Genomic DNA, 53370 nt, shown 5'->3' with positions numbered 1-53370 from the left:
GGGGCGTTTGCCACCGGCGAGGATCCGGAGCAGGGTGGACACGGGGCTGCGGCCGGTACCGCGACGTCCGGCCGGGCAGCTGGAGGCGGAGCGAGGAGGAGAGACCGATGACCGCACCGAAGTCCGGCCCGGAAGCCGTGCCCGTCGTACGCCGCCAGGGCGAGTCCGAGAGTGTGTTCTGGGAGCCGAGTGAGCGCTGGGTGCGTGCGACGGCGGGGGAGATCACGGTCGTGGACAGTCGTAGACCGGTTCTCGTGTGGGAGCCCGGTCGTCCCGTCCCCCTCTACGCCTTCCCGACCGGGGACGTCCGGACGGACCTGCTGCGGCGAACGGAGCGGCCCGCCAGCCGGCGGCGCCACGCGGGAGCCACGGTCTTCTACGATCTCGTGCTCCCCGATAGGACCGTCGGGGCGGCGGCCTGGACCTACGCCGGAGAGGATCTGGCCGGCCACATCAGCTTCGAATGGTTCGGGCGCGAGGTCCTCGACCACTGGTACGAGGAGGACGAAGAGATCTTCGTGCACCCCCGCGACCCGCACAAGCGTGTGGACGCCCTGCCCAGCAGCCGCCATATTCAGGTCGAGATCGAGGGCACGGTCGTCGCGGACACACGCGCACCGGTTCTGCTGTTCGAGACGGGTCTGCCGGTGCGCTTCTACTTCCCGCGGGAGGACGTCCGCCTCGACCTCTTCACGCGTACCGACGGGCGCACCCGATGTCCGTACAAGGGCGTGGCGAGCGAGTACTGGTCCTGGGCCGGCGACGGCGACGTGCGACCCGACATCGCCTGGAGCTACCCCGACCCCCTGCCCTCCGTAGGGATCATCAAGGACCGGGTGGCCTTCTACGACGAGTCCGTCGACGTCGTCGTGGACGGAGTGTGGCGCGACCGGCCGGTCACATTCTTCAGCCGGCCGTCGCGGTAGTTCCGCACAGGGCCTCGCCCCACCGGACAGTGACATCCGGCGGGCGGAGCTGCGGAACAAGATCCCGCCATCGAGACCGGCACCCCGGGCACGAACTGAGGAGCCGGCCGAGGCCGGCTGACCGTACGAGGCGCGACTCGAGCCTCAGGGGCTGGCCCCTGAGGCAGAAAGGCGGCCAGGGCCAGCCCTGAGGACCGGTCACTTTCGCCAGAACAGGTGGTGCGTCACTCCGCTCGGGCTGGGCACGACATCGAGGTGGAACCGGTCGAGAAGCTCATCGGGGGATCCCCAGAGCCGTACTCCGGACCCGAGCTTCACCGGCGAGACCGCCACGTGCATGGTGTCGACGAGGTCGGCATCGAGGAACTCCCGGATGGTGGTGGCTCCACCGCCGAGTCGGACGTCCTTGCCCTGCGCCGCCTCCCGGGCCTGCTCGAGGACCGTGGCAGGGTCGCCGTCGACGAAGTGAAAAGTTGTGTCGGAGAGCGTGAACGAAGGACGCTTGTGGTGGGTCAGGACGAACACCGGGGTGTGGAACGGGGGCTCGTCACCCCACCAGCCCTGCCACTCGTAGTCGTGCCAGGGCCCACGCTGGGGCCCGAACTTGTTGCGGCCCATGATCTCGGCGCCGATGTTGCGGGCGTAGTCCCGCGTGAGGTAGTCGTCGAGGCCCCGGCTCCCTCCGGGGTCGGTGCGCATAGGCCAGCTCGCCGTGGCGCCGGCCCAGGAGAACAGCCTCTCGGGGTCGACATGACCGAATGGCCTCTCGAGGGTCTGGTCCTCACCGGCACCGATCCCGTCACTTGAGACGTTGAAGTTCTGGACTCTCAGCAGCTGAGCCACGTGCTCCTCCTGTGTTGTCAACAACGATGGTGAGACCTGCCGGGCAGGGCAAACTCATCGCTGCCTCCGTTGCCGGTCTCGGGCCTGACCATCGGGATGTCGAATGCGCGTCCTGCAGCCGTCTGATGTGGCCTGACGCCCCACGGCCTCCGCAAGCTCCCACTGGTGACCGTGGCAGTGGTCGGTCACTTCGCCACCGCGGCGCGCCGCTCCCCGCTCGCTGCCCTCGCCCCTCTCGCCGCAGGGGCCAGGGTCGGCTGCTGTCGCTGGGGGAGTCAGGCTTCGGCGACGTCGGCCGCTCGGGTGCGGCGACGTGTCCCGACCCTGCTGGGCGCAGCTGACGGAGGACTGCGTACCGCCAAACTCTGGCGCGCCCCTGACCCTGCTCGCCCTGCCTGCTCTTCCGCACCATCACCGCCGCGCTGCTCCTCGTGCTCGTGGATGCGGCCGCGGTCGTTCTCAGGCTCGCCGTCGTGCGGCTCGTATGCGCCATCACGCTGATATCCGCCTTCGCCCTGAACCTCACCATCGCTCTGGGATCCGGGCTGGCCGTGGACTACAGCGTATTCCTGCTCTCGCGCTACCGCGACGAACGCGCCACCGGCGCGGGATGGGAAGCGGCCCTCGCCGCCGCGCGCAGGGCGACCAGCCGGTCCATCGCCTACTCCCGCGCTGGCCGTGATATCCACCGGCCGGTGATCACGCCATCGGCCGCAACGCCCGTTACTGACTGGCAGGAATGGCCGCGAGCAGGGTCCCGGACAACGGGCGGATCGCGTGGCCTCCAGGGGCGGCAGAGGGCAGAGGGTGGATCGCCCGGGACGGGGGCGGGGTGACCGGGCGTGGCTCGGGAGGGAGCGTGAGAGGTGTCGGGGCGGGGCGGGTCCGGCCGCCCGGTGCGGCGGGGACCGGAGAGCGGGCCGGGCGGCGGACCGCGCCGTGGGGCCCGTCCGTGGGGGGCCTGAGCTGAGCTGGGCTGGACCGTGCTGGTCAAGGCCGGCCCGGCCCTGAGAAGAAGCAGGCCTCTTCCTGCGGCTATCGCGGAGAAAGAGGTGTCGTCGTGGCGAGGGGCTTGCCCGCCGGCCTGACCGGGCACGATGCTCAAGATCGCAAAAGTGGGGGTCCCGCTCCCGGGCACACCTCCGGTGCAGCTCCTAGTGCAACTTTCGCAGGCACCTCGGCATGGGCTTGCCCACCTCCGCAGCGCAACCGGACCGCCGGCTCCTTCCCACCTCTGACGCGGTACCGAAGGTCGTGGCGGCCGGGCTCGCAGCGGTGGCGGACGAGGTCGCGCCCCGGGCCCACCCGCGCGTGGTCCGGGCGACGGATGGCCGCGGGCGCCGGGGGGATGGCAATGCAGGTGTCGGCTAGGCGCGCGGCCGTCAGCTGTGGATGCTGGTCGGCATGTTCGACCGTGCGGTAGGGCAGGAGGAGATGCCGGACCGGGCCGTGCGTACGGCCGGCGCTGCGCGTGTTCGGGGCGCTGGCCGAGGTGCCCGTCAGGGCTCCCCTGACCTGCGCCGGTACAGTTGCCGCCGCGTCGCAGCGTGGGGTGCGCTGTTCTTGGGGTGGGGTGCTATGAAGCGGCTGGTATGTCAGTGTTGGTGATGGGAAGCCTGGCAGTCTCCTGCACGTCCTCGCACGAGGAAGCGCGGGTACGCGTGGCCGAGGCGTGCGCGGATTACGACAAGGCTCTTGAGCCCGGCAGCTCGGGCACGGAGAGGGCAATGGACGAAGAGCTGCGCAACGTGACCGAGGAGGTCGCGCTGGCTGCCCGGCAGGACAGCCGGTGGGACCGGTTGTCCACCGCTATGAAGGACCTGCAGGAGCTGCGTGAGCAGGCAGCCATCTTCGCGGACAACGAGCGCGGCCAGGCCGAGCGGCATGCCGCCCAAGCCGAGCTGGCGCGGCTGGACCCAGGGAACGTCTCGCTTGCGATTGATCAGGAGTGCCGCAAGGCGACTGCCTGAACGACATCTGACGCTGTGGCTACCGCGCAGCGGCTCGTCGACGAGTGCGCTCGCCGTGTCGAAGACCTGGACGTCGATGGCCCGTCCGGCCCCGCCAGCGGGACCGGACGAGGCCTGTCGATGCACTTCCTCGAAGCGTGCAGGGTCCACCTTGATGCCGAGGCCGACCGGCACTTCGGGGTCCGCCAGCCCGCAGGACGGAGCCTGTTCGCCCGCATCTCAGCGAGGTGAGGTGACGCGGCCAGAGCAGTGATCGCGCGTCACCTCACCTCGAGGCCGCACGGTAGCGGCGGCGCTCTGCGCTACGACGATGCGTCAGAAGAAGTACGAGCCGTCGACCGTGCCGTCCGCCTTGTGCTGGCGATGAACTCACCCCCCGGCCTGGACCGGTTCGCTGAGGCTTCAGTCGAATTCGAGCAGGACGAATCCGACCAGGGCGGCGCGCGGCGCGGGTACGGTCGGACGCGCGTACCAAGTGAGTACAACGAAGGAAAGACGATGCTGACGGAGAACACCGAGCGGACCGCCGAGAATCTCGCCGCAGAGCTGGCCGGCCTGCGCGGGGTGGACTGGGGGTCGGTCTGGTTGGGACCGCCGCAAGGTGGATCGGTGGCGTTCCGCGAGTGGTGCGGACGCTACGGCTGGGACCCCCAGACGGTCGAGCGGAACCTTGAGGTCCACACCCGCACGGGCGGAGAGTTCACCTTCTGGTCGAACGGCCTGTGGACCCCGGTCGACACCGTGACCCACTACGCCTCCCGCCTTCGGGCCTCCGCGCCGACCGACAACCCTGACGTCATCACGCGTGCCGAAGCGGCATGGCCGGAGTATCTGCACGCGGCCGAGAGCGTGCTGGGCCCGGCGGAGTGGAGCGGCTCCTGGGACGCGCCCGACTTCCCCGAGCCGCCGGAGCCCCGGTTCTGGCGCGAGCGAGAAGCCCGCCTGCGCAGGCGCAGCCCGTACCGGCTCGCCGTCTGGCAGCCCGTCGGCGACCCGCCCAACCAAGCCTTCTTCGCCCTTTCGCAGTCCGTGTCGTTCCCGACGTGGACCACCGACATGCCCGGCAGTTCCACCATCGCGCTCGACATCTACGCCCCCGCCGGCTCGCGGCGGCAACGGTGACCTACGACGCCTCTCCCACGAAGGCGGAGATGGCCACGGCGTTCCGGCTCAGGGAGGAGTGGCAGAAAACCGCCCCGTCGCGAGAAGCATTCCGTCACCGGCAAGGACTGGGGCAGCACCCGCTTCGAACTGGACTCGTGGACGAAGACCGCCGACGAGATCCTCGACAAGGTCGCCGCCTACTGCCGGCGAATCTCTGACTCAGATCACTCGGCGGATTCAGCATGGCGGCATGGTCCAGCGCCGCTGGGTCCTGCGAGGCGGTCCAGGCATCGAGCGCCCCGGAGCACACCGCGCCCCCGGCACCGATGGCGAAACCGCCCCGGTGGTAGGTCGTTTCATACCCGGCTACCTGGCTGCTTCCGGGGGACGGTCTCGGTGGCCACGGGCGGTTGCGGACAGCCAGCCGAGATGTGGCTCTGGATCCATGAGCTTCGGGCTCTCGCTCGGGCGTCTGGTCTTCGGTTTGTTGGTGTGGGCGTCGCGGGTCTTCCTGGCGATCAGCATCATCGGACGGATCACCTCTCTCGTGACGTGGACGCCTCTCGGGATGTTGACCTCCGGCGCCGACCGCGTGATCTCCGGCATCCTCGTCGCCCTGCGGGTGTCTACGTACTACGTCATCCTCAAGCGCTGAGCTGGGACGGACAGCCCGGCCCGGAGTACGTGCGTGTCCGCCGGGCAGGGGCTGCTCGGCGCGCGGGGTTCAGCAGATCGCCTGAGCCCTGACATCCGCCGAGACGAGCTTGCAGGGCCGCGAGGGCCTGGGGGAGGGTGTCGACCAGGCGGTACGGGGTTGCACGGGTGACGTACCGGACGGTGGCTGTGAACTCCGCTGGCCGGAGCATCGAGAGAAGTCCCCACCGCGATCGATCCGTCAATGTCAGGACCGCTCTCGTGACCCTGTCCCTGCATACGCGTTGGGCATTGCATGACGACACGCACTCTGCTCGGGGCAGCCGCCCTCACTGCCCTGCCTCTGCTCCTTGCCGGCCCCGCCCACGCCGACGGCCCCAGCCGCGTCGAGGTTGCTGCCAACGACGTGAATGACACGGCTGGCGCACTGGCTGGTCCCGCCGGTCTCGGTCTCGACAGCGTCGCTCACTCAGTCGCCGGACACTGAGGTCGGCGCCCGCTGCCTCCGGGCCTTGCGCAGGTAGGCGCCGTGCTCTTGGCGCACCGGCAGTTTGTCTCCGAACAGCCGCCTGCGGGCCGGGGGACCGGGAGTGTGCGAGGAGGTGGAGGCTGGACGAGTACGCTGCGGCAGGCGGCCTGCCGCCGCCAGGGAGCATCGACGGCGGCAGGCCGTGAGACGCGCCGGCCGCCACAGACCTGGAGACACGAAGCCATGTGATGGCCATCGAGGGGTCGCCCCCTTGACGTCCTCGGTTAGAGCGGTCGGCGAGGATACCGGCTCTGGAACGGCGACGCCTTCCGCACACGCGAGGACCCTCACCGACGGCGGCGCGCCCGGTTCAGATGCGGTCGCAATGGCGGCTAGGGGTGGCCGGCTTCGGGCTCGTGAAAGGTGATCGCCGCGGAGGGACAGACGCCGGCGGCCATCCGTGCGGCCGCACGATGGACGGTGGGCGGCTCGGCGTGCAGCAGGAGTACGAGGCCGTCGTCAACATCCTGGTCGAAGAGCGCGGGTGCGGTCATCGCGCACATCCCGGCGCCGATGCAACGCTCACGGTCCACGCTCAGGTGCGACCTGCTCATTTCTTGTCCCAAGTGACAGGGAGGCTCTTCACCCCGAAGATGTCCGCGGTCTCCGGGCGCAGGCCGACTTCTTCGGCAGGCACGGCCAGGCGCAGCGTGGGGAAGCGGTCGACCAACGCGCGGAACGCGACGCGCATCTCGACGCGGGCCAGCTGCTGACCCAGGCACTGGTGGATGCCGTGGCTGAAGGCCAGATGCCCGGCGGCCTGCCTTCGGATCTCGAGGGTGTGGGGCTCTGTGAAGCGCTCGGGGTCGCGGTTGGCGGTGTTGTAGGAGAGGACGACCGTCGTGCCGGCTTCGATGGTCTGGCCGCCCACCTCGACGTCCTCAAGTGCCGTCCGATGGAACGTCTTGGCGACGCTCAGATACCGCAGCAGCTCCTCCACCGCACCGTCGGTGAGCTCGGGATCGGCGCGCAGCGCGGCCAGTTGCTCGGGGTGCTGGAGCAGCGCGAAGGTGCCGAGGGACAGCATGTTCGCAGTGGTGTCGAAGCCGGCCGCGAGCAGGATCAGGCTGATTCCCTTCAGTTCCTCGTCGGTCAGATCGCTGTCGGTGAGTTCGCTGAGCACGTCGTCCGTGGGCTTGGCTCGCTTGGCGGCCACCAGCTGTGCGAGGTACTCCTGGGTGGCGGTGTAGGCCGCGATCAGCTCCTCATCGCTCACTTCACCGCCCATGAACGCGTCGATCTGCTCCTGGAAGGAAGCCCGGTCTTCGTACGGCACGCCCAGGATCTCGCAGATCACGATGGTGGGAATGGGCTTGGCGAACGCGGTCACCAGGTCCGCCGACGGTCCGGCCTCCTCCATGGCGTCCAGGCAGTCGGCGGTGATCTGCTCGATCCGCTCAGTCAGCAGACGCATCCGCCGTACGGTGAACTTGCCCACGAGAGGCTTCCGGTAGCGGCTGTGCTGGGGATCGTCCATGAGGAGGAACTCACCGGGCGGGGCCGGAGGGAGCGCGAAGTCGACGACGTTCATGAGCTCCTTGCGCGAGCTGAACCGCGGGTCGGCCAGGACCGATCTCACCAGCTCGTATCCGGTGATCAGCCATCCGGGCTTTCCGCCGGGGTGGGTGTACCGGCTGATGGGGCCGTGCCGACGGGCGTCGGTCAGCTCTGTCGGCGGGGCGAAGGGACAGCCGGACTGACGCTCCGTCGGTAGCGTCGTGACGGTGTGAACGGATTCACTCATGGCCGGTCCTCATCTCGCGATATGACGTGTTTGACGATTCTCGAAAGCTACGTTGCATTCATCCTGTCGTCAATCACGCAATCGCTTGACTGCAGGTAAATTGCTGCACATTGATGCAATGGCCTGCCACCAAACGCAACGTTGCGTTGCAATGAATGGCGTTGAAGGAAATACTCGCGGCATGCCAGGAGACGGTTGACCGCGCAGAGCGCCAACGCACGTGGCTGGACTCGCCGACGGCCTCTCCTGTGCCGAGATCGCGAGGCGGATCGAGCGCCGGCCTCGACGATCAGCCACGAGGTGCCACGCGATGGCGGCCCCAGCAACTACCGGCCCAGCAGGCCCAGCAGGCCCAGCAGGCCCAGCAGGCGACGGTCGAGCGGGCGCGACGTGGCCGCCTGGCGTCTGCATCAGAGGGCCGACCGCCAGGCGCCGGTATTCCGAGGACGAGAGCATCGCGTCGGCGGTCCGGTGGGGGATGCAGAGAATGACCGCGCGTGTACATGTAGACCTGTTGCTACTGTCCGATGACGGCAGGCGTACCGCAGCCCAGTTGACCGACGGCATCGGTCGTCCGCACCTCGCCGAGGTCGGATTTCTTGTTGATCCGGCCGGCCATCGTGCGCAGCGAGCACGGCTTTGGTCGACTGAGGCCAGATCGCCTCGCGGAGGGTGTGCCGGTCGCGACGACGGCGTCCTCCAGGTTGTCGGCTGAGGCGACCACGTGGGGGCGTCCTTGGAAGGATCGGGCCGCTCCCTCGGTGGGAGGTGCGGCCCGCCCCCTCAGCCGATGCTGGGGACGGGCCGGGTGTGGAGGGACGATGCCCCGCGACGTACTCCTTCGTACCTCGCTGCGAGCACAGGGCGATCGCGGTCGCCGAGAGGGCCAACGCGGTGACGAACCCGATCAGCTGGGTCTCAGCCGAATCGGTGTCGAAGTCGGCCTGGGCCACCATGTCGCCTATCGCCGCAACGGACAGACTGGAGATGGTGCCGAGCTGCAAGGTAAGTCGCTCGGCTCCGGCCCAGTGCCTCCTGCGAGAGAAGCGCACCTCGCCACGGCCGGTCACCGCGCAACCGCCGGCACCCCGCGGGGTGACGAGATGGATCCTCAGCCGACCCGAGACGCTGACTGACATCGAACAGCTCCGGCTCAAGGCCGTCCTGGCCAACTGCCCTGAACTCGAAGCCCTGACCGGTCACGTCCGGTCCTTCGCCCACATGCTCACCGAGCGGCAGGGGGAACGACTTCCGCAGTGGCTCGACGCCGTCCGCCAGGACGACCTTCCCAGCCTCCACACTCTCGCGGTGGGCATCGACCGAGACCGCGACGCAGTCATCGCCGGCCTGACCCTGCCCTGGAACTCCGGCGTCGTCGAAGGACACGTCAACCAGATCAAGATGCTCAAGCGCCAGATGTTCGGTCGCGCCTGCTTCGCACTGCTGCGCAAGCGGGTCCTCCTCGCCCCCGTGGCCGATGTCAGTGGCTCCTGGAACCATGTCTTCGTCCGAGACAGCCGTATCAGGAGCCATGCATGGGAACGTGGGGAACCGGCCCGTTCGACAGCGACCTTGCTGCAGACTTCGTAGATGGACTTGCGGGACTTACCCACCAGCAGGTCATTGACGTGCTGGGGCGGGCATTCCAGCGTGTCACCGACTCAGGAGAACGCTTCGATGGCGGAGACGGGGCCGAAGCCGTTGCCGCTGGCGCTCTCGTCGCCAGCACCCTCCCGGACAGCCCCATCGTGATCGACCCGGACGACGGCCCCAGGGAACCGCTGCCCACACTGCCGGCCTCCCTTCGCGCGTCGGCGAGACTCGCACTTGACCGGGTTCTCCAGGGCGGATCAGAAATGGCAAGCGGCTGGGTGGCCAGCGCCGACGCCGCCCAGTGGCGCCAGGAAGTGCGACAGATACTCGAAGCACTCGAAACACCCACTGATCACTAATCATGACCGCTTCACAGAAGTCGTGCCAGAGCCCGTTCACCTGGACAGAGTCAGGCGGGCCTGCGTAGCGGCCGTTCGGCACGCTTCTCCGCATGAGACGAGACCAACGAGGCCGAGATGATGTCGAGCCAGAGCCTGCTGGTCATCTGAGAGTCCCACGAGGGCGCACCCGGGATCATCCTGTCCCAGAGGCGTCCATGGCACGAGGGAGGTGATTCGTCCGATGATGCCGATCGACACAGCTGCCACGTCCTCACGCACGAAGGCGACACCTCGGCACGGCCTCACCTCGAGGCCCGCGTCGATCGTCGCGCTTCGGGCGGACTCCGGACCTGAACGGGATGTGGGCGGGACGTGACCTGGACAGCGGCGGAAGCCCGTTGACCGTACAGCGACCGACTCGGCGGATCACCACCCGCTGGGCGGGCTGCGCGGCTCCTGCCGCCGGACGAAGCGTCGGCAGCATGAGCTCACGCCCGAGGCCGTCTTCTTCTCTCTGTATGCCGTACGCCTACGTGACTTGCGCTCGCCTTACGACGCACCCCCGGCTGACGTAGCGTGCTGCTGCGGCCACGCGGGGGAGCTGAGTCCCACGTCGCCGCGCGGCAGCATTCACCGAGGCACGCACTCGTTCGCATCCCGCCACCCCCGTGATCCGTTAGGCGCGGTGACGACGCTTTGGCACGCATCGCACTGTGTCGTGTGCAGGAAGCGTGCGAGCGACCCTCCGACCGCAGAGGAATCACTGTGCGCAGACGATCCGTCCTCTTCGCTGCAGGAGCCCTTCCCGCCACGCTGGCTATGCCGTTCAGGCACGCCTTCGCGGCATCGCCGATGCCGCCCGTGCTGGACCACCGGGTCGAGAGGGTGTACGACGGGCAGTCGTACACCGACCTGTCCACGGAGATCACCAAAGTACGGGGGCTCGCCGCGGGCACGATCTTGGTCACCTTCAGCACGACGAGCCGCAACCCGGCGATGACGCTGGTCAGCGCCTCGGACCGGACGAGGCCGGCGACGGACGTCACAGCCTGCATCAGTGCCGGCAGGCTGCAGTTCTCCGTGCGTGACAACGGAGTCGTCAAGCAGAACCACCTCACGCGCACCATGTACGACGACGGTATGTTGCATACGGTCGCGATCACTGTCACCGGCAGCGGGACCACCTTCTACGCCGACGGGCGCCGCGTCCTGACCACGGGTCAGGCGAACTTCTTCGGCAGTGCAGCCAACCTCACCGCGCTCAACATCGCGCGAAGTGTCGACAGCGAGCATCCAGGCGGCGAAGGGTTCTACTCGGGCACGATCAAGCGCGTGGCCATCTACGACCGCGTCCTGTCCGCGAGGGAGGTGGCCGCAGTGAGTGTGCGCGTCGACCTCGTCGACTTCGGGACAATCTCCTCGATCCTCAACTCGAATACTCCGGCTGTCTGGCTGACCACGGGGGACAGCATCACCCATGGCGCGCTCTGGACCAACGGCTGGCGCAGCTATTCCGAGCACTTCCAGGAGCGACTGCGCTGGGAACTCGGCAAGCCCAAGCACAGCGACTTCGTCATCGACACCGGGGTAAGCGCAAGCACCACCAACGACTTGGTGGCGAAGTTCGCCGAACGGGTCTCTGCGTTCCAGCCCAAAGTCGTGTCGATCATGCTGGGTACGAACGACGCCGTCACGGCCTCCACCGGACGCGACGTGTACCGGGCCAACCTGCGCAAGCTCGTGGCGAACGTCCGCGCACTGCCTGGCGGGGCCGTACCCCTGCTCCAGACGCCCAATCCGGTCGATCTGAACCGGTGGCCGAATCACACCGCCCTGGCCGACTATGTCAAGATCATGCGCGAGGTCGCGGAGGAGTCGGGCGTCGTGCTCATCGACCACCACGCATATTGGCTCGCGACCAACGGCGGCACGGTGCCTCTGAACCTCCTCGGCGACGGGCTGCACCCGGACCAGCGAGGCCACCTCTTCATTGCCAAGAAGATGATCAGAGACCTGCGTGTCTTCGACCCCACCAGCCGTGTCTGCGCTCTGACCATTCCGTAGGTTGCCACCCTCGCGCAGGCTGACCCGGCGGATCCGGGCGGATCCGGGCGGATCCGGGCGGATCCGGGCGGACCCCGGCGGATCCGGGCGGCCCCGGCGTCGCCGTGGCATCCGTGCTCGACGGCGAGGCGTCGGTGAGGCGGTGGCGCGGCAACGGTCGCTGTGTGACCGGGAACCGGGCAGTCGCCCACGGTTCTCACATCAGCTCCTGTACATGAATCCCCGGACGGTCTATGGGTGGCGAGGTTCCGGTACTGATCGCTCAGCAGACTGTTGGCGGGCTCCCGGCCTGCGTAAAGGCCAGGAGATAGCCGTCCAACTGTGAGACCCACTCCACCAGCTCCTGCACGGGCTGTGGGTGGCCGATGATGTCTACAGCCTTGGTGATCCGGTGGGCGTTGTGGAAGCTGGTCAGCAGGTTTCCGGCGGCACCGTTCTGAGAGCCTGGTACGGGCAGGAGGGAGAATGCTCTTCTCGACGTGCACGTTGCACTCGGAGGCCGCGGACCACCCCTCGCCATGAGTACAGCCATGCCCAAACGGCATGCTGACCACAGCTGCGGGGTCAGGCCCGGACCAGGCAACTGGACCCTCCCGCCAAACGCGGGGCAGAGGCCCTCGGAGGACACGCCAAGGCCCCGACCGCTCATCCGGTCGCGGCCTTCGCCGTTTCCACCCTGCCCTTGTCCTCCACGCCGCATGATGAGCACCTCTCGTCACGCAACGTCCTGGGGGGACCATGCGCCGCACAACCACAGCCACCCTCGCCGCCGGCCTGCTCCTCGCCCTCACCGCCTGCGGCACCGCAGACAACCCACCCGCGACACCCTCCGACAAGGGTGGCGCCGAAGCCGCGACCTCGTCACCGTCCACGAAGGCCTACACCTTCCAGGACTGCGTCGCCCTCCTCGACCACGACTTCCAGCAGGGCCAGCCACAGGACGCCTCCAAGGCTCCTGAGTGCGCCCACCTCAGCCCCAGCGACTACCAGCGTGCCGTCGGCGAAGTCCTCACCCAGCACAAGGACGAGATGATCAACCCGACCAGCACTCCGTAGGAGGTAGCGCCCCTGGCCGGAGACCCGCGCCGGGGGCGCCCGTTCCGCCGTTTCGTCGCTCAGGTGAAGGCCCCGGGGATGCCGTGCGCGCTGCGGCGGCTACATCAACCCCAACCTCGACCCCCGCAGCCGCTGGAGCTTGACTCGCCCGAGTCCCGTCACTCAGCGTGCACGTTCCACGGAAAGCGATCGAACCAGTTCTGGTTCTGGCTCAACCTTTGTGGTGCGCCCGCGTTCCGTAACCGTCGATCTTCGTGTCGGCTCTCCTCGATCGTTCTGAAATGCCCCATGCCTGCTGCTGTGCCCGAGCTTCCGGGGCCGTGAGCAAAGTGCTGCTCCGGTTGGAAGAGTTCCTGTTCCTGTCTGGCCCTGAAGTGGCGTGGTGTCAGCGGATGACGACGGCGAGGCATCGGGATCGGAATCACGCGTAAGTCGGCTGGTGCTGACTGTCCAGGCTGCGGAAGATGGTCGAACCGCATTCATGGGTCCTACCTGCGTTTCCCCGGCGACCTACCCAGCGTTGGAAGACGTATGGTGCTGCGTCTGCGGATCCGCCGGTTCACCTGTGCGGACACGTCCTGTAGGGCGGCAGATCTTCGCTGAACAAGTGCCTGGACTGATTCGCCGTCATGCTGAGTGTCCTGAGGTTGAGGTGATCTGCCGGCGCATCGCGCCATCGCGCCTGTCTGCGAACGCCATTCACGGTTCCCAGCTCTGAGAGCGTCACCGCGTTACCAGCTGCCGAAGCTGGCACGTCCCCGTGGCCGACTGGGCACCGCTTCGCCGATCGAACTCGCGAGCAGCACGCTATCGTGCACGAAATGCTCGGCGAAGGGCACAGCCGGCGAGCGGTCGCCCGCGAGCTCCGGATGACCTACCGAACCGTTCAGCGCCTGGCCGACGCGGCAAGCCCAGAAGACCTCTTCCAGGGGCAGTGGCAGAACCGCAGGACGAAGCTCGACGACTTCAAGCCGTACTAGCGCGCGAGCGGTGGGCCGAGGGCTGCACGAACGCCTGGACCCTCGAAAGGAGACCCAGAGCCACGGATACGCCAGTGGGCACGGGGGGCCCGTGCTTACCTTCGTCCCTTCCGGGACACTGGGCCGGAAGGTCGGCCGCCATCGCCCAGGACAGTCTCCGGGTGGATCCTGACCCACCCGGATGCCCTTGCGGAGAAGACCGGACCGTCCACCACGTCGGTGGGCCGCGCGACTCCCTATCGGCCCGGCGGCGCGCAGCGGCGTGGGAGCGTGGCCCTCCTCACGGCCGGTGCTCCCGTACCTGCGGCGCTGTACGGGGGCTTGACCCGCGACCCGGTGATCTGGCCGGCTGGACGGTGGCGCCCACAGACGGCTAAGTCCGGATCGGGTATGGGCTTCTGCCTGAGAGCCTCGGCCAGGTGAGGTAGCCGAGCTTGATTGCCGTGGTGAGGATGCGGATGCTGGTGCCAGTCAGCTCGCTCGAAGGGCTTGCTCCGGTGGGGAGTCGGGAGTGGAGGAACGCGCGCTGGACGGGTCGTTGTACCCCTACAGCGGGCGGCGCCCGACCTCGACGCGGGCGCCAGCGGCCCGGACCCAGCGGCGCCTTCATCGAATCGGTCTCCGGCCGGAGCGACTGCTCGCGGCAGAATGAGTCGGCCCGTCGCCGGTGCGAGGCGGCGGCCTGCACCTGTGGGCAGACCATCCCAGCGCCCCTCATCGATGATGCGGCCCCGGCGCCAACAGCTCGCGGAGGAACCGCAAGCAAGGGGCTCACCGTTGGCGGCGGGGACAGCGGAGCGCAATGTGACCTGGTCTTTCGTGGCCCGGGTCTCGACCAGCTGGCGTGGGCGGACCTTCCGGGCGGGCAGCGAGTGGAGGTTCGCGTCGAAGCAACCCGGCAGTCCTTTGCCGACGCGCCTGAGACGCCACTGAGCGACCACACACGGGTTTGGGCAACGGCCGCAGAGTCGCGTGGTCGCGCGCCGCGCGGTGACCGCTGACCCGCCGGGGGTGCTGTGCACCTTCGCTCGCCACAACGGCACCCAGACTGCGAAGGCGGCATTCATCTCCTTGAGGGAGGAGAGCCGCGGCCGGCCAGCACGTCACAAAGACGATACGGACCTGCCGTTCGACTTGGACCCTGACCTGCCAGCCGTGCAGTGGGGCCGCCTCACCGGGAGCGACGTGCCGGCGCACGACCGTGTTTGGCGAGCTCATGGATGGTCGTCACCCTGCCGAAGTAAGCGAGCGCCTGCCGATGGCAGTCGGCCAAGGTCGCCAGGTCGCGAACCGGCGGTGCAGCCAACCAGTTCGCCCAGGCTGGTCCCAAGCTCCCCGGCGACCCGGGGCCTGGCCTCGTGCAGGTAGAGCTCGGTGCCTCCTCACGCAACTACCGGTTCTCGGGGACGTGCAGGTCATCGACACCAAGCTGGGTGGTCGCGGCGGCCTGGCCGGTGCCGGGCAACACAGCGGACGCGAGGGCTTGGCGGGACTCCGGTCTGGCCCGGCACTGCGCCGCCTGGCCGAGTGGACCGAGCCCGGCGTGAGGCCTCGGCTCCGGGGGAGAGGCGCGTAGTACAGCTGGATCGTCGTGCCCGCCTTCGGAGCGTGCTGGGTGGTCATCTCGTGCTTGGTCACCTGGCGGGGGCCGTTCTTATAGGGGTTGATGCGGCGATCATCTGGAGTCGACAGATACCGGCGCTGAGCCCGAGGTGATCGCTGAACTGGTCAAGGCCGTTGGCCCGTTGTGGTAGGAGCAGCATCAGGATGAACTGCAATCGGTGAGGTGCGGCGTACCCCGTTCCCCACCACACAGACCAGGACCAACGATCACAGCCTCGACGCACGACGCCAACCATGCACGAGCTCGTTGGGTCTGGGGCGAAAGTGGTAGCTGGTCCCTCTGAGGAGCGTGGAATGCCCAGGGACACAAACGAGTTGAGCCCGTCATGACTGAAAAGCCCGCAGCTCCCCGCTCCCTGTCCGACGATGCTCTCTCCGAACTGCTGAGCACTCAGCAGTTCGGCACTCTCGCCACCAATCGGCGCAGTGGCCATCCTCATCTGACCACCATGCTCTACAGCTGGGACGCCGAGGAGCGCATCGTGCGGTTCTCCACCACTGCCGACCGCGTCAAGGTCAAGCAACTCCGACGTGACCCGCGCGCGGCCGTGCATGTTACGGGCGGCAACGTGTGGTCGTTCGCCGTTGCCGAGGGCGAGGCCGAGGTCTCCGAGATCACGACCACGCCGGGGGACGCGACAGGGCGAGAGCTGCTCGCGATGATTCCGGAGACTGCGAGGCCCCAGGATGAAGGCGCGTTCCTGGAGCAGTTGGTCGCCGAGCGCCGGGTGGTCATCCGCCTGAAGGTATCCCGGCTGTACGGGACAGCACTCGACATCGACGGCTAAGACTGGCACAGCCACTCGTTGATGACTGCGACCAGCACTGTTGCCTCGTAGCGGACGGTGACCTTGTGTACCTCGTGGCCACCGCGCGGTGGCGCTTGAGGCGGTTGATGCCGCACCCGACCGCGTGGCGTTCACGGTAGTCGGTCTCGTCGAACTTGGGGGGACGGCCTCCGCGAGAGCCGACCCGTCCGTCCCGGACACCAACCGCTCGAGACCGCGCTGGCCACAGCCGCCGAAACGCCACTGATCACCGTGGAAGGGCGTCTTCGCTCTCGCTCTGCCCGAACCACCAGCGACGTGGACGGTCTTCGTCGACGCACCAGCCGAAATGCGCCTGGTCCGCAAGTGCGACGCGGAGCATCGGGGGGCAGCGCATCGGAGGGAGAACCGGCAATGCGCCCTGTCCCACTTCGGAGATGCGAATGGCCTGCACCTCGTCCAGGTGCAGGCCATTCGCATGTCGCCGGCCCGCGGCGTGGGGGGAGGCCGCTGGCGGGCTGCTCGAGCGGTCCCATCGCTCTTGGCCCATGTGCCCCCGGATCTCCCTTCCATGCACACATCCCATGGATGACCCGTGACCCGCCTCTGCAAGAGGCATACGTGGCAGACGCGTCCGTGCGCTCGACGGAGTACGCGAACTGTTCGCGACCACTCACACTTGCGGACGCTGGCCAGAGGGGCCCCGCGTCTGGTTCGAAGTCGTGGCGAGGAAGGCGACCAGTAGCGGCGTGATCGGGTTTCTGAGGATGACCTGCGTCTGCATCCTGGGCCTTGATGACGAGGAGCATCCTCGGTCGCAGCTACGCCCGTACCTGGCGTCGGCTACCGGGAGGGAACTCGGCGACCCCACGGAGTGGTAGCGCCGCGCATGGCAGTTCCGGTCTACAGGGGGTATCTGCATGACGCAGGCCAGATGCTCGGCGAAGTACTTCAGGTGGTCGGAGAGGCCTTCGCCGAGGATGTGACGCTCGGGAAGAGGCGGGATGGCGCGGGCAGTCCTACGGTCCGGACCGTGATTCGGCCTGTGCCCTGGAGTGAGGCGGGTGGCCGGGGTGGGCGGGCCCTCATGTCTGTGCGCCGCGCCCGAGCCCGGGCGGTCGACGCGTCAGCATGGGGAGGAGCCGGTCCGGGGTGAGGGGCAGGTCGCGCAGCCGCAGGCCGACCGCGTGATGGACGGCGTTGACGACGGCTGCGGCCGTGCCGACGATACCGATCTCCCCGATGCCCTTGCTTCCCATCGGATTCAGGTGGGGGTCGTGCTCCTCCAGCCAGTGCGCCTCGATTCCGCGCACGTCGGCGCACGAGGGAACGTGGTACGAGGCAAGGTCACGCTCGGAGTAGTCGCCGAAGACGGAGTCCATGGTGCTGTGCTCGGTCAGCGCCATGCCGAGTCCCATCGTCATGCCGCCGATGAACTGGGAGCGGGCGGTACGGGGGTTGAGAACACGGCCGACGGCGTAGACGGCGAGCAGCCGGCTCACCCGGACCTCTCCGGTGCCGCCGTCGACGTGGACCTCGGCGAAGTGCGCGCCGAACGCGTGGCGGGCGTAGGGGGACGTCCGCCCCGCCTCTTCCTCGGTGTCCGCCTCGGCGGTCACGCCCTCGGGCGGCAGCGGGCCGGAGCGGGCGGCCAGCGTGTTGCGCAGGGCCGTGCAGGCCTTGTGTACGGCCCAGCCCCAGGAGGCCGTTCCGGAGGAGCCGCCGGCGACGGGCGCGTCGGGCAGGCGGCTGCTGCCGAGCTCGACGCGCACGGACTCGAGCGGAGCCCCGAGGGCCTCGGCGGCGATCTGAGCCAGGACGGTGCGCGCACCGGTCCCGATGTCGGTGGCGTCGACCCGTACGACGTGGGTGCCGTCCGGCGCGGCGTGCGCCGAGGCCTTGGACGGGCTCAGGAGGAAGGGGTACGTGGCCGAGGCGACGCCCGTGCCGGACAGCACGTCTCCTTCGCGGCGGACGCCGGGCCGAGGGTCGCGGCCCTCCCAACCGAAGCGTCTGGCGCCCTCCTTCAGGCAGGCGGCCAGACCCCGGCTGCTGAAGGGCTTTCCGCTGTCAGGCTCCACGTCGGGCTCGTTGCGCAGCCGGAGCTCCACCGGGTCGACGCCCGCCGCCTCGGCGAGTTCGTCCATGGCCGTCTCGAGGGCGTACATGCCGGAGGCCTCGCCGGGCGCACGCATCCACGAGGGGGTCGGTACGTCCAGGGCCACCACCCGGTGGCTGGTTCGGCTGTGGGGGGAGGTGTACATGGTGCGGGCCGGAACTGCGGCCTGTTCCACGAACTCCTTCACCGTCGACGTCTGGGTGACGACCTCGTGGGCGAGGGCGCCGATCACGCCGTCGTCGGACGCGCCGATCCGGACGCGCTGAACGGTGGGCGCGCGGTGACCCACGACCGCCGCGAGCTGATTGCGGGGGAGGGCGAGCCGGACCGGGCTGCCGGTGTGCCGGGCGGCCATTGCCGCGAGCACGACCGGCGGCCGCGGGGTGCCCTTGGAACCGAAGCCGCCCCCCACGTACGAGGAGTCGACCGTGATCCGCTCCGGTGACAGCCGGAACAGTGCCGCGAGGACGTCTCGTACCATGGTCGCCCCCTGGCTGGAGTCGTACACGGTCAGCTCGCCGTCGTCCCACCAGGCCGTGGCGGCGTGCGGCTCCATCGGGTGGTTGTGCAGGGCGCTCATGGTGTAGGTCGCGTCGAGCCGTACCGCGGACGCGGCGAAGGCCGCGTCGAAGTCGCCACGCTCCCGTACGGCCGGATGGCCGCCGTTGGCCTCCTCGGGCGTGTAAAGGCGGGGGTGGGCGGGGTCCAGCTGCACGTCGTGGTCGTCGGGTGCGTAGTCGATCCGTAGCGCGTCGGCAGCGGCCCGCGCGTTCTCCGGGGTGTCTGCGACCACGAGGGCAACGAACCAGCCTCGGTGAGGGACGCGGTCGTCCTGGAGCAGGGCGAGCGTCGGGTCGTCGGCCTCGCCGAGGCGGGGCGCGTTCTCGTGGGTGAGTACGGTGTGCACACCGGGGTGCCGCAGGATCTCCTCCGTGTGCACGGCGGTGACGCGGCCGCGCGCGACGGTGGCGGGCACGGGGCAGGCGTGGAGACAGCCGGGTGGGGTCCGGTCGACGGCGTAGCGGGCCTCGCCCGTCACCTTCTTCCGGGCGTCACGCCGGACGGCCGCCGCGGGGCGCAGGGGTTGGCTGCTCATGGGGCGGTGCCTCCTCCGGTCGTCAGTGTGTGGTGTCTTCCGCTGTCCGCCGCCCCGGTCGTGGGGCGATCCTCCGGCGTCATCGGCGGGCTCCAGCGCGGGACGCGAGGTCGTGCAGCACGCTCACGACGAGGCTGCGGGCGAGGGGCACCTTGAAACCGTTGTCGCGCAGCGGTTCGGCGGCGGCGAGTTCGGCGTCGGCCGCCCGCTCGTACGTCTCGGTGGTCGCCGGTGCGCCACGCAGCACCTCCTCCGCCTCGCGGGCCCGCCAGGGTTTGTGGGCGAGACCGCCGAAGGCGAGGGCGGCGCGCTCCACGCGGCCGTCCTCGACGGTCAGGACTGCGGCGACCGAGGCGAGAGCGAAGGCGTACGAGGCCCGGTCGCGGGCCTTGCGGTAGGCGCTGTACGAACCGCGCGGGGGCGGGGGCAGCGTCACGCCCGTGATGAGCTCGCCGTGCTCGATGGCGGTGTCCCGCTCCGGGCGGTCGCCGGGCAGGCGGTGGAACTCGGTGACCGGTACGGTCCGCTCGCCGGCGGCTCCGCGCAGGTGGACGTCCGCGTCGAGAGCGGCGAGGGCGACCGCCATGTCCGACGGGTGCGTGGCCACGCAATGGGCGGAGTGGCCGAGGACCGCGAGGTCGCGGTGGACGCCCTCTCGGGCCGGACAGCCCGAACCGGGCACGCGCTTGTTGCACGGCTTCGAGGTGTCCTGGAAGTAGAGACAGCGGGTGCGCTGGAGCAGGTTGCCTCCGGTGGTGGCCGCGTTGCGCAGCTGAGCCGAGGCGCCGGCCAGGAGGGCCTGCGAGAGCACGGGGTAGCGCGTGCGCACGGCCGGGTGGGCCGCGACGTCACTGTTGCGCGCGGTCGCACCAATGCGCAGGCCGCCTTCGGGGGTCTCCTCCACGCCGTCGAGTGGCAGACCGGCGATGTCGACGAGCAGCGGCGGGCCGGCGACGCCCAGCTTCATCAGGTCGACGAGGTTGGTACCGCCGGCGAGGAACTGGGCGCCGGGGTGGGCGGCGAAGTGATCGAGTGCCTCTTCGGCGCGCTCCGGCCGCACGTATGCGAAGGGTTTCACCGTGCGACCTCCTCGATCGCGTCGACGATGCGCGGGTAGGCGCCGCAGCGGCAGATGTTCCCGCTCATGCGCTCGCGGATCTCGTCCGGGGTGAGGGGGACCGGCTCGCCCGGTGGCTGCTCCGTCGGTGTGACGTGCGACGGGTGCCCGCGAGCCGCCTCGTCCAGCAGGGCAACGGCAGAGCAGATCTGGCCCGGGGTGCAGTAGCCGCACTGCAGGGCGTCCCGGGCGACGAACGCGTCCTGGACCGGATGGAGCCGGTCGCCGTCGGCGAGGCCCTCGATGGTGGTGACGGACGTGCCGTTGCATGCGACCGCGAGCAGCAGACAGCTGTTCACACGCCGCTCGTCGAGGAGGGTGGTGCAGGCTCCACACTGGCCGTGGTCGCACCCCTTCTTCGAGCCGGTGAGGTCGAGACGGTCGCGCAGCGCGTCCAGCAGCGTCGTGCGGTTGTCGACGTGGAGCGTGTGGCTGGTGCCGTTGACCCGAATGGTGATCGTGGAAGTGGTGCCAGGACCGAGGCCGGGGTCCTTCCCCTGGCCGTGCTCTGCTTCGGCCCTACGCATGGCGGGATGCCTCGCGACGGGCACACCGAGCGGTCTGGGACCGCTTACAACGCCTGGCTTGTTCGCGGGTGATCACGGTCCGTTCCACGGCCTGCCTCCTCGCCTTCCCCTTCACCGTCACGTTCGTCGACGGTATGCCAGGGCCGCCTTCCCCGCCTCCCGCGACCCAGGCGCCGATCCGGGTTTCACTCGACGTCCGTGGTCGCCGGGCCTGCCGGCCACTCCCGTCGTCGGGCGCTCCTCCTTCGCACCGGAGATGGGACCCGCGACCACGCGTCGCCTGCGCAACCCACCACTTTGAAGAAGCCGCTCATGCCTCCGGCACCGACGCGCTGCCCGCGCGGGTGACGCAGCCCACCGACAAGGCGTGCCCAGGGCGCCTGGACAATGCCACTCCAGTTCACGGCTCGGGCTCGGCGCCGTCCCACCCGAGCTCGAGACCCCCTCCGGCAGGGGGGCCAGGGGTCGGGACGGGATCGATGTCGGGCAGCAGCTTGGCCAGAGGAAGAGGATCGGCGGCGGGGCTCCCTCACGGGAAGTTCATGCCGCCGAGGGCGAGAGATCGATGGCGCCGGTGACGACGACGGTCAGGGGTGTGCCGAGGTGTTCGCACAGTCGGCGTGCGCGTGCGAGCACCCCGAGCGACGCAGGGGAGGGGTCGGCTGAGGGAATCAGCACCCGCACGTGCTGTGTGACGGCCATGGGTGAACAGCAGCAGCTCGATCCAGGGCGGCCGCAACGCGGCTGGACACATCGAGATCGCTCACAAGCTTGAGGTGCAGGACACCGTCCTCGAGCGTGGGGACGATGATCGACCGAGACCCCACCGTTCTAGGGTCGGAAGAGTGGGGCTGCCCCGGTGATCTGCAGGAGCCGGGTCACTGCGGGGCTGGCGGCTGCGATGGTGAGGGTCCGGCTTGCGTCGAGGGCGTGCTGGCGTGCGCGGAGCAGCGTGTTGAGGGCCATGGAATCGCAGAAGGAGACTTCCGACAGGTCGAGCATTACCCCGGCCCGGGCCTCGTCGTAATCGGTCAGAGCGTGCAGGAGAGTCGTTCTCAGGTCCGTGACGGTGTCGAGGTCGATCTCTCCACGGACCGTGACGAGCACACCGGACTTGGCCGACGTCACGGACACTTCCATGCGATATTCACCGTCCGTGTGAGGGGCCGCTGGGCGGGCGGGGTCGTGGAGCAACGTCATCTCCAACACCTCCGGAAGCGCGAAGGGGACCTGCATCGAGTGTCTTCGCGCCTCAGTCATACGTCAACAGTTACATGAACTCTTCTTCGCATTTCGAGAGTCCGGGGGCATGATGAGGGGATGACACCCAAGGGACACTCGGAGTGGACGTTCCTCACCAATCACGCCCGTGTGCTGCTGGCGCTCTCCCGCGATCCCGGCGTGCGGCTGCGGGATGTCGCAGCGAACTGCGGGGTGACCGAGCGCACCGTGCAGGCGATCGTGGCCGACCTTGAGGCAGCCGGGTACATCACGCGGGCCCGCACCGGAAGGCGCAACCGCTACACCCTCGTCCCCGGCGCCGCGTTCCGGCATCCGGCCGAAGCGGGCCGGGAGATCGCCGGCCTCCTTGAACTGTTCGCCGACCCCCGCCCCAGCATGGCGAGCACTCCGTAGCCCAGGCTTCGTCCAAAGCGGAGGGGCATGGCACGCCTTTCGGGAGCGAGCCGCACCCAGACGTACTGCGGCGGGATGGAGTGGCCGTGGCCGGCATCGAGTCCGTCTTGTCGGAGCTGCTGGCCCGGTCGCACCGTCTGTTGGCTTTAGAGATGCCTGCCGCAGATGCGGACTGCTCTGGCTGCGTCGAGCATGGCAGTGACCCCGACACCGTCGAGAAAGGGATGCGCCATGCCCAGAGGTTCCAGTCCGAAGCGTGAGCGTCAGTACAAGCGGATCGAGGAGTCCGGTGAGAAACGCGGCATGTCCGAGGACCGTGCGAAGGAGATGGCTTCCCGCACCGTCAACAAGGAGCGTGCGCGCGCGGGGGAGAGTAAGTCAGCCAGCCGCAGTTCCACCCAGGGCAAGTCCGCTTCAGAGCGCGGCGGTCAGAAGTCGGGCGGCGGCTCCTCGTCCGAGCGGACCAAGGACGAGCTGTACCAGGAGGCCAAGAAGCGCGGCATCGACGGCCGGTCGACGATGACCAAGCAGCAGCTCAAGAACGCCCTCGGGCACTGACCGCACTGGCCGAGCCCTTCGGCTCCCATGTACGCGCGGCTGCCCAAGTAGTGTCGGAAGGTGGTTCTCTCGTTCTGCTTGACGCTGCCGGGGCCGGGGGTCCTGGCGTTGGCTGCCAGGGAACAGTCACCGTCTCGCGGTACGGGTCCGCGAGGAGGGTTGGGAGGGGAGAGGCTTGACCATGATCCGTCCGGCGGAGAAGGAGCTGCGTGAGGTGCTGGCCCGGTTCGCTCAGGCACGCATCGAACATGACGTGCGCCCTACCGGGTCCACCAGCATGGCCCTCGAAGACATCACGTACACCTTGTGCGTGATGACCGGGGAACGCACCCTCGAGCGGGCCCTGCTTGCAGCGGACGCACTGCTTGACCAGTACAGCGGCCGTGCGGGCGTCTCCCAGGAGGACGCGACACTGGCGGCGTAGGCCCAGCCCGCGCTCACCCGCTGGCCCTGACAGGGACGCCTGCCGGCACACGATGAGGCGGCCGTCGGGTTCTCCCGATCGGCCGCCTTTGCGTTGTTCCTCGCGTCAGGAGCCCAGGGCCCCTTCGAGGGTGGGGTGGCAAAGCCACATCATGGACGAATCGACGGCAACGCCCGCGCCAGTACGTGCTCCTCCACGCCGCACAGGCCTGCCGGGAGCTGCCGCCCGGCCGCGTTCAGCAGCCTCTCGGCATCGGCCCGCGCGCCCTCGCCCTCGTGCCCGGGCGGATGGTTGCGCCATTTCCACCACGCCCGCAGCACCTTCGCTTCCATGGCGTAGCGCCGGCGAGCGGCAGACCAGCGAGAAGCCGCCTGTCAGGGCCGCAGGCCGGCCCGCCTGAGCGCGATCTCACAGAGGTCGGCGATGACGTCCCGGTCCCCTTGGCGCCACGCGTCGGCGAAGCCACCCGGAGGGGCCGGGAGCCCGGCGAGGTCGCCCGGCGGTCCGGTGAGAGCACGCAGGGCGAGCAGATCAGCGCCTCCCGGGGCATCGAGAAGGTGTCGAATGGTGGCGCTGCGCCGGATCCAGAGCAGACGTGGCGGGAGCCATGCCAGCAGTACGAAGGCCACGGGAATGACGATCAGAGCCGTTGCGGTGAAGGTGGCCACGCGGCTGACCGTTTCCTGGAGCGATTCTCCGGCCTCGGCAAACCCGGTGCTGGCGTCGGCCGCGGACTGGAGCGGTTTCCGCAAAAGGCCACCGACAAATGGCACGTTCGACGCCGCATCGCCGGCGTTGCCGAGTTCAGTGGCCAGGCTGTCGCCCGAGCTTTCGACTTTCCGCCCCGGCTCGGCCAGTAGCATGATCGTTTCGCGGACGGTGAGAGCCCCCCACACAGCAGCGGCGATCAGAAGTACGGCGATCAGGTCTGCGAGCACCTGACGGTTCCGGCGTGCTGGTGTCTGAGCGTAGAAGCGCATCGGCGGGCTCCCGTTCGGGCCATGGTGGCGAGGAGGATCGACCACTGCTGGGCGCGGATCGGCCGGCCGACCGTACTCGAACTCGACTCTGGCACCTCTCTCCACAAGAAGGCGGCCATGACACGACGCCTGGCCGGCACTCGGTGAATGAGGCTGAGAGGACTGTCCGTGGTCAGCACAAGCAAGATGGAGCCCCCACCCGTTCGCTCGGGCATTCGAGGCGGTCGCACTCTCGCCGCCTGCGCCGGGAGCGGGTGCAGGACCTGATTCCCCGCGCCCGTTGGGGAGAGCCCAACGAGAACGGGCGTGCCGCTGGATCAGCAGGACTCGTCCAGCTTGACCGAGTAGATCGCGTCGCGGAGCGTGTCCGTGGTGCCGGGCTCCGGGTCCTGGCGGCAGACCTTCCAGTTGCTGTTGTTGATGATGAAGCGGTCGCCTTGTGCGTCCTCTTCGTTGACGAGGAAGCCCTGGCTGCGCAGCAGGTTCTGCGCTTCGCGGTGGTTCATGCCGACGACGTCGGGCACGTCGGCCGGCTCGGTGTTCGGGGGTTCGGTCGGCTCGGCCGTCGGCGTCGGCGTGGTGACGGCAGTGGTGGGCGCCGCCGTCGGAGCGGTCGTTCTCGCAGTCGAGGACGGAGATGAGGACTCAGGACTGCAGGCGCCCAGGGCGACGGCGGTGAGCGCGGTCCCGAGGATGAGAGCGCTCGCCGAGCGGAACGTCATCCCACTGACCCCGGACGACAGGGCGAAGCTGTAGCAGTCTTCCTCGAAGACGACGACCGTGGTGTGATCACGCTGCGTTGTACGGGCGCGCTCAGCGGTATGTTCCGACCGCGACTGCTCACCCGGAGACGCCTGGTGACACTCGCTCGACGCTGCGGCAGTACGGCAGTTCGTGTAGCGGCTCCCCGGCAAGGAACCGGGTGATCAAGTCGGCGACTTCCGCTGTCCGTTCCAGGATGACCATGTGATCCGCGTCGCGGACCTCCGCGTGCCAGCTGTCGGCACACGCTGCCGCCATCTGGCGGCACAGCTCCGGTGTGGTGAACGAGTCGTACTCGCCGGCCACGGTCAGAACCGGCGCACGAGGCGGCTGGCTGGTGTCGAGAGCCTGATGGGTGAGCAGGCGCAGGGTGTTGGTGCGCATCTGGTGCGTCTCCGCCTCGGAAAGGTTGGTGATGCGGCGCAGCAGCAGTCTGCGGATGCGGGCGCCGTTGGGGATGTCTGCGAGGCGTTCGGGCGTCATGAGCAGGTCGACTGTGGCGTGCGCGTATGTCTCCATGTCTCCGGCGGTCAGGTGTTCCAGAGTGCGGCGCATCGCGGCCTGTGCGTGGTGGGGGATGGCGGTCATCGTGCCGACCAGGACCATGCGCCCCACCCGGTCCGGGTAGCGCCGGGCGATCTCGTAGGCGATGGCGCTTCCGTAGGAGCCGGCGAGCACGTTGACCTGACCGGCATCCCACTCATCGAGCATGTGCCAGACCGCGTCGGCGAGGAAGTCGACGCCGTAGGTTTCGGGCAGCAAGTCGGCTGCCCCCCAGCCCGGGGGGTCGACGGTGAACACGTCCATGCTCCCGAGGAACACCTCTTCGCAGCGCCCCCAGGACTCCTTGCGCTGGAACGCACCGCCGATGATCAGCACGGGCGGGAATCGAGGGGCGGATGCGCGGATCACACGTGATTCGCAGGAGAAGCCCTGCCAACGATGTGCTCGCACAAGTGCCTCGCCCGGTGGCGGAGCAGCCTCGGCGGGGAGATGCGGCGCCTTGAGCGACGTGCCGGAGTAGTTCACGCACGGTAAACGATCTTCGAGTTCCGGCGTCACGGTGGCACCCCGGACGGTGCTGCGTGTCCGTCAGATGAGGACAGCTCCGCTGCGTCGCCTCCCTCCACGCTGCCCTCATCGTCCGGGAGCAGGTGGTCCTGTCCTTGACGGCTGTGAGGCGTCGGTGAGATTGGCGCCGTGGGCGGCGTCGCGCTCGGAGTTGGCGACGCCGTGCCAGTCCAGGCACATGACGGTCGCGTCGTCGTCGAGGTGGCCGTGGCCGGCGTCGACGATCGCTTTGATGAGGGTGCGGGCGGCTTCGCGGGGGTGCAGCGCGCGGCTGCGGATGATCAAGCCCGACAGGTCGAGGTCCTCGGCGTTGCGCTCGAGCATGCCGTCGGTCAGCATGATCAGTCGGTCACCCGGGCGGAGGTCCAGCGTCTGCACGCGGTAGGTGTTGGCCGGCGATGTCTGGGCACTGAGGCCGAAGGGGAGATCGACTTTCGGGCGGATCTCCTGGACTTCTCCATCGCGCATCCGCAGCGGCCAGGGATGCCCGGCGTTGACGAACTCCGTCTCGCCATCGATCAGGCTGATGCGCAGCAGCTGGCCGGTGACGTAGCCATTGCGGCCGTGATCGCGCATGGCCAGGTCGGCCTGGCGGGCCTGTTCCGCGAGGTCGGCACCCGCCCGCCGTGCCCGCCGTAGGGCGCCCACCACCAGGGTGGCCAGCAGCGCAGCGTCGACGTCGTGACCCATGGCGTCGGTCACGGAGAGCTGGACCGTATCCCGGTCGATCACGTAGTCGAAGGTGTCGCCTCCCACGTGGTCGGCGGGTTCCAGGGCCCCGGCGACCGCGAACTGTGCCGCCTCGCACGCCAGCGACGCCGGGAGCAGCCGATGCTGGATCTCCGCGGCCAGACTCAGCGGCTTGGTGCGCCGGCCCCACTGGTACACATCGGTGTGGGACCGGTTCGCGATGACGATGTACGCCAGCGCGTGCGCGGTCTCGCCGATCGCCCGCATCACCTGCGCGCTCGGCGCCGCGGGCAGGAACAGTTCGAGGAGCCCGACGGCATCCCCACGGTTGGTCACTGGGGCGACGACCCGCACCAGCTCACTCCCGCCCCTGTCCTCCACTCTCGGCCGCTGGCTGCGGATCACGTCGTCGTACAGGGTGCCCCGCAGCCGAATGCGCCGGGCTGGCTCACCGGTCTCGACGCTGCCCGCGGCCCCCAGCCGCACGACCGAACTGCCGGAGAAGTCAGTGATCAGAAATGACACCGACGCGGCCCCGAGGTGCTCCTTGAGCATGCGCGCGACCACGTCGAGCGACTCCACAGGGGCCGCGGCCTCGGCCGCTTCCAGCGTCCCCGCCAAAGTCATTGCCCTGCCCCGCTGACTTCCCTCCACGGGAGGGCGATAGGCTTGACCGTCGTCTGGCTCTCCTGCGGTCATAGCGACCCCTTGCTGCTTGCTGCGGGTCGGGACTCCGTCCCGGATACGCGAAAATCCGCGCCGAGGCGGCCACCGGACAGGTCACATTGCACCACGAGCCCCCGGAGACCCCCAGCCGTGTACTGCGGGCGCGGCTCCGCACGACGGCAGCGGGAGGTTGCCGGCGCCGCATCAAGAGCCCGGGCCCGGCAGGACCTCCTCCGCTGTTGCGCCGTGCCGGCGGCCGCAGGCCGCGCATGAGGGCGCCGAGGGCAGGAGCTGGCGCTGGATCTCCGCGGAGAGGCTGACCGAGGTGGTGCGGTTGCCCCAGTGGTAGAAGTCGAAGCGGCGGTCGGTGACGATGATGTAAGCCAGCGCGTGCGCGGCCTCTTCGACCTGCTCCAGCACATCCCGGGTGACCCGGGTGAGGAACAGCTCGAGGACACCGATGGTGTCGCCACGGTCGGTGACAGGGGCAAGCACCCGCTGGCCCTGCTCACCGTCCGATTCCAGCACCGGTCTCTGGCTGCCCAGGACTTCGTCGTAGACGCTGCTGTCGGCGAGGGGAACCTGTTCAGCGCGCTCCTCCTGGTGCGTGGCCGCCGTGTCGTGAACCCGCAGCAGGCGTCGGCCGACGACATCCACGAACAGGAACGACACGTACTGGGCACCGAACCGGTCACGCAGATTACGCGCCACGACATCGAGGGAGTGCACCGGCGCGGCCGCCTCCGCCGCTGCCAGCACCTCAGCCAGTCCGATCCGCTCACGCGCCACACCAGCCTCCACAGAGTTCTCTTTCCCGCCAAACGACGGAATCACAACCACGACACGGATCAGCCCGTCAGGGACGACAGACCTGACCGCAGCGGGTGTCCGGCCGCGGCATGCGGCAGCCGGGCCGTTCAAGTCTGCCGAACCGGGTCGGTCCTACGCTGCCGCCGTGGCCTGTTCACCGCGCTCGAGGCCGTCACCGGTGCGCTCCCTCTGCTGCTCTACCTCAGGCCGGGAGAGCACTTCACCGCACACCATGACGGGCGCGGGTGCTCAGACCGCCGGCGTAGCACCGGCTGCTTCGGGCAGGTGCCCGGTGAGGCACGGCAGGCCATTGGGGCGGGGTCGTTATCAGCCGTCACTCATGCCGTATCGGGGGCGTGGCCGAGCCCCACCGCCGACGCCCGGCGGCGTGTGGAGGAGCGGTGCGCTCCTTGCGTCGCCAGGCGGCGAGTGCCTCAGACATGGACTTGGCGCTCCCGCTACGCCCCGGCTTCACACGGGTGGGACTGACTTAGGCGACCGCTGACACCTGCTCGCAGCGGCTTCGCCTCAGCGGCAACGCCGTGTCGGCCAGGCAGGCAACCCTCGCCGGGGAGTGGGAGCGGAACGGAAAGGGCGGACCGAGGCGTACGTCGATTCGGTTATCCCGGGTATGCGCGGTAGGGGGAGCGCCCCCCCGCGTGCCAGGTGGATCCCCGGGTAGGTCGCCCGTGCCCTGGCCTGCCCCTCTCTCCGACAGAACGGAAAGTGACTTCTGATCATGAATTCCTCTCAGACGGTGCGGCCCCCTCCCGTACGGGCGGACACGGGGAGCGACTTCGCCCGGCTCTCCCGGAAGATCCAGGAGGCCGGACTCATGGCCAGGCGCCCCGGATACTACGCACTGCGCATCGCGGCCGTGACGGCCCTGTACGCCGGCGGTTGGACGGCGTTCGTTTTGATCGGCGACAGCTGGTGGACGCTGCTGGTGGCCAGTTTTCTGGCCTTCGTGTTCGGGCAGGTGGCGCTGCTCGCGCATGACGTCGCCCACCGGCAGGTCTTCCGGCTGCGCAAGGGCAGCGAGGTGTCCGGGCGCGTCGCCGGCAACCTCGGTATCGGCATGGGGTACGGCTGGTGGCAGGACAAGCACACCCGACACCACGCCAATCCCAACCACGAGGACCTCGATCCCGACCTTGACCCGGACATCCTTGTCTGGACGCAGGACCAGGCCCGTGTAGCCAGGGGACTGCCGCGGCTGCTCGGTCGCTCGCAGGCGTTCCTCTTCTTCCCGCTGCTCACGCTGGAGGGGTTCAACCTGCACGTGTCCGGGGTGCGGTCGCTGTTCGACCGCTCGCTCAAGCAGCGCATGTGGGAAGGGGCCCTGCTCACTGTGCACTTCGCCGCCTACCTCGGCACGCTGTTCCTGGTGCTACCGCCCGGCACGGCGGTCGCCTTCCTCCTTGTCCACCAGTGCCTCTTCGGCGTCTACCTCGGCTCGATCTTCGCCCCGAACCACAAGGGCATGCCGATCCTGCGAGGCGCCGACCGTCCCGACTTCCTGAGGCGCCAGGTCCTGACCTCCCGCAACGTGCGCGGAGGCCGGTTGACCGACATCGTCCTCGGCGGTCTCAACTACCAGATCGAGCACCACCTCTTCCCGAGCATGCCCAGCCCGCACCTGCGCAGGGCCCGGACCATCGTGCGCGGGTATTGCCAGGAGCTCGGGGTCAGCTACGCGGAGACCAGCCTGGTCAACTCCTACCGGCAGACCCTCGCCAGCCTCCACGCGGCTGGAGCTCCCCTGAGAAGGCCGCGGACCGCCTGACGCCAGTGGCGAGCGCGCCGCCGACCGTCACGCGGCGGGCCGCCTTGGCCTTGGCCACGGACTCCTCGAGCACGCGGCCATGAGGTGGACAAACGACCGTCCGGCGCGCTCTCCGCGTCTTCGGTGGTGGCCGGTGCGCGGTGATCACTGGGCTGTTGCCGGCCGTGTTCGCCACGCTGTTCCTGCTGTACGACGGCAGGCGCATCTGGCTGTGGACGCTCAAGCTGATCCCCGCAGCGGCACGCCCCGGGGTCGCCGGCGCCGGACCGAGCGCCTGGCGGACCCTCAGCGCCTATATCCGCGGCACCACGATCGTGGCCATGATCGACGCCGTCTTCATCGGAGTGGGCATCCACTTCCTCGGCGTGCCGCTCGCCGCCACATCGGTGTGGTGATCTTTCTGTCCTCCCTCGTGCCCCTGGTCGGCGCGGGCGTCTCCGGAGCACTCGCCGTCGTCGTCGCACTCGTCACCGAGGGCGTCTTCACCGCACTGATGGCATTGATGGTCGTCCTCGTGGGGCGGCAGATCGAAGGACACGTGCTGCAGCCGCTCATCCTGGCCCGGGCTGTCCGGTCCACCCGCTGGCCGTCGTCCTGGCGGTGGCCACGGGCGGCCTGGTCGCGGGTTTCGGCGGGGCCGTCGTGGCGGTCCCGCTCGTCGCCGTGGGCAACACCGTGGTGGGCTACCCCCGCGCCCACCACGCCGCGAGCTCGACGGCCCCGGCGCACCCGCAAGGTTCCCCGGCCGGGGAACAGGAGGCGAAGGGCGAGGACGGCAGGGGGCGAGAAGGGCACGGACCAGTGAGACCGGGGCAACCGGTGATCGAACGCCGACGCCAGGGGCCAGGTGCACGGCGTGCAGGGTGCGCCCGCTGTCCTCCGCCGGAGTCGCCCTTCGTGGCCTGGCTGGGAGGCGACATCACCGCCGGCGGGAAGGAAGGTCGCCGACGACAACCCGGACGTGATCCGGGTACGGCGATCAGTCGCACATGCGAGCTCGGAGTCGGGTCAGCGCCCGACGGTCCTCCTCGCGGCTGACCGTCTTCCTGTGAGGTGCCGCGAGGCAGCGATCGCCGATATGGGCGCTGTCCGCGACGGCCGGCTGCGCTCGCGCGCAAGGACAGCACCCAGGCGGGGCTGTCGGGGAGCTGCCCTACGTGGCGCCTCGCCGCCTCGCGCGTCTCTACCTCAGCGATCCGGGCGCGGACCAGGTCCAGGGTCAGCACGACCCCGTGCCCCAGCTGCGGAGCCGAGGGACGTCTGGCGGGCCTCAGCCCGGGAGGCCAGGCTCTACCCGATCAGTGGGCGGGCGAGCGAGCTCCCGGGTCAGTGGGGGAGGGGCCAGAGGCCCGGCCTGGACATGTAGGGGGCGAGCTGGCGGTAGCGCTTCCACATGGCGTACAGCTGCTGTGCGGGGCGCTGCTGTTCGCCGTGGACGGCGTTGAGGACGAGCAGGCCGCCCGTCAGAGCCGGCACCACCCACTGCATGACCGCGAGGTGCTGCTCGGCCTTCTTCGTCTCCACGGGATGCCGCTCGGCCTTCTCCGCGTCACCCGGGTTCTCGGAGGAGGCGTGTTCGATCTTCTTGCCGAGCATGCGTGTGTAGGCCGTCGCAGCGAGCGCGGCCCCGGTCAGGGCGGTCTTGGCGATCGTGGAGGCGGCGACGCCCTGCTGGGTGACGACCCGCGCCGCGTTCGCGGCGAGCAGCCCACTGGTCCCGACCAGGTGCATCCCGATGGCGGCCGCGCCGACCGGCGCCCACTTCGACCAGCCCGAACTCGCGATCCGCGCACCCAGCGCCCAATCGTGGTCGCTCTGTGCCTTGGCGGCGGCGTTGAGGCCGACCGCGCCCATCAGGGAGCCGCCGAACCAGGCGGCGAGCCCGACATCGTGCAGACTGCGCAGGGCGGTGTTGCGTCCGGACATCCAAGGTCTCCTCGGGCACGTCGGAGCGCCGGAAGTGCCGGCGCGCACTGGGACCACCGTCACCTGCTGCGACGGGTGCCGCCATGGCGGTTGCTCCGAGCGGCCCACCTCGTAGGGCGGTGGCTGGTACGAGACCGGCGTCGTCGACCGACCGCCGGCCCTGTGATTGTCAGCGCCTTGGGGCTCATCAGCATGCCACTTTGGCGCGCGGTGGCAGGTCGTTGGCCTCGGTTGCCCTTCCCACAGTGGGGGACTGCGGCGCTCGGGCGTCTGCCCAAGCCCAGGCAGTCGAATTCTTCCGGCTGCGCGCATGCGCGTCAGCTCGTCGGCGCCTCGTCGATGCCATCTACTCCCTCGGCCGACTGCAAACGCGTCTCAGATGTTCCGGCGACCCTGTGATGAGTATGTGGCGGAGGAGCTTCGGCGGCAGGTCTAGTGGGGCGCGCGTAGCAGTGCGGCGAGGGATGCGGCGAGTGTCACCGGTTCCACGGGGAGGGTGATCGTCGCGTCGGCGTGGCACCAGGTGGCCAGCCAGGCGTCCTGAGGCCGGCCGATCAGGAGCAGGACCGGCGGGCACTGGAAGACCTCGTTCTTGATCTGCCAGCACACGCCCATTCCGCCGATAGGAACCGCCTCGCCGTCCAGCACGCAGGCGTCGATACGGCCTGTGTCCAATGCCAGCAGAACCGCGGGCAGGGTCGCGCATTCGACGAACACGACCGGCGGGACGTCGGATGCGGGCCTGCGGCCTGTGGCGAGGCGGACCTGTGCCCGGGTGCGGGCGTCGCTGCTGTACAGGAGGACTGAGACGCTCGACGGCATCGCTTCTCCTGGCTCGGGTGATCGGCCGTGGTGAACGGGAGCCAGCCCTGCCAGGCTGCTCCGGAACCTAGATGTTCAAAAATACACAAATCGGGTATTTAGGCATGTTCGGCGATAGTCGAACGCCTGCCCGCTCCGTACGGGCGGGCAGGCGACGTCTTGGCGCGGCGGTGAGATGTGATGGCGCAATGCAAAGTCCCCGATTACCGCACCGGTCATCGTGGCCGACACTGGACCCACGCCCTGCGTTGTGCGCAGAAGGCGGGAGCTGTCATCGTCACCGACGAGACGGAGGAGCCGGTGATCTACGCGTCCGAGGCCTCCGGGCCCGGTCGTTTCAGGCCGTGGCTTACCCCGATGGGTTCCCGCTACGACAGCCACGATGTCCACCCCGAGTGGTGACGGCAAGCGGCACGCGACTCTGATGAAATGCGGGCTCCAGCGGCACTGCGGGGCCTCGGGATGAGAGCTCCGAGGCGACCGTCGATGTCCGGTTCTGTCTGCCGGGGCTTGTGCCCCGGCTACGGCCTGTCAATCCGGCTTGCTTCCGCGCCCACCACTGTTCGAGGTCGATTACCTCACTGTCGAACACGCGAAAATCTATCTCGGCCAGAGTAGACATTGGGTAGTGACCTGGTTATGGTTTCTCTCGTAGCTCAGAGAGACCGCAGGGCCAGGCAGAGATGAACTGCCTGGCAGCAGTACCCGAAGTTGCAGTTCGCAGGTCGGTGCGGTGGTGGAGTTTCGAAGCCAGGGTGGTTGCAGGACGGCGACGTGACTGACGACCGGACCGGGTGGCCCGCGGTGATCAGGGGCCGCCACCGTAGTGGCAGTACCCAGCAGTGAAGTCAGCGGTACCTCGGTGAAGGCGTCGGCTGCGGACGCGCGCACCGGGAGGTTCGGCAGTGGGGTTCTAAGCCAGTGCAGACGCAGGACGGGCGACGGGGCTGGCTGTCGAAGAGTGGCGCTGTCACAGGCCAGTGAGTAGTACGCAGTAGAGCAGCGGTACCAGCATCACCGGCAGTACCAGCGGTGTGCAGTGCCCGCTGAATGAGTAGTTGATCACCGAGGGAAGAGCGGAGGAACGAAGCGCCATCTGGATCGCCCGGGCGGAAGTCGTGAGCCCGGGTACCGCAGGACATCGATAGTGAGGTGGTCTCCGGTCAAGCAACCGCGATCCCCGCACCCCCGACAGCAGCCAGGTCGGGTCAGCGGACACAGAACGCCGACGCAGTATCAGGGTCGGCAGGTGGTGTAGTAGTTCCTTCGGGGCCCTGGTGCCGTACGGCACCAGGGCCCCTCCATGCGTTCCATGAGAGAGGTGCAAATGACAGCAGATGACTCGTACGGCCGTCTCGACGACGACGACTACCCGGCCTTCACCATGGGCCGGGCCGCCGAGATGCTCGGCACCACACCGAACTTCCTCCGCGCCCTCGGGGACGCCCGCCTCATCACTCCGCTGCGCTCCGAGGGCGGCCACCGCCGCTACTCCCGCTATCAGCTGCGCATCGCCGCCCGCGCCCGGGAACTCGTCGACCAGGGCACCCCGATCGAGGCCGCCTGTCGCATCATCGTCCTGGAAGACCAGCTCGAGGAAGCCCAGCGCATCAACGCCGAACACCGCCGCACCGCCGAATCGGCGAACCCCACGGCCGCGGCCTGACACGGTGGTGCGCCCGCCGGATACCGGCGGGCCCGCGCACACGAACAGGGCGTTTCCTGTGGTGACAGGGTGTAGGGACGTGTAGCGTCCCGGTTAGCTGTCGTGGTTCGGAAGTTCCCTCTGCCCATGCCTACGCGTGGGTTTTTTGCTGTGCTGTGCCGCAGGAACCAGGGCGATCACCTCCGTCTCCCGCATGGTGTGGGAGGCGTTCCTCGACTGGAAGGCATGTGGACATGGCTACGGGAACTGTGAAGTGGTTCAACGCGGAGAAGGGCTTCGGCTTCATCGCCCAGGACGGTGGCGGCCCGGACGTGTTCGCCCACTACTCGGCGATCAACTCCTCGGGCTTCCGTGAGCTTCAGGAGGGTCAGATGGTGACGTTCGACGTCACCCAGGGCCAGAAGGGCCCCCAGGCGGACAACATCAACCTGGCCTGACCCGCCCACACTGCCGGCGAGGACCGGGGCAGACTGCCCTTGGTCCTCACTGCCCGCACGGGATGGCCGACGCACGCCGTACGAACCGTACGGACCCGGCCTGCTCGTTTCACGGCCTGCAGACTCCGACGACTTCGCGGGGGCGTGGCCACCGGACAGGCGGCAACGCCCAGCGGCGCTGACGGCTCCCGGACGCGCTGCCGCGGGCGACTGGACCGCCGAACCCGCTCCGGCGTTCGGCACCGGGCTCCGGGAGCCCCACCTTGGTCGGCTGCGCCGTCTGGTCCCCTGCCCGGCCGACGTCGGGCATCACACCTGCCCAGGCCTGAGCGCACGGGGGCGGTGAATGGGGGCGTGGGGCTTGGTCATCAGAGGCTCGGGTCGCCAGCGCTCCGAGCCAATACGGTCGGCACAGAGCCTCGGTCGCGGGCTGGAGATCGTCCGCAAGGACCCCGGCCGGTGGGGTTCCAGGTCCAGCCCAAGCGCTACGCAGCTTCGGCCGGGGCTGCGTAGGACGGACGGGTGCCGGGGCTCAGTCGGTGTCGATGCCGCGCGCGGCGAAGACCTCCGCCGCATCCGGCACGGCCAGGACGCCGTCTTCCACGAAGGTGACCTCCCGCAGGTTGGGCAGCAGGGCGAGGTCGTCAAGCGAGCGGACGTCGAACAGATCGTCTTCGCCGTCCCAGGCGGGGGCGCAGTGCCGGAAGACTTCCGCCCCGGCGTCGAAGCACAGTTCCTCGACGCGGGCGAGTAGCGCGTCCGGGATCTCCAGGACCTCGAAATGGGCCCGGGACTCCGGCAGCACCTCCATGTGGAGGCCATTGTCCAGGACGAAGGACGCCGGGTCGCCGATTCCCCGCTCGGCCAGCCGCGCGGGCAGGTCGTATGGCGGGAGGAGCGGCTCGGGGCCGTACATGAGCTCCTCAATGACGAGCAGCTTGAAGTTGAAGTCGCGGAACTGGCTCATTGCACATGAGTACCACGGAGGTACGGCACGGGTCCGGCCCCGGCCCCCTCCGCTATGGAGACCGTGCACCATCTGGTGTCAGCGGCGGCTGTTACGGTCCGGCCATGACACGCCCCGACCACGTGCTTGCTGTCCCGCGCCGGAATCCGTGATCCGGTGAGGCTTGCTGCGGGATCCTTCGATTTTGATCTTGACCGGGCCGAGCGCGGGGAAGAGGTCCGTCTGGCGAGCGGAGCGCCGCTGAGAGCCGTGGCGGGCGACGACACCGGCGGAACCTATTTCATATGTGCGGACGGGGCTGTGCTGTACGCGAGCTCCGAGGCCGAAGTCGGCCTCATCGGCGCCAGCATGGACGAGGCTCTGGAGATGCTCTTCGGTCTGCCGGGCTGGCACGACTACACCGAACTCGACCTCGCGGCTGGACGCCGATCGCAGCACGCTGCTCAGCGGGTTGGGTCTGCGCCGGCTCCCCAGGAGGGAGCTGTTGCACAGGCGCCAGGAGTCCCTTCTGAGAGTGCGGAACGTGAGCTCTTGTCCGTTTCGTGATTGAGGTTGGGGAAGGATCGCTGGTCGCGGGCTGGGCGTGGTCCTCAGGCGCCGGGCCGGGTGAACAGGCCGGGTTCGGCTTCGGTGAGGATGCCCCGGCTGACCAGGCGTTTCAGTTTGGAGCGGATGCCTTCGGCGTTCTTCGGGAGGATCGGCAGGTCGAGGGCCTGGCAGAGGTCGCGGGCTCGCATCGGCCGGCCCGCGTCGGCCAGGGCGGTGAGGATCTGCGGGTAGGCGGGGTGGTCCGGGATGTCGGGACCGCTCCGGCTCGGAGGTGGGTGAGGGCGCGGGGAGAGTGAGGAGGGTCTTGCGGGTGATGCGCAGGTTCTCGCTCTCCGCGTCGAACTCGCCGAGCTGCCGGGTGAGTTCTTCGATGCGGGCCCTCAACTGCTCGGCCTGGGAGGCGAGTTCGAGCTCGCTGGGCTCGATACGCTGGTCCAGAACTCCCTCTGCACCGAGGCGCTGGAACGGGGGCGGGCGGACGCCGAGAAGATCCCCGATGCGCTCGACGCGGTGCTGGCGATCGCCCGCCCGGTCGTGGAGTGCAACCGCGCCCATGTGGACAACGGCCGCACCTACCTGCGCGAGATGGTCTTCGGCGATTCCGCCGAGCCGCGCCATCGCGAGGCCCTGGAGATCACCGCGCGGACCGAGGCGGCGATTCGAGGCCGGCCAGGTCTCCTTCGGCAGGACCACGACCTACGCGGAGTGGCACGGCACGGTCTCCGGACCGAAGGGCAAGGACATCCCGTTCGGAATCGTGGAGCGTTTCGGCCCGGGCGGGAGTGGGAGCTGTACTTCGACACCCTCCCGCTGGTCGCCGACCGGGCGGAGATCGGCGCGCTCTTCCAGAAGTTGGCCCAGCCTTAGCTCGTTCTGTGTTCTGGTCTCGAACGAGGTCTCGAATTGCCTAGCTCACCTGCGCATTCGCCGGATGTTCGGGCGGCCATCGTCTGATCATGTGCTCCGACGAAGGAATGCACGTGATCACGACGAAGGCTGTGAGGTGCGTCTGCTGCCTTAGACGTCATCTCAATTGGCTCGGTGGGCTGTGCCCGTGGCGGGGATCGTTGAGCGGCTGGTGCCGGATGAGCTGTGGGAGTTGTTCCAGCGAGTGGTGCCGGAGGCTCCTTCGCGGCCTCAGGGTGGTGGCCGGTGTCGGCATGGCGATCGGGAGGTGCTGGCGGCGATCGTGTTCGTGGCCACCTCCGGGTGCACGTGGCAGCAGTTGCCTGCCGCATCATCCGGGCATTCCCGGGCCACGGCTCACCGCCGGCTCGCCGAGCGGTCGAAGGCCAGGGTGTGGGCCAAGCTGCACCGCCTGGTCCTGGACGAGCTCGGCTCTCGGGGCGCGCTGGACTGGTCGAGGTGCGCGATCGACTCGGTCAGCGTGCGGGCGATGAAGAGGGGGAGCTGACGGGTCCGAATCCTGTCGACCGGGGCAAGTACGGGTCGAAGATCCATCTGAATCACTGAGCGGACCGGCCTGCCCATCTCCGTCGGGATCTCCGGCGCCAACCTCCACGACAGTCAGGCCCTGATCCCGCTGGTGAAGGGCATACCCCCGATCCGTTCACGCCGCGGCCGACGCCGGCGCAAGCCCGGCAAAGGGTTGTCTCGTAACTCCGACGGCCTTGGCTTCGACTGTGATCGGAAGGCTTGGTCAGGCGTCACTGGGACCGGGAGCCCAGCCGGTGTGCTGGGCCCAGGCGTCAGCGCGTCGGATGATGTCCCATACGAAGGCATCTTTTGCTCGGGCGTAGCCGGGACGGTCGTTGCGGAATGTGGCTGCGCAGCGCTTCTTGGCAGCCGCGTACTCGTTCGCGGCAGCCGTGTGGCACCGGAGGTAGTCGCGAAACAGTAGTGGGAACTGCTCTGAGAAGCTGCCCAGTTGCCGCACGTGCACGTGGGTCCGGCGCTGACCTGGAGGTTCCCGGAAGTATCGTTTGGTCTGTTCAGGATTGTCCGCCCGGTACACGAGCCCCATCTCTGTCAGCGGGCGCAGGAATGCATCCGTCGCTTCCAGCGATGCCACTGAGATCTGGATGTCAATCACCGGCTTGGCCGCCAGCCCTGGCACCGAGGTGGACCCGATGTGGTCGATTCGAGCCGCAGCATCACCGAGGGCGACACGTAGGCACGTGCCCCACCTGGCGAACATGGCTGGCCACGCAGGGTCGTAAGGCATGATCTCGACTGGCTCTCCCATACTGCGAGTGTTGCAGGGCTTGCCGCGACCGTGATGTGCGGCTGCCGCCTGCACCGCCGCTACGAGCGCAAGGCCGAGCACTTCCAGGCCTTCGTCGGGATCACAGCCGCTCTCATCTGCTGTCGCAGGCTGGTGGCCTGACGGGCAGCGCCCGGAAATGGGACGATCCACAGCGTGCTCGGATGGATGCGCCACACCCCGCGCTGGGCGGTCATATTGGTCTGCGTGATCGCGGCCTTGCTGCTCTTCGTCGGCGCTTCCGCGCATGTAGCCGACCTTTTCAGCCACGGTCTGCACCCCTACGGCTGGGCACCGAGCTGGCTCAACCTCTACTGGTCGTCGCTGGCGCTCTTCGACACGCTCGCCGCTGTGTTCCTGATCAGGGGCAAACGCCGAGGAACCGACCTGGCCTGCGCCATCATGGCGACCGACCTCGCCGCCAACTGGTACGCGGTCTACGGCATTCAGCACAGCAGCTTCGCCGCTCAGCCTGGCCTTCAACGCCTGACCGTCTTCGCCGCACTCGTCCTGGGAACGACACCGTTCATCCGACGACACCTCACCAAATGAGATGACGTCTCAGCCTGGCCTCGGTGGAGAAGAGCATGAGCACCCTGAGGAAGCACGAGGTCCTCGCCTCCGCGGGTAGAGGCCGGGCCATCCGCGCGTACGCCATCCTGCGCCCCCGAAACCCTCGATGCCGTGGCCTACGGCGGCACCCTGTCGACGGCCTAGCCTCACAGCGCGAGAAGGCGCCCCAGGCCGGGGTCGCCTTCTCGCTGACTGGGCCCCCTTGCCAAGGGCTCGAACTCTCACTCCGACACGAAGCAGCACTGGGGGCGCGAGGGCAGGCGATCGAGCGGGTCCGCCGTCGGGCGATGTCTAGGACAGGGACGTGGGCCGTCGAGGGGGTGGTACTGCCCGCAGTAGTTCCCATAGGGGTTTGGAGCCGCCGGCCCATTCGGCGAGGACGGCGCGGTTGACCAGGTGCAGTCGTTGGTCGCGGGCAAACTCGACTGCCGGGTTGGTGAACCTGCCGTTGGTGACGAGGACGACGACGTTCCTCTGGGACTGACAGCGGTACGCCCGGGCCCATGCAATTCGGCCCCTATCTGCTGGGCCGAGCGTCGCTATCAGGGCTCTGTGCCGACGTGTTAGGGGTCGACGCAGTTACTGCTGCAGCCATCGCCGGCTATCGCGAGAACGGTGCCCAGCATGAGGATGACGAGGATCACGATGAGCACGTGGATGAAGTCTCTCCGAATGAAGTGGTTGTCCTTGTCGGGTGGTTTCGGAGCGTTGTGCTCCTGGCTCCCGCCGCCGCCCGCGGGCTCGGCACCGGGCCGGTCGTCTCCTGCTGTCGCCATCGGTCCCCACCGTCGTCGCCCCTGTTGTGAGAACACGGCATCGGGCCGCCTCTGTCAAGCCCCGTTCACTGCCGGCCTGATCCTGACCAGGCATGCACCGATCATGCCCTGCGCTCGCACCTCTCGGCGGCTGCGGTGAGCACCGCTCGCTGCCTCGGCCTTGCCATCCGCCCTGGTCCGCGGCGACAACATCCCCGCTGCACCATCCCGGACAAGGCCGATCAAGCGCGTAGCCGCCAGAAGCACGGTTCCCGCGGCGGCCGGCCGCAGTATTTCGACCCGGCCGACTACCGCGAGCGCCACGCGGTCGAGTGCGGGATCAACCGACTCAAGAGACATCGCGCTGTCGCCACCCGGTACGACAAGCTCGCCGTCCGCTACGAGGCGACCGTGCTGATCGCAGCTCTCAACGAATGGCTTTGAACGGAGGTAGCTCTCCCGTCCTGGTTCACCAGTCCCGGCCGGCGGTCAGCTCCTCTGCATCTGTTTCCGTGAACCCGTGTGCCGACGCGACGAAGCAGAACTCGTCACAGATCCACTCCCGCGCCACCGTCTCGATCCCGCTCCCGGCCGCCACGAACTCCCTGTCCAGCAGGTTGAACTCCTCCGTCGCAGCCTGGGTGAGTGCATACAAGCTCTCCAGGTCCGACGGCTGCTCGGCCTCGATGCGCTCGCACAGCCGCAGCAGGATCGCCTTCCCCTGGTCGACCACGTGATCAGGGAAGTACGAGTCGTCGTACATCTGCCGCAGGAATGCGTGTCCCGCTACCTGCTGGTTTGTGATCGGCATGGCACTTTCCCACCTCCGCGAAAAGCTGACGCGCCGATCATGCACAGCACCACTGACAACGACGCCGCCCTTGCACGCCAGACGTCATGCGACCAGGACTTTCACGACAGGCCCTAACCGGGCCGACTGGCTGTTCGTCAGATCCCCACGTCCCACAGAGCGTGATCGTGCCTGCGGTGGAAGGGGAAGGCCAATGGAGACTCGCACTGACACCCTCCTTGGCCTCCTGGGCCGCAGCTACCGGCTCTTCCCCCCTGGCTGCGCATACCGCGAACGCCTCGAGGCTGGCATCAACCGCCTCAAGCGCCACCGCGCGGTGGCCACGAGGTACACAAGGTCACCGTCCGCTACGAGGCAACAGTGCCGGTCGCAGTCATGAACGAGTGGCTGTGCCAGTCTTAGCCGTCGATGTCGAGTGCTGTCCCGTACAGCCGGGATACCTTCAGGCGGACGACCACCCGGCGCTCGGCGACCAACTGCTCCAGGAACGCGCCTTCATCCTCAGGCTTCGCGGCCTCCGGAATCATCGCGAGGAGCTCTCGCCCTGTCGCGTCCCCCGGCGTGGTCGTGATCTCGGAGACCTCGGCCTCGCCCTCGGCCACGGCGAACGACCACACGTTGCCGCCCGGCACATGCACGGCCGCTCGCGCGTCACGTCGGAGTTGCTTGACCTTGACGCGGTCGGCAGTGGTGGAGAACCGCACGATGCGCTCCTCGGCGTCCCAGCTGTAGAGCATGGTGGTCAGATGAGGATGGCCACTGCGCTTATTGGTGGCGAGAGTGCCGAACTGCTGAGTGCTCAGCAGTTCGGAGAGAGCATCGTCGGACAGGGAGCGGGGAGCTGCGGGCTTTTGCGTCATGACGCGCTCAACTCGTGTGTGTGTCTGGGCATTCCACGCTACTCAGAAATGCGTCTACCAACTTTCGCGACAGGCCTCAACCCGAGCGTCACCCAGCACAGCACGTCCCCTCGGGGGAGAAGTGCCCTCCGAACGGGTGGACACCTGACGGTGCGGGCGACGGTGGAAGAAGCCGCAACCCTGTGGACAGTCGAGAGAAGCAGGTCGACGGCCGTGAGCACTGAGGCATAAGCATTTGCATGCGGGGCATTCGTCGTTCTGCTTGACGCTGCCAGGGCCGGGGGTCCTGGCGTTGGCTGCCAGGGAACAGTCACCGTCTCGCGGTACGGGTCCGCGAGGAGGGTTGGGAGGGGAGAGGCTTGACCATGATCCGTCCGGCGGAGAAGGAGCTGCGTGAGGTGTTGGCCCGGTTCGCTCAGGCACGCATCGAACACGACGCGCGCCCTACCGGGTCCACCAGCATGGCCCTCGAAGACATCACGTACACCTTGTGCGTGATGACCGGGGAACGCACCCTCGAGCGGGCCCTGCTTGCAGCGGACGCACTGCTTGACCAGTACAGCGGCCGTGCGGGCGTCTCCCAGGAGGACGCGACACTGGCGGCGTAGGCCCAGCCCCCCCGCTGGCCCTGGCGAGGACGCCCGCCTGCACACGATGAGGCGGCCGTCGGGTTCTCCCGATCGGCCGCCTTTGCGTTGTTCCTCGCGTCAGGAGCCCAGGGCCCCTTCGAGGGTGGAGTGGCAGGGGATGACGGCGTCGACGCCGATCAGGGTCAGGACGCGCTGGACGTTGTCCGTGGGTGCGGCGATGCGCAGCCAGCCCTGTGCGTCCCGGTGGCGATACGGACGCCGTCGACCACCCGGTGCGCCGCGGGCAGCCGGGCGGGCCGTCCGGTTTGATCGTTGCTGGTCGTGGTCACCTCGACGCCGTTTATGCTGCCCTCCAATAGGGGCGTGCGCGGTCGGTTCTGCCCCCACCCGCCCCAGGTTCGGAGGCACCCGGCCGTGTGAACGGGAATGAGGACGACTGCGGTGAGACCCTACGCCGACCGTGACGGCAGCGCACAGCCTCCATCAGGCGGGTACCTGATGTGCGTCGGCTACGCGCTCGACGGGGAAGGCGGCTGCATCGCTGACGCCCGCCACCATGCCGCCGCCTTCCTCGACAAGGCCCGCGCCGAGCACGACCTGCCGGTGTCGGATCGCGCGCGGGACCTCACCAGCCTGGTCGTCAGCGAACTGGTCACCAACGCCTGCAAGTACGCCCCCGGCCCCGTTCTGATGGAGCTCCGCATCAGCATGAGCAGCGTGGCCGTTGTCGTGTGGGACAGCGACCCGATCATTCCGGCGGCCCGTTCCGCCGATCCGGGCCGGGTCGGTCAGCACGGCATGGAGATTGTCAAAGCTGTCACCGAGGAACTGCTCATCCAGCAGGAGCCAGTTGGCAAGTGCATCACTGCCCGCATCGCCCTGGCCAACGCTCCCAGCCCGGCGTAGAAGGCCACTCCTGCCCGGCACGAGGAACGGGCATCGGCGGTCGGCCCCGCATACGACGGCGAGGCCGAGGCCGAGGGCGGGTCTCGACATTGGTGGGGCCATAGGCTCCACACACGCCGCCCTGGGCGCCGCGGGAGGGCATCACTGTGGGCCGGGTAGATGCCGGGAGTGGTGGCCGCCAGCCTTCTCACACCGCGGGCCGGAGAGTACGAGTTATTGAAAGGAGCCCCCACCCGCCCGATACGGCTGCCCGCCGGGAGCCCTCCTGGCGGCGCGACCGGCGTCTCACCCGACAGACACGTGGCGACCGTGCGCCGGTTCAGCCCGGTCTCCTTCGCGATCTCCCGCAGGCTCATCGCGCCGGACTCATACAGACCGCGAAGCCGCCTCAGCTCCGACCGGCGATGCGCGGATCCACGACCACTCGGCGGGACCCCGGTCTGGCCGACCGGTGTGAATGTGTGACTGTGCTGAGCTACGGCGCCTCACCAACACCGGTTTCGTCCTCCTTCACCGCAAATGCCCCGGCCGGGACCTGCTGACCGGCGAAGAGGAAGACAACGCCGGACACCGACGGGTGCGGGCCCGCGTCGAGCACGTCTTCGCCCGCATGAAGCACTACGAGATCCTCCGCGATTTGCCGGCAACGCGGCACCGGTCTCCATCACGCGGTCCAGGCCGTCGCTCCCATGCAGAACCTCGCCCTCACCGCATGAGTAGACCGGTCACGAGTCCGGCCCTGACCTGCGCAGACAGTACTAGTTGAAGTCAAGAATCTGCTGGTAGAGGTGGCGGGAGCGTTCGTGATTTCCGGCATTGCATTTCACGTCGGACCAGTACATGAGCGGGTCGGCGTTCTGCTCAGGTGGGCCGTCGGCGTCGGCGCTCTGCTGGAGCGGCCTACGAGCCTCAACCAGATTCTCGGCCCGTACCTCTAACACCGCCAGGTTCCACGACGCTGCCAGGACGATGCCCCGCTGGCCGGTATTGGTCGCCTGTCCGAAGAGGCTGCGAGCGTCCCCAACGTTTCCGGTGTCTCTCTCGAGCAGACCCCAGCAGTTGAGCGCCCAGGCCTGCGCCCGCCCGCAACCGTCGACCGCCGTGGCGCCACCTTCACCCCGGCTCCTCTGCGACATCTCCTCCGCGCCCTTCGAGACCCGACCACCCATATTCATCCGAACTCGGCAAAGCCGATTTCGTGGAGGCGATCTTCACCGGCGACGCCGATTTCGGGTCCCTGTCATCAGCGCAAAGAACGCCAACGTTTTACGCCCAGAGTCCCGGCGCAGGCTCGCAAAACGATCATTCTGGCCACGCTGCATGGGAGGCGCACGCGCTGGTCCGGCCTGCGTGGGGTTTGCCTTGCTTGAGGGCGGGGACTCGCGGTGCGAGGGGCGCCTGCAGAGGGTGTCCTGTCACCGGAGGAGATCATGATTATCCTCGGAGTCATCCTGCTCGTAATCGGCCTCCTGGCTGGCATCGGCATCCTTTGGACCATTGGGATCGTTCTGGTTGTGATCGGGGTTGTGCTGTTCATTCTGGGCGCGGTAGGTCACGCGGTCGGTGGGCGTCGGCACTACTGGTAGCCGCGCGGGCCGCATGGCGGTGGAAGGTGCCGGTTACGATGACGAGCCCCTTTGTGCGTGCTCAGCCCTTGGAGCCTCCGGCAGTGGCTTCGCCGGCCCGCCGGCTTGGCGAAGGACGTCGCGGACGCCGGTCCGATGGACCGCAGACCCGGTTCACGGCCCGCCCCACCAGTGCCCCTCAGCCCTGCGTGCTCACGCGACGTGAGGCGCAAGCCCGCAATTCTTGCGTCGTCCGTGCCGTTCCCGGTGGGGGCGCCGCGTGGCTGGTCGGGCTCCAAGCAGGCGCAGCGAGGCGCCCTTCGTCGGGCCCTTCAGGGCGGCACGCCGGTTGCCGGCCTTGGGGTTCTTGCCAGCCTGGCAGCTTCGGTCACTTGAGCGCCGTACTTTGCTGTCGTTGACGCGAATACGGCGGCCGAACGGATTCGGGAGCGCAGCGCTACCGTCGCGGTAGGCCCCGTGTCCTTCGGGCGAGGCCGAGCCGTTCTGGCCGCGGACCGCGACGGCGCGACGGTCGGGGTCTGGGAGGGGAAGGTCCAGGCAGGCAGCTGGAGTCTTAGGCTGCCGGAGTTCCAGCAGCTGCCCGTGGAAGCGAGACCTGCCGAACCGTGCCACGGCGGGCCGGCGGCGCCTGTCCGGGCGTGGCCGGCAGCGGTGCGCCGTTCGTCTAACCGGCGAGAGCGAGGTTGGGCATCCGAGTGCTGCTGCGCATAGCGCGGTGAACGTGACTGGCGTGCTTCCCGTGGCAGCCACAGGAAGCGGCCCTTCGGCGGATCAGGTGGGCGGGGAAGTTCTCGATCAAGCCCGCGAAGGCGGGAGGCTCCATGGTCTTCGGGCATTGAGGACGATGACCTGCGTGCGGGGCTCCCGAATGATCTCGACGTGCGCAGGGGCGCTGCCCCTCTCTCTACACATCCGGACCCTCTCCTCCCATATCGCCCGGGTCTGGCCAGGTTGCGGCTGTTCACGGCCGACTCGTTCTCGACGCTGCTCAAACGCACTCGTCCGAGCGCATGGGCGAGGGTTTGGGGGCCGCGTGGCATCGCACGACGTGCGCCGTCTGGAGGAACACGTATTGCCGGATGACGGTGCTCGCCAGAAGCTGACGGCACGGCGAACAGATTCAGGAACCATGGAAGTAAGGCGTTGCTTCGCAGGCAGAGCACCAGGCGGTGCGGGAGGCGTTGCGACGTACATCCATGGCTGGACATCGCCGGTGGACAAGCCGGAGCTCAAGGGGTCGCTCGGCCACTGACTCAGGGTCCGAAATGGAATTGGTGAGGCACCATGGCACAGGAACGTCGGCAGCGAGACCCCGTCACGGCCCATCCACGACCGGAATTCCCCGAGCAGCAGCAGGAGTATCCGGGCTGGACCGGGCCGATGGACCCACCACCAGATCACGGTGAATCTTCCTACGAGGGGCACCAACTTCTCTCGGGGCGGATCTCCGTGATCACCGGGGGCGACTCGGGCATCGGCCGGGCCGTCGCACTCGCCTACGCACGCGAAGGCGCGGACGTCGTCTTCACCCACCTGCCCGAGGAAGCGGGAGAGGCCGAGGAGACCGCGCGTCTGGTTACAGAGGCAGGCCGCAGGGCGGTGGCGGTGTCCTGCGACATCCGTGAAGAACAGCAGTGCTCCGCCCTGATCGATCGCGTGGTGAGCGAATTCGGGCGGATCGACATCCTGGTCAACAACGCCGCCTACCAGATGTCACAGCCGGACGGAATCGGCGCCATCGACACAGAACAGTTCGACCGGGTCATGAAGACGAACCTCTACGGCATGTTCTGGCTGTCCAAGATGGCTCTGCCGCACATTCCCAAGGGCGGCAGCATCATCAACAGCGCCTCCGTACAGGGGTACAAGCCCAGTCCTCATCTTCTCGACTACGCCATGACCAAGGCGGCGATCGTCAACTTCACGCACGGGCTGGCCCAGATGGTCGCCTCGGACGGTGTTCGAGTCAACGCGGTGGCGCCGGGCCCGGTCTGGACGCCCCTGATCCCGGCGACCATGCCAGACACGGTCGAGTTCGGGAAGCAGTCCCCGCTTGGCCGCCCTGCGCAGCCCGCCGAGATGGCTCCCGCGTACGTCTTCCTGGCCACGGATCAGGCGAGTTACATCACTGGCGAGATCGTCAACGCCACCGGTGGAACTCCCCTTCCGTGAGATGAGGCACCGACGCCGGCCGGCCGGCGCCGCATAGTGGGCCGGAGCGCTGACCGCGCGGTCGCCAGCTGGCTGCTGTGACAGGTTGATCAGGGGCGGTCCAGCGCATCTGCTCCACACCTTGAACGCCGACGCCGGACCGATTCGCCGCCAGTCGAGAATGATGTTCGGAGCCGGCTTCACCTGCCTGTGCGCTTCGACCTCCTTGCCGCTCAGGCGCACGATGCGGTCGGCGTCGCGAAGCATGCCAGTGTTCGCCCCAGGCCGCTCGGTAGCGCCACGATGGCGATCGTGCCATCTCGGTGAGCAACGTTTCTGACGCCCGGGGAAGCGTGCTCCCTCCCCACCGGGGCACGGCCATGACGCAGCCGGGGCATGGAGGTGGCCCTCGTGCGCCCCGACCTCGTGGCGGAGATCAGCGCCGACACTGCCGTCGACCGCGGCGGCATCTACCGACACCCTGTGCGGTTCAAACGGCTGCGCCTGGACGTCACGATCGAAGATGTCCCCCAGTTCGCACAGGGCCCGGGGGCGGCCGACTGAGTACCGCAGTCTCCATGCCTCCGGTCTGACTCGCGCGGGCCCCGGCTCGTGCCCGCCTCCCTTTCCCCGCCACCCGGCCGCCCCGGTCGACTGCGGTCAGACTGCCGCGGCGAGGCAGCGATGAGTGATAGCCGCCGTGTTCCACGAGCCGCACACGTCGGACTGCCAGGCCGTCCAGAGCCGGTGGCAGTCCGCAGGTTTGGAAGCTCTCGAAAAGCGCAGACGCTCTGTTGACGCAAACCTTATATCTGCAGGTAGGAGGAACATCGTGGGCATCATCGCGTGGATTCTCATCGGTCTGATCGCCGGATTCATCGCCAAGGCACTCATGCCGGGCAAGGACCCGGGCGGCATCATCATCACGACCCTGATCGGCATCGCGGGCGGCCTCCTGGGCGGATGGCTCGGCAAGGTCATATTCGGCGTCGACTCCATCGACGGCTTCTTCGAGCTCTCCACCTGGATCGCGGCCATCATCGGCTCCGTGATCCTCTTGGTCCTCTACCGCCTTGTCGCCGGCAACCGACGACACTCCTGATCAGGCCTTCCAGCCAGCATCACGGAAGGGTCAAGGTGGCCGGCGCGACCCGTCGTGCGTACGGCGGCGACCGCCGGCAACCCGAGCAGTGGGCGCGGCGCGCAGGGCGGACGCACATCATCGCGCGCTGGCCACTCTCTGAACCGAAAGCGCCATCACCGGCGGCTGGCACACAGATGTGTGGAGGTGCGTGCTGGGGCAAGACTGGAGCAATGACGACGTTTCTCGGTGCCTTTGTCCTCGGCACGCCCGACCCTCCCGCGCTAGCCGACTTCTATCGAGCCCTGCTGGGGTGGCAGGAAGTCGACCGAAAGCCGGAGTGGGTCCGCCTGCAGGATCCAGAACGGGAACGCCCCAGCCTCAGCTTCCAGCTGGAAACCGATCACATTCCCCCCACCTGGCCGCAGCGCCCGGGCTCTCAGCAGATGCAAGCGCACCTGGACCTCCAGGTCGACGATCTGGAGGCGGAGACCGAACGGGCTTGCGCCCTGGGCGCGACGCTCGAGGAATACCAGCCCCAGAAGGACGTGAGGGTTCTACGTGACCCGCACGGCCATCCGTTCTGCCTCTTCCTTCCGGGCGCCTGAACGTCCCTGGCTCGGAGCCCAAACGGCGGCGAACCGGCTGACCGAGGCCCTGGGCTCGCCGCGGTGCAGGCCGCGGGTGACGGCATCCGCGGTCGGCCACGCCGTCCGGGCCGGTCTGCTGGCCTACCTGGGGGCGACGTCGATTTCCCTGACGTCCACCCCGACCAGGTCGCCGCGCTCGCCCGGCGCCGGGATCTGCCCGCCCTGCTCGACCGGCACGTCCCCTAGGCCCCGACCGGCCGCGAACCCCTCGGCGTGCGCCGGGACCGACTTCGACCAGGCCATAAGGGTCGGGTGGATCTAGCCCAGCCCCGGTCGGACCTGTTGGAACAACAGGTCCGACCGGGGCTGACGTGTAACTACCGTGCTTTGCTCAAGGAGCACTCAGCCGAGCAGAGAGCCGGGTCGGCAGCCCCTGCCGGGTCCAGGACCGCCCCGCCGTCCTTCGGCAGTCCCGTCCGGCGGGCCAGACGTGGCAGACGATCGGGTGGCGCGGAGTCGTCGTCGCCGGGTGGACGGAGCTGGACTCGCGCGGGGCGAACGGCGCCGCGACGACGCCCGTGCCCCGGTAGAGGAATGAGCCGCTCTTGCCGTAGGCGAACAGGCCGTTGCGTCCGTCACGGTCCACGTCTCCCATGCCGACGCCCCCCGGCCCCCGGTCACCCCCGCGCACCTGCTGACCGCAGTCGCCCGTGCGCGTATGCGGATCGCTGGGACCAACGCTGCCGCCGCTAGCGCCGTCATCGCCCTGAGTGGGACGCTCCAGGCCGGTCTTGCCACGCGCGTCGCCGGACCGGTCACCCTCGGCATGACGCTGATCGCCCTCTTCGTCCTCACGCTGCTGATCAGCGCCCTGTGGTACGACCGCGCATGCGCCACTTACCTCGACCCTCACATCTCGCCTCCGCCGTGAAGCTCGCCCGTCACGACTGAGGGGCCGCCGCTTCGCCTTGAGTGCGGCGAAGCACTGCGTTTCAAAGGAGATCGACGCGGCCGTAGCGGGCGATGGTCTCGTTCAGCTGTCTCTCGTCCGCGGCCTCGACCAGCTCGTTCACCACTCTGTCGCGAGGGCGCGGCGGACGCGGTAGCCCTTCACCGCGGCCTCGTCGCCCGGCGCGATGAGCATGTGGGACTTGCTGGTGCCGGAGTCGTCGATGAGGCAGAGAGGCTGGCTCTTCTTGATCCTCTCGCAGCTGGCGAGGGTGTGGGGCGTGGTGCCGGGCACAGGCCGGTCAGCCAAAGGCCTTGACCGCCTGGTAGTAGGTCCACGCCGTGCTGTTGCACGTTGTCTTCGTGGCACCGCTGTAGTTGAGGCACACGCGCTTGAGGTCCTCGTACAGGGCGCTGTCCAGGCGAGACTTGTTGGCGCTGAAGGTGCCGGCGGCCTTGTAGTTGCGGTAGCCGAAGTCGTGTCGGGCGCACGACATCGAGAAGGGGAAGCCGAGGGGGTTGTCCGGCGAGGTGGAGCAGTAGTCGGTCGACCAGTCGAAGGCGTAGGCGGACCAGGCGCCCTGATTGGCTCGGGCGGCGGCCCACAGGTTGTAGCTCGACGCGCTGGTCTGCGTCCAGCTGGAGAGCACCTGGGGTTTGTCGGCAGGGGCGGCCGTGGCGACAGTGGCGGTGGCGACGGTGGTGAGCAGGGCAAGGGCCGAGGCGGACAGGCCGACGGAAAGTCTTTGGTGCATCCCACACCTCCATGAGACTGCGGCCCGCCTTATGGGGCCGCAGGTGCATGACAAGATGATTGACGGGGCAACAGCGTTTGTATAGACCTTGGCGTGTTGGCCTTCGCGCGGAGTTATCAGCGGGACCGACCCGCGGGGCGGACGGATCGGGCGGAGCGGACAGGGCTAGGCCGTGTGTCGAAAGTCGATCTTGGACTGTGAATGATCACGGTCCATGGGACGGGGAGATCTCACGGATGAGCAGTGGGCGGTGCTGGAGCCGTTGTTGCCGAAGGGCACGAAGGCGGGCCGGCCGCCTGTCTGGCCTCGGCGGCGGTTGATCGACGGCATACGGTTTCGGGTCCGGACCGGTGTTCCGTGGCGGGATGTGCCCGTCGAGTACGGGCCGTGGGGTCGGGTCTACGACTTGTTCCGTCGGTGGCAGCGGACCGGAACTTGGCACCGGATCCTGACCCGGCTGCAGTCCTTGGCCGACGCGAAGGGTGCGATCACGTGGGACCTGAGCGTCGACTCCTCGGTCTGTCGTGCTCATCAGCACGCGGCTGGGGCCCGCAAGCAGGGGGCCTGCAGAAAGCCTCGCCGGGCGGGGTGTTCACCGAGCCCGATGATCACGGACTGGGCCGCTCACGCGGCGGGTTCACCACCAAGTTGCACCTGGCCGTCGAGCAGGGCCAAAAGCCCATGACGATCGTGATCACGGCCGGGCAGCGCGGGGACTCGCCGCAGTTCGAACCCGTGCTCAACAAGGTCCGAGTGCCCCGCATCGGGCCGGGCCGGCCACGCGTCCGGCCCGATCGCGTGAGGGCTGACAAGGCGTACGCCTCCCGCAAGAACCGTGCCTACCTGCGCCGCCGCGGGATCCGCTGCACCATCCCGGACAAGGCTGACCAGGCCTACAACCGCCAGAAGCTCGGCTCCCGCGGCGGCCGCCGCCGCGCTTCGACCCGGTCGACTACCGCGAACGTCACGCGGTCGAGTGCGGGATCAACCGCCTCAAGAGGACCGCGCCGTCGCCACGCGATACGACAAACTCGCAGTCCGCTACGAGGCGACCGTCCTCGTCGCGGCCATCCACGAGTGGCTGTGACCCTTGGCCATCACACGGCGGGATCCACGTTCCACGTCTCCGGCAGATCGCTGCCGCAGAAGACGCAGACGAAGTCGTCCTCGCGCACGATGTTGTGCTCCTGGCAGTTGAGGCACCGCCGGAACACCACCTCGTGGGTGAAGCCGGAGGGTCGCCCAAGTTCTATATCGTCCAGAGCATGAGCGACTGCCGGCCAGGAGGCCACGTCCGGGCAGTATCCGGTGGACTGGTTGCTGACCTCGCCCACCGCCCACCGGTCTGCCTCACGCATGAAGCTGATCTCGCCGGCACTCAGAACCATGTCCCCACCAGCGCAGGCCACGTGCTCGCTTCGCCGCGGCGCCAGCCGAAGCACACCATCCGTGCCAACCACGAAGGTGAACGGTTCCGTCAGCTCCGCTGCCGATCGCTCAGCGATCCAACCGTCGAAGTCAGCCGCCGAGCTTATCGGGCACCCGCCGCTGCCAGGCCGGACCGCAGCCTTCAGCTCAACCGGTCCGACGTATCGGTAACTCCGCCCCCGCGTACTCACATCAGCCAACCTAAAGCACTTCCGGCACACGCCCTAGAAGCGTCAAGGGCACACTTCCCGTCGCGGCCTGCCGACGCCGACAGACCACACGGCCTTCCACTCCGCTCCCGGCAACGCCTCAAGGAGTTCTCGTTGGCAGAGGCATCTGGCCTCCCGACCAGCCGACCCGTTCGCCCCGGAGCAACCAGGGAGCCGGGGCAGGAGCACAGTTGCAGGAGTGCCCTCAGGAACAGCCGCGAGGATGGCGTGCGGGTACGGCCAGAGGGCCCTGCCGGGTCAGGTTCCGGGGCGGGCCGGCTTCTGCTGGGACTCCACAAGCCGCGTACGGTCCTCCTGGCAGAGCGGATTCCCACCGACTCCATATCGGTCGACTTGGATATTGCGTACGGGACGAGTGCCAGGCTCGGCGGCTCGGGTGCGTGCGGCTGCGGGCTGAATCGTGAGCCAGCTCAGGCCCTTGCTCGCGCTGCGGCCGCGGAGCCGCTTCCGCAGAGACACGGTGCTGATCGTGGACGGCACCCTGGTGCCGACACGGGACCACAGTGTGGCGGAGCAGTCCAAGAACTACCGCTACTCGACCAACCACCAGGTCGTCATCGATGCCGACTCACGCCTTGTCGTCTCCGTCGGCCGGCCTCTGCCCGGCAACCGCAACGACTGCGAGGCGTGGGAACTGTCCGGAGCCAAGAGCTCGGTCGGCACACCACCGTGATCGCCGAAGGCGGCTACCGCGGCACCGGTCTGATCATCCCGCACCGCCGAGAATCCGGCCGGAACCGAGCTACCGGCCCGGAAGGAAGCCCACTACACGTCCCACCGCGAAGTCCGCGCCCGAGTCGAGCACCCCTTCGCCCGCATGAAGACCTGGAAGATCCTCCGCGACTGCCGCCTGAAAGGTGACCGCGTCCGCCACGCCATGTTGGGCCTTGCCCCGATGCCCAATCTTGCGCTGACCCGATGAGCGAGGGGTTCAGCCCGGCTCAGCCGCGCCGGAGCGCGCCGACTTCGGGGGCCTCTGGTGCCCGCACTCCAGCCGTTTGCCGTCCGCGTCAGTCACTGTGTACTCCAGGACGACCTTGGCCGGGTCACCGTCCTCGTAGAGCCACACGGTGATGCCCT

The 53370-nt window shown here is 68.5% G+C and carries 57 protein-coding genes and 10 pseudogenes; 36 read left to right on the top strand and 31 right to left on the bottom strand.

What is annotated here, in order from left to right:
* Positions 1-107 precede the first annotated feature (107 nt).
* A complete protein-coding gene (locus tag ACFY8U_RS06470; RefSeq protein ID WP_389566470.1) occupies positions 108-926 on the top strand; it encodes a DUF427 domain-containing protein in 819 nt (272 codons plus the stop codon).
* A gap of 198 nt (positions 927-1124) precedes the next feature.
* Here the strand turns inward: ACFY8U_RS06470 and ACFY8U_RS06465 are convergent, their stop codons facing one another.
* Positions 1125-1769 (bottom strand): dihydrofolate reductase family protein, encoded by a 645-nt coding sequence (locus ACFY8U_RS06465; RefSeq protein WP_389566467.1) that lies wholly within the window; start codon positions 1767-1769, stop codon positions 1125-1127.
* Between the two features lie 395 nt (positions 1770-2164).
* On the opposite strand from ACFY8U_RS06465, the gene ACFY8U_RS06460 reads away from it, so the two are divergent.
* The 4 genes from ACFY8U_RS06460 (at position 2165) to ACFY8U_RS06445 (ending at position 5498) form a co-directional block, all read left to right on the top strand.
* Positions 2165-2605, top strand: coding sequence for an MMPL family transporter (locus tag ACFY8U_RS06460; protein WP_389568224.1), 441 nt, complete (start codon positions 2165-2167; stop codon positions 2603-2605).
* An 891-nt stretch (positions 2606-3496) separates the two neighbouring features.
* Positions 3497-3739 carry a hypothetical protein gene (locus tag ACFY8U_RS06455; RefSeq protein WP_389566465.1) on the top strand — a complete coding sequence of 81 codons (243 nt, stop codon included), beginning with the start codon at positions 3497-3499 and terminating at the stop codon, positions 3737-3739.
* 498 nt (positions 3740-4237) lie between these two features.
* The gene (locus ACFY8U_RS06450; protein ID WP_389566462.1) at positions 4238-4861 is read left to right on the top strand and encodes a hypothetical protein; all 624 of its coding nucleotides are present in this window, start codon (positions 4238-4240) and stop codon (positions 4859-4861) included.
* 427 nt (positions 4862-5288) lie between these two features.
* Entirely contained in the window at positions 5289-5498 is a 210-nt protein-coding gene (locus tag ACFY8U_RS06445) for a hypothetical protein (protein ID WP_389566459.1), read from the top strand.
* Between the two features lie 860 nt (positions 5499-6358).
* Here the strand turns inward: ACFY8U_RS06445 and ACFY8U_RS06440 are convergent.
* The 3 genes from ACFY8U_RS06440 to ACFY8U_RS06430 all read right to left on the bottom strand — a co-directional run bounded on the left by ACFY8U_RS06440 (position 6359) and on the right by ACFY8U_RS06430 (position 8494).
* Positions 6359-6580: a ferredoxin gene (locus tag ACFY8U_RS06440; protein ID WP_389566456.1), complete on the bottom strand. Its 222-nt coding sequence runs from the start codon at positions 6578-6580 to the stop codon at positions 6359-6361.
* On the bottom strand, positions 6577-7770 hold the full coding sequence (locus tag ACFY8U_RS06435; RefSeq protein ID WP_389566453.1) for a cytochrome P450: 1194 nt from the start codon (positions 7768-7770) through the stop codon (positions 6577-6579). The genes ACFY8U_RS06440 and ACFY8U_RS06435 overlap by 4 nt, the downstream gene beginning before the upstream one ends.
* Before the next feature lie 517 nt (positions 7771-8287).
* Complete coding sequence (locus ACFY8U_RS06430) at positions 8288-8494, bottom strand: hypothetical protein (protein ID WP_389566451.1); 207 nt, start codon at positions 8492-8494, stop codon at positions 8288-8290.
* 311 nt (positions 8495-8805) lie between these two features.
* Here ACFY8U_RS06430 and ACFY8U_RS06425 point away from each other — a divergent pair.
* From ACFY8U_RS06425 to ACFY8U_RS06395, 7 genes and pseudogenes are all read left to right on the top strand, one after another.
* Positions 8806-9231, top strand: a pseudogene (locus tag ACFY8U_RS06425) (transposase); the annotation flags it as partial.
* Between the two features lie 74 nt (positions 9232-9305).
* Positions 9306-9722, top strand: coding sequence for a DUF4259 domain-containing protein (locus tag ACFY8U_RS06420; RefSeq protein WP_389566448.1), 417 nt, complete (start codon positions 9306-9308; stop codon positions 9720-9722).
* An 801-nt stretch (positions 9723-10523) separates the two neighbouring features.
* Positions 10524-11768, top strand: a complete 1245-nt coding sequence (locus ACFY8U_RS06415) for a GDSL-type esterase/lipase family protein (protein WP_389566445.1) — start codon at positions 10524-10526, stop codon at positions 11766-11768.
* 738 nt (positions 11769-12506) lie between these two features.
* Entirely contained in the window at positions 12507-12824 is a 318-nt protein-coding gene (locus ACFY8U_RS06410) for a hypothetical protein (RefSeq protein WP_389566442.1), read from the top strand.
* A 408-nt stretch (positions 12825-13232) separates the two neighbouring features.
* The gene (locus ACFY8U_RS06405; protein WP_389568221.1) at positions 13233-13427 is read left to right on the top strand and encodes a transposase family protein; all 195 of its coding nucleotides are present in this window, start codon (positions 13233-13235) and stop codon (positions 13425-13427) included.
* A 218-nt stretch (positions 13428-13645) separates the two neighbouring features.
* On the top strand, positions 13646-13804 hold the full coding sequence (locus tag ACFY8U_RS06400) for a hypothetical protein (RefSeq protein WP_389566439.1): 159 nt from the start codon (positions 13646-13648) through the stop codon (positions 13802-13804).
* 1949 nt (positions 13805-15753) lie between these two features.
* Positions 15754-16215: a pyridoxamine 5'-phosphate oxidase family protein gene (locus ACFY8U_RS06395; protein ID WP_389566437.1), complete on the top strand. Its 462-nt coding sequence runs from the start codon at positions 15754-15756 to the stop codon at positions 16213-16215.
* Positions 16216-17279: 1064 nt separating this feature from the next.
* Here ACFY8U_RS06395 and ACFY8U_RS06390 read toward each other — a convergent pair.
* The 5 genes from ACFY8U_RS06390 to ACFY8U_RS06370 all read right to left on the bottom strand — a co-directional run bounded on the left by ACFY8U_RS06390 (position 17280) and on the right by ACFY8U_RS06370 (position 22193).
* Entirely contained in the window at positions 17280-19409 is a 2130-nt protein-coding gene (locus ACFY8U_RS06390) for a xanthine dehydrogenase family protein molybdopterin-binding subunit (protein WP_389566434.1), read from the bottom strand.
* 79 nt (positions 19410-19488) lie between these two features.
* Positions 19489-20487, bottom strand: a complete 999-nt coding sequence (locus tag ACFY8U_RS06385; protein ID WP_389566431.1) for an FAD binding domain-containing protein — start codon at positions 20485-20487, stop codon at positions 19489-19491.
* Complete coding sequence (locus ACFY8U_RS06380; protein WP_389566428.1) at positions 20484-21053, bottom strand: 2Fe-2S iron-sulfur cluster-binding protein; 570 nt, start codon at positions 21051-21053, stop codon at positions 20484-20486. Before ACFY8U_RS06380 ends, ACFY8U_RS06385 begins: the two co-directional genes overlap by 4 nt.
* Positions 21054-21593: 540 nt before the next feature.
* Entirely contained in the window at positions 21594-21755 is a 162-nt protein-coding gene (locus tag ACFY8U_RS06375) for a hypothetical protein (RefSeq protein WP_389566425.1), read from the bottom strand.
* A gap of 129 nt (positions 21756-21884) precedes the next feature.
* A complete protein-coding gene (locus ACFY8U_RS06370; RefSeq protein ID WP_389566422.1) occupies positions 21885-22193 on the bottom strand; it encodes an STAS domain-containing protein in 309 nt (102 codons plus the stop codon).
* 180 nt (positions 22194-22373) lie between these two features.
* On the opposite strand from ACFY8U_RS06370, the gene ACFY8U_RS06365 reads away from it, so the two are divergent.
* From ACFY8U_RS06365 to ACFY8U_RS06350, 4 genes are all read left to right on the top strand, one after another.
* Complete coding sequence (locus ACFY8U_RS06365; RefSeq protein ID WP_361608516.1) at positions 22374-22688, top strand: helix-turn-helix domain-containing protein; 315 nt, start codon at positions 22374-22376, stop codon at positions 22686-22688.
* A gap of 86 nt (positions 22689-22774) precedes the next feature.
* Positions 22775-22948 carry a hypothetical protein gene (locus ACFY8U_RS06360; protein ID WP_389566419.1) on the top strand — a complete coding sequence of 58 codons (174 nt, stop codon included), beginning with the start codon at positions 22775-22777 and terminating at the stop codon, positions 22946-22948.
* Complete coding sequence (locus ACFY8U_RS06355; protein ID WP_389566416.1) at positions 22920-23246, top strand: plasmid stabilization protein; 327 nt, start codon at positions 22920-22922, stop codon at positions 23244-23246. Before ACFY8U_RS06360 ends, ACFY8U_RS06355 begins: the two co-directional genes overlap by 29 nt.
* Positions 23247-23427: 181 nt before the next feature.
* A complete protein-coding gene (locus tag ACFY8U_RS06350; protein ID WP_389568218.1) occupies positions 23428-23670 on the top strand; it encodes a DUF5133 domain-containing protein in 243 nt (80 codons plus the stop codon).
* A 149-nt stretch (positions 23671-23819) separates the two neighbouring features.
* Here ACFY8U_RS06350 and ACFY8U_RS06345 read toward each other — a convergent pair whose 3' ends face one another.
* The 6 genes and pseudogenes from ACFY8U_RS06345 to ACFY8U_RS06320 all read right to left on the bottom strand — a co-directional run.
* On the bottom strand, positions 23820-24002 hold the full coding sequence (locus ACFY8U_RS06345) for a hypothetical protein (RefSeq protein WP_389566414.1): 183 nt from the start codon (positions 24000-24002) through the stop codon (positions 23820-23822).
* 42 nt (positions 24003-24044) lie between these two features.
* Positions 24045-24650 carry a hypothetical protein gene (locus ACFY8U_RS06340; protein WP_389566411.1) on the bottom strand — a complete coding sequence of 202 codons (606 nt, stop codon included), beginning with the start codon at positions 24648-24650 and terminating at the stop codon, positions 24045-24047.
* Positions 24651-24967: 317 nt separating this feature from the next.
* Positions 24968-25372 (bottom strand): PASTA domain-containing protein, encoded by a 405-nt coding sequence (locus ACFY8U_RS06335; protein WP_389566408.1) that lies wholly within the window; start codon positions 25370-25372, stop codon positions 24968-24970.
* 118 nt (positions 25373-25490) lie between these two features.
* Complete coding sequence (locus ACFY8U_RS06330; RefSeq protein ID WP_389566406.1) at positions 25491-26474, bottom strand: alpha/beta fold hydrolase; 984 nt, start codon at positions 26472-26474, stop codon at positions 25491-25493.
* A 75-nt stretch (positions 26475-26549) separates the two neighbouring features.
* Positions 26550-27800 carry a PP2C family protein-serine/threonine phosphatase gene (locus ACFY8U_RS06325; RefSeq protein ID WP_389568215.1) on the bottom strand — a complete coding sequence of 417 codons (1251 nt, stop codon included), beginning with the start codon at positions 27798-27800 and terminating at the stop codon, positions 26550-26552.
* A 300-nt stretch (positions 27801-28100) separates the two neighbouring features.
* Positions 28101-28628, bottom strand: a pseudogene (locus tag ACFY8U_RS06320) (serine/threonine-protein phosphatase); the annotation flags it as partial.
* A gap of 760 nt (positions 28629-29388) precedes the next feature.
* Between ACFY8U_RS06320 and ACFY8U_RS06315 the strand changes: the two are divergent.
* Positions 29389-30435 (top strand): fatty acid desaturase family protein, encoded by a 1047-nt coding sequence (locus tag ACFY8U_RS06315; protein ID WP_389566403.1) that lies wholly within the window; start codon positions 29389-29391, stop codon positions 30433-30435.
* 143 nt (positions 30436-30578) lie between these two features.
* Positions 30579-31132, top strand: a pseudogene (locus ACFY8U_RS06310) (AI-2E family transporter); the annotation flags it as partial.
* A 629-nt stretch (positions 31133-31761) separates the two neighbouring features.
* Here the strand turns inward: ACFY8U_RS06310 and ACFY8U_RS06305 are convergent.
* Positions 31762-32361 (bottom strand): hypothetical protein, encoded by a 600-nt coding sequence (locus ACFY8U_RS06305; protein ID WP_389566400.1) that lies wholly within the window; start codon positions 32359-32361, stop codon positions 31762-31764.
* Between the two features lie 432 nt (positions 32362-32793).
* Positions 32794-33183, bottom strand: coding sequence for a hypothetical protein (locus ACFY8U_RS06300; protein ID WP_389566397.1), 390 nt, complete (start codon positions 33181-33183; stop codon positions 32794-32796).
* A 1327-nt stretch (positions 33184-34510) separates the two neighbouring features.
* Here ACFY8U_RS06300 and ACFY8U_RS06295 point away from each other — a divergent pair.
* Positions 34511-34849, top strand: coding sequence for a MerR family transcriptional regulator (locus ACFY8U_RS06295; RefSeq protein ID WP_389566395.1), 339 nt, complete (start codon positions 34511-34513; stop codon positions 34847-34849).
* A 233-nt stretch (positions 34850-35082) separates the two neighbouring features.
* Complete coding sequence (locus ACFY8U_RS06290) at positions 35083-35286, top strand: cold-shock protein (protein WP_389566392.1); 204 nt, start codon at positions 35083-35085, stop codon at positions 35284-35286.
* Between the two features lie 532 nt (positions 35287-35818).
* On the opposite strand, the gene ACFY8U_RS06285 is transcribed toward ACFY8U_RS06290, so the two are convergent.
* Positions 35819-36253 (bottom strand): DUF6892 domain-containing protein, encoded by a 435-nt coding sequence (locus ACFY8U_RS06285; RefSeq protein ID WP_389566389.1) that lies wholly within the window; start codon positions 36251-36253, stop codon positions 35819-35821.
* A 590-nt stretch (positions 36254-36843) separates the two neighbouring features.
* On the bottom strand, positions 36844-36990 hold the full coding sequence (locus ACFY8U_RS06280; RefSeq protein WP_389566386.1) for a hypothetical protein: 147 nt from the start codon (positions 36988-36990) through the stop codon (positions 36844-36846).
* A gap of 322 nt (positions 36991-37312) precedes the next feature.
* Between ACFY8U_RS06280 and ACFY8U_RS06275 the strand changes: the two genes are divergently transcribed.
* Both ACFY8U_RS06275 and ACFY8U_RS06270 read left to right on the top strand, forming a co-directional pair.
* Positions 37313-37669 carry a hypothetical protein gene (locus ACFY8U_RS06275; RefSeq protein ID WP_389566383.1) on the top strand — a complete coding sequence of 119 codons (357 nt, stop codon included), beginning with the start codon at positions 37313-37315 and terminating at the stop codon, positions 37667-37669.
* Positions 37670-37856: 187 nt separating this feature from the next.
* Positions 37857-38408, top strand: a pseudogene (locus tag ACFY8U_RS06270) (IS5 family transposase); the annotation flags it as partial.
* Positions 38409-38462: 54 nt separating this feature from the next.
* Here the strand turns inward: ACFY8U_RS06270 and ACFY8U_RS06265 are convergent.
* Positions 38463-38960, bottom strand: a complete 498-nt coding sequence (locus ACFY8U_RS06265) for a GrpB family protein (protein WP_389568213.1) — start codon at positions 38958-38960, stop codon at positions 38463-38465.
* Between ACFY8U_RS06265 and ACFY8U_RS06260 the strand changes: the two are divergent.
* A pseudogene (locus ACFY8U_RS06260) lies at positions 38952-39149 on the top strand (hypothetical protein); the annotation flags it as partial. The gene ACFY8U_RS06265 and the pseudogene ACFY8U_RS06260 sit on opposite strands and share 9 nt — an antisense overlap.
* Before the next feature lie 33 nt (positions 39150-39182).
* On the top strand, positions 39183-39578 hold the full coding sequence (locus tag ACFY8U_RS06255) for a hypothetical protein (protein ID WP_389566380.1): 396 nt from the start codon (positions 39183-39185) through the stop codon (positions 39576-39578).
* Between the two features lie 312 nt (positions 39579-39890).
* On the opposite strand, the pseudogene ACFY8U_RS06250 reads toward ACFY8U_RS06255, so the two are convergent.
* Positions 39891-40070 (bottom strand): annotated as a pseudogene (locus ACFY8U_RS06250) (restriction endonuclease); the annotation flags it as partial.
* Between the two features lie 92 nt (positions 40071-40162).
* Positions 40163-40375, bottom strand: a complete 213-nt coding sequence (locus ACFY8U_RS06245; RefSeq protein ID WP_389566377.1) for a hypothetical protein — start codon at positions 40373-40375, stop codon at positions 40163-40165.
* 135 nt (positions 40376-40510) lie between these two features.
* Here ACFY8U_RS06245 and ACFY8U_RS06240 point away from each other — a divergent pair, with 135 nt between their 5' ends.
* Entirely contained in the window at positions 40511-40798 is a 288-nt protein-coding gene (locus ACFY8U_RS06240) for a hypothetical protein (protein WP_389566375.1), read from the top strand.
* 25 nt (positions 40799-40823) lie between these two features.
* Here ACFY8U_RS06240 and ACFY8U_RS06235 read toward each other — a convergent pair whose 3' ends face one another.
* Both ACFY8U_RS06235 and ACFY8U_RS06230 read right to left on the bottom strand, forming a co-directional pair.
* A complete protein-coding gene (locus ACFY8U_RS06235) occupies positions 40824-41165 on the bottom strand; it encodes a DUF5713 family protein (protein WP_389566373.1) in 342 nt (113 codons plus the stop codon).
* Between the two features lie 398 nt (positions 41166-41563).
* Complete coding sequence (locus ACFY8U_RS06230; RefSeq protein ID WP_389566371.1) at positions 41564-42025, bottom strand: TIGR03618 family F420-dependent PPOX class oxidoreductase; 462 nt, start codon at positions 42023-42025, stop codon at positions 41564-41566.
* Between the two features lie 365 nt (positions 42026-42390).
* Here ACFY8U_RS06230 and ACFY8U_RS06225 point away from each other — a divergent pair, with 365 nt between their 5' ends.
* From ACFY8U_RS06225 to ACFY8U_RS06215, 3 genes and pseudogenes are all read left to right on the top strand, one after another.
* Positions 42391-42633 carry a DUF5133 domain-containing protein gene (locus ACFY8U_RS06225; RefSeq protein WP_389568210.1) on the top strand — a complete coding sequence of 81 codons (243 nt, stop codon included), beginning with the start codon at positions 42391-42393 and terminating at the stop codon, positions 42631-42633.
* Positions 42634-43113: 480 nt separating this feature from the next.
* The gene (locus ACFY8U_RS06220) at positions 43114-43521 is read left to right on the top strand and encodes an ATP-binding protein (protein ID WP_389566368.1); all 408 of its coding nucleotides are present in this window, start codon (positions 43114-43116) and stop codon (positions 43519-43521) included.
* A 458-nt stretch (positions 43522-43979) separates the two neighbouring features.
* Positions 43980-44237, top strand: a pseudogene (locus ACFY8U_RS06215) (IS5/IS1182 family transposase); the annotation flags it as partial.
* A 42-nt stretch (positions 44238-44279) separates the two neighbouring features.
* Here ACFY8U_RS06215 and ACFY8U_RS06210 read toward each other — a convergent pair.
* Positions 44280-44657: a hypothetical protein gene (locus ACFY8U_RS06210; RefSeq protein ID WP_389566366.1), complete on the bottom strand. Its 378-nt coding sequence runs from the start codon at positions 44655-44657 to the stop codon at positions 44280-44282.
* Positions 44658-44951: 294 nt separating this feature from the next.
* Here ACFY8U_RS06210 and ACFY8U_RS06205 point away from each other — a divergent pair, with 294 nt between their 5' ends.
* The 5 genes from ACFY8U_RS06205 to ACFY8U_RS06185 all read left to right on the top strand — a co-directional run bounded on the left by ACFY8U_RS06205 (position 44952) and on the right by ACFY8U_RS06185 (position 48947).
* Positions 44952-45107, top strand: a complete 156-nt coding sequence (locus ACFY8U_RS06205) for a DUF6131 family protein (protein ID WP_389566364.1) — start codon at positions 44952-44954, stop codon at positions 45105-45107.
* Between the two features lie 1284 nt (positions 45108-46391).
* Entirely contained in the window at positions 46392-47279 is an 888-nt protein-coding gene (locus tag ACFY8U_RS06200) for an SDR family oxidoreductase (protein ID WP_389566361.1), read from the top strand.
* Between the two features lie 390 nt (positions 47280-47669).
* A complete protein-coding gene (locus tag ACFY8U_RS06195; protein WP_389566358.1) occupies positions 47670-47822 on the top strand; it encodes a hypothetical protein in 153 nt (50 codons plus the stop codon).
* 268 nt (positions 47823-48090) lie between these two features.
* Complete coding sequence (locus ACFY8U_RS06190; RefSeq protein ID WP_389566357.1) at positions 48091-48360, top strand: GlsB/YeaQ/YmgE family stress response membrane protein; 270 nt, start codon at positions 48091-48093, stop codon at positions 48358-48360.
* Positions 48361-48572: 212 nt separating this feature from the next.
* Positions 48573-48947, top strand: a complete 375-nt coding sequence (locus ACFY8U_RS06185) for a VOC family protein (protein WP_389566354.1) — start codon at positions 48573-48575, stop codon at positions 48945-48947.
* Positions 48948-49070: 123 nt separating this feature from the next.
* On the opposite strand, the gene ACFY8U_RS06180 is transcribed toward ACFY8U_RS06185, so the two are convergent.
* Complete coding sequence (locus ACFY8U_RS06180; protein WP_389566351.1) at positions 49071-49232, bottom strand: hypothetical protein; 162 nt, start codon at positions 49230-49232, stop codon at positions 49071-49073.
* Positions 49233-49320: 88 nt separating this feature from the next.
* On the bottom strand, positions 49321-49584 hold the full coding sequence (locus ACFY8U_RS06175; RefSeq protein WP_389566349.1) for a hypothetical protein: 264 nt from the start codon (positions 49582-49584) through the stop codon (positions 49321-49323).
* Positions 49585-49647: 63 nt separating this feature from the next.
* Here ACFY8U_RS06175 and ACFY8U_RS06170 point away from each other — a divergent pair, with 63 nt between their 5' ends.
* Positions 49648-49860: a hypothetical protein gene (locus tag ACFY8U_RS06170; protein WP_389566346.1), complete on the top strand. Its 213-nt coding sequence runs from the start codon at positions 49648-49650 to the stop codon at positions 49858-49860.
* A 64-nt stretch (positions 49861-49924) separates the two neighbouring features.
* Here ACFY8U_RS06170 and ACFY8U_RS06165 read toward each other — a convergent pair.
* Positions 49925-50160, bottom strand: a pseudogene (locus ACFY8U_RS06165) (ATP-binding protein); the annotation flags it as partial.
* 19 nt (positions 50161-50179) lie between these two features.
* Entirely contained in the window at positions 50180-50632 is a 453-nt protein-coding gene (locus ACFY8U_RS06160; protein ID WP_389566344.1) for a phospholipase, read from the bottom strand.
* Positions 50633-50846: 214 nt separating this feature from the next.
* Between ACFY8U_RS06160 and ACFY8U_RS06155 the strand changes: the two are divergent.
* Positions 50847-51719 (top strand): annotated as a pseudogene (locus tag ACFY8U_RS06155) (IS5 family transposase).
* Positions 51720-51729: 10 nt separating this feature from the next.
* Here the strand turns inward: ACFY8U_RS06155 and ACFY8U_RS06150 are convergent.
* Positions 51730-52251 (bottom strand): hypothetical protein, encoded by a 522-nt coding sequence (locus tag ACFY8U_RS06150; protein ID WP_389566342.1) that lies wholly within the window; start codon positions 52249-52251, stop codon positions 51730-51732.
* 448 nt (positions 52252-52699) lie between these two features.
* On the opposite strand from ACFY8U_RS06150, the pseudogene ACFY8U_RS06145 reads away from it, so the two are divergent.
* A pseudogene (locus ACFY8U_RS06145) lies at positions 52700-53212 on the top strand (transposase); the annotation flags it as partial.
* Between the two features lie 9 nt (positions 53213-53221).
* Here ACFY8U_RS06145 and ACFY8U_RS06140 read toward each other — a convergent pair.
* The gene (locus ACFY8U_RS06140; RefSeq protein WP_389566339.1) at positions 53222-53359 is read right to left on the bottom strand and encodes a hypothetical protein; all 138 of its coding nucleotides are present in this window, start codon (positions 53357-53359) and stop codon (positions 53222-53224) included.
* Positions 53360-53370: the final 11 nt, after the last annotated feature.

This window comes from Streptomyces sp. NPDC012508, from assembly GCF_042902595.1.
Taxonomy (GTDB): domain Bacteria; phylum Actinomycetota; class Actinomycetes; order Streptomycetales; family Streptomycetaceae; genus Streptomyces.
This window is presented reverse-complemented; position numbering and strand designations above follow the sequence as displayed.

What these genes read in the sequence shown, in the direction of transcription:
- ACFY8U_RS06220 (WP_389566368.1), top strand. Translation starts at nt 43,114, where the DNA reads ATGTGCGTCGGCTACGCGCTCGACGGGGAAGGCGGCTGCATCGCTGAC.
- ACFY8U_RS06335 (WP_389566408.1), bottom strand. Translation starts at nt 25,372, where the DNA reads ATGACGTTCCGCTCGGCGAGCGCTCTCATCCTCGGGACCGCGCTCACC.
- ACFY8U_RS06355 (WP_389566416.1), top strand. Translation starts at nt 22,920, where the DNA reads ATGCCCAGAGGTTCCAGTCCGAAGCGTGAGCGTCAGTACAAGCGGATC.
- ACFY8U_RS06435 (WP_389566453.1), bottom strand. Translation starts at nt 7,770, where the DNA reads ATGAGTGAATCCGTTCACACCGTCACGACGCTACCGACGGAGCGTCAG.
- ACFY8U_RS06315 (WP_389566403.1), top strand. Translation starts at nt 29,389, where the DNA reads ATGAATTCCTCTCAGACGGTGCGGCCCCCTCCCGTACGGGCGGACACG.
- ACFY8U_RS06235 (WP_389566373.1), bottom strand. Translation starts at nt 41,165, where the DNA reads ATGCCGATCACAAACCAGCAGGTAGCGGGACACGCATTCCTGCGGCAG.
- ACFY8U_RS06450 (WP_389566462.1), top strand. Translation starts at nt 4,238, where the DNA reads ATGCTGACGGAGAACACCGAGCGGACCGCCGAGAATCTCGCCGCAGAG.
- ACFY8U_RS06180 (WP_389566351.1), bottom strand. Translation starts at nt 49,232, where the DNA reads ATGGCCTGGTCGAAGTCGGTCCCGGCGCACGCCGAGGGGTTCGCGGCC.
- ACFY8U_RS06305 (WP_389566400.1), bottom strand. Translation starts at nt 32,361, where the DNA reads ATGTCCGGACGCAACACCGCCCTGCGCAGTCTGCACGATGTCGGGCTC.
- ACFY8U_RS06345 (WP_389566414.1), bottom strand. Translation starts at nt 24,002, where the DNA reads ATGGAAGCGAAGGTGCTGCGGGCGTGGTGGAAATGGCGCAACCATCCG.
- ACFY8U_RS06395 (WP_389566437.1), top strand. Translation starts at nt 15,754, where the DNA reads ATGACTGAAAAGCCCGCAGCTCCCCGCTCCCTGTCCGACGATGCTCTC.
- ACFY8U_RS06200 (WP_389566361.1), top strand. Translation starts at nt 46,392, where the DNA reads ATGGCACAGGAACGTCGGCAGCGAGACCCCGTCACGGCCCATCCACGA.
- ACFY8U_RS06340 (WP_389566411.1), bottom strand. Translation starts at nt 24,650, where the DNA reads ATGCGCTTCTACGCTCAGACACCAGCACGCCGGAACCGTCAGGTGCTC.
- ACFY8U_RS06230 (WP_389566371.1), bottom strand. Translation starts at nt 42,025, where the DNA reads ATGACGCAAAAGCCCGCAGCTCCCCGCTCCCTGTCCGACGATGCTCTC.
- ACFY8U_RS06295 (WP_389566395.1), top strand. Translation starts at nt 34,511, where the DNA reads ATGACAGCAGATGACTCGTACGGCCGTCTCGACGACGACGACTACCCG.
- ACFY8U_RS06175 (WP_389566349.1), bottom strand. Translation starts at nt 49,584, where the DNA reads ATGGGAGACGTGGACCGTGACGGACGCAACGGCCTGTTCGCCTACGGC.
- ACFY8U_RS06375 (WP_389566425.1), bottom strand. Translation starts at nt 21,755, where the DNA reads ATGGCCGTCACACAGCACGTGCGGGTGCTGATTCCCTCAGCCGACCCC.
- ACFY8U_RS06470 (WP_389566470.1), top strand. Translation starts at nt 108, where the DNA reads ATGACCGCACCGAAGTCCGGCCCGGAAGCCGTGCCCGTCGTACGCCGC.
- ACFY8U_RS06400 (WP_389566439.1), top strand. Translation starts at nt 13,646, where the DNA reads ATGCTCGGCGAAGGGCACAGCCGGCGAGCGGTCGCCCGCGAGCTCCGG.
- ACFY8U_RS06325 (WP_389568215.1), bottom strand. Translation starts at nt 27,800, where the DNA reads ATGACTTTGGCGGGGACGCTGGAAGCGGCCGAGGCCGCGGCCCCTGTG.
- ACFY8U_RS06380 (WP_389566428.1), bottom strand. Translation starts at nt 21,053, where the DNA reads ATGCGTAGGGCCGAAGCAGAGCACGGCCAGGGGAAGGACCCCGGCCTC.
- ACFY8U_RS06160 (WP_389566344.1), bottom strand. Translation starts at nt 50,632, where the DNA reads ATGCACCAAAGACTTTCCGTCGGCCTGTCCGCCTCGGCCCTTGCCCTG.
- ACFY8U_RS06290 (WP_389566392.1), top strand. Translation starts at nt 35,083, where the DNA reads ATGGCTACGGGAACTGTGAAGTGGTTCAACGCGGAGAAGGGCTTCGGC.
- ACFY8U_RS06390 (WP_389566434.1), bottom strand. Translation starts at nt 19,409, where the DNA reads ATGAGCAGCCAACCCCTGCGCCCCGCGGCGGCCGTCCGGCGTGACGCC.
- ACFY8U_RS06440 (WP_389566456.1), bottom strand. Translation starts at nt 6,580, where the DNA reads ATGAGCAGGTCGCACCTGAGCGTGGACCGTGAGCGTTGCATCGGCGCC.
- ACFY8U_RS06445 (WP_389566459.1), top strand. Translation starts at nt 5,289, where the DNA reads ATGAGCTTCGGGCTCTCGCTCGGGCGTCTGGTCTTCGGTTTGTTGGTG.
- ACFY8U_RS06415 (WP_389566445.1), top strand. Translation starts at nt 10,524, where the DNA reads ATGCCGTTCAGGCACGCCTTCGCGGCATCGCCGATGCCGCCCGTGCTG.
- ACFY8U_RS06205 (WP_389566364.1), top strand. Translation starts at nt 44,952, where the DNA reads ATGATTATCCTCGGAGTCATCCTGCTCGTAATCGGCCTCCTGGCTGGC.
- ACFY8U_RS06185 (WP_389566354.1), top strand. Translation starts at nt 48,573, where the DNA reads ATGACGACGTTTCTCGGTGCCTTTGTCCTCGGCACGCCCGACCCTCCC.
- ACFY8U_RS06265 (WP_389568213.1), bottom strand. Translation starts at nt 38,960, where the DNA reads ATGTTCGCCAGGTGGGGCACGTGCCTACGTGTCGCCCTCGGTGATGCT.
- ACFY8U_RS06420 (WP_389566448.1), top strand. Translation starts at nt 9,306, where the DNA reads ATGGGAACGTGGGGAACCGGCCCGTTCGACAGCGACCTTGCTGCAGAC.
- ACFY8U_RS06370 (WP_389566422.1), bottom strand. Translation starts at nt 22,193, where the DNA reads ATGGAAGTGTCCGTGACGTCGGCCAAGTCCGGTGTGCTCGTCACGGTC.
- ACFY8U_RS06225 (WP_389568210.1), top strand. Translation starts at nt 42,391, where the DNA reads ATGATCCGTCCGGCGGAGAAGGAGCTGCGTGAGGTGTTGGCCCGGTTC.
- ACFY8U_RS06210 (WP_389566366.1), bottom strand. Translation starts at nt 44,657, where the DNA reads ATGTCGCAGAGGAGCCGGGGTGAAGGTGGCGCCACGGCGGTCGACGGT.
- ACFY8U_RS06350 (WP_389568218.1), top strand. Translation starts at nt 23,428, where the DNA reads ATGATCCGTCCGGCGGAGAAGGAGCTGCGTGAGGTGCTGGCCCGGTTC.
- ACFY8U_RS06410 (WP_389566442.1), top strand. Translation starts at nt 12,507, where the DNA reads ATGCGCCGCACAACCACAGCCACCCTCGCCGCCGGCCTGCTCCTCGCC.
- ACFY8U_RS06285 (WP_389566389.1), bottom strand. Translation starts at nt 36,253, where the DNA reads ATGAGCCAGTTCCGCGACTTCAACTTCAAGCTGCTCGTCATTGAGGAG.
- ACFY8U_RS06365 (WP_361608516.1), top strand. Translation starts at nt 22,374, where the DNA reads ATGACACCCAAGGGACACTCGGAGTGGACGTTCCTCACCAATCACGCC.
- ACFY8U_RS06245 (WP_389566377.1), bottom strand. Translation starts at nt 40,375, where the DNA reads ATGGCGACAGCAGGAGACGACCGGCCCGGTGCCGAGCCCGCGGGCGGC.
- ACFY8U_RS06455 (WP_389566465.1), top strand. Translation starts at nt 3,497, where the DNA reads ATGGACGAAGAGCTGCGCAACGTGACCGAGGAGGTCGCGCTGGCTGCC.
- ACFY8U_RS06280 (WP_389566386.1), bottom strand. Translation starts at nt 36,990, where the DNA reads ATGCGAGCCCGCGACCTCTGCCAGGCCCTCGACCTGCCGATCCTCCCG.
- ACFY8U_RS06300 (WP_389566397.1), bottom strand. Translation starts at nt 33,183, where the DNA reads ATGCCGTCGAGCGTCTCAGTCCTCCTGTACAGCAGCGACGCCCGCACC.
- ACFY8U_RS06170 (WP_389566346.1), top strand. Translation starts at nt 49,648, where the DNA reads ATGCGGATCGCTGGGACCAACGCTGCCGCCGCTAGCGCCGTCATCGCC.